The 56,312-nt window shown below is 54.9% G+C and carries 57 protein-coding genes (2 of these 57 running past the window's edge); 20 read left to right on the forward strand and 37 right to left on the reverse strand.

The window, feature by feature from the left end; all coding sequences use genetic code 11:
- On the reverse strand, positions 1-573 hold the 5' portion of the coding sequence (gene purR, locus A4308_RS14215) for an HTH-type transcriptional repressor PurR (RefSeq protein WP_014883552.1). The gene continues 453 nt to the left of window position 1, outside the view; only the first 573 of its 1,026 coding nucleotides appear in the window; it begins with the start codon at positions 571-573; its stop codon lies beyond the left edge, outside the window.
- 297 nt (positions 574-870) lie between these two features.
- Between purR and cydH the strand changes: the two genes are divergently transcribed.
- A complete protein-coding gene (cydH, locus tag A4308_RS22535; RefSeq protein WP_014883553.1) occupies positions 871-960 on the forward strand; it encodes a cytochrome bd-I oxidase subunit CydH in 90 nt (29 codons plus the stop codon).
- 163 nt (positions 961-1,123) lie between these two features.
- Entirely contained in the window at positions 1,124-2,290 is a 1,167-nt protein-coding gene (locus A4308_RS14225; protein ID WP_045282016.1) for an MFS transporter, read from the forward strand.
- 39 nt (positions 2,291-2,329) lie between these two features.
- On the opposite strand, the gene sodB is transcribed toward A4308_RS14225, so the two are convergent.
- Both sodB and A4308_RS14235 read right to left on the reverse strand, forming a co-directional pair.
- The gene (sodB, locus tag A4308_RS14230; protein ID WP_032636815.1) at positions 2,330-2,911 is read right to left on the reverse strand and encodes a superoxide dismutase [Fe]; all 582 of its coding nucleotides are present in this window, start codon (positions 2,909-2,911) and stop codon (positions 2,330-2,332) included.
- 122 nt (positions 2,912-3,033) lie between these two features.
- Complete coding sequence (locus A4308_RS14235; RefSeq protein ID WP_045282017.1) at positions 3,034-3,807, reverse strand: C40 family peptidase; 774 nt, start codon at positions 3,805-3,807, stop codon at positions 3,034-3,036.
- Positions 3,808-4,145: 338 nt separating this feature from the next.
- On the opposite strand from A4308_RS14235, the gene grxD reads away from it, so the two are divergent.
- A complete protein-coding gene (grxD, locus tag A4308_RS14240) occupies positions 4,146-4,493 on the forward strand; it encodes a monothiol glutaredoxin 4 (RefSeq protein WP_003832760.1) in 348 nt (115 codons plus the stop codon).
- 44 nt (positions 4,494-4,537) lie between these two features.
- On the opposite strand, the gene rnt is transcribed toward grxD, so the two are convergent.
- The 5 genes from rnt to eptA all read right to left on the reverse strand — a co-directional run bounded on the left by rnt (position 4,538) and on the right by eptA (position 9,209).
- Positions 4,538-5,188: a ribonuclease T gene (gene rnt / locus A4308_RS14245; protein WP_023332811.1), complete on the reverse strand. Its 651-nt coding sequence runs from the start codon at positions 5,186-5,188 to the stop codon at positions 4,538-4,540.
- A 95-nt stretch (positions 5,189-5,283) separates the two neighbouring features.
- On the reverse strand, positions 5,284-5,691 hold the full coding sequence (gene gloA, locus A4308_RS14250) for a lactoylglutathione lyase (RefSeq protein WP_014883558.1): 408 nt from the start codon (positions 5,689-5,691) through the stop codon (positions 5,284-5,286).
- A 100-nt stretch (positions 5,692-5,791) separates the two neighbouring features.
- Positions 5,792-6,889, reverse strand: a complete 1,098-nt coding sequence (locus A4308_RS14255) for an alkene reductase (RefSeq protein WP_014883559.1) — start codon at positions 6,887-6,889, stop codon at positions 5,792-5,794.
- Between the two features lie 53 nt (positions 6,890-6,942).
- Positions 6,943-7,542 carry a TetR/AcrR family transcriptional regulator gene (locus A4308_RS14260; protein WP_014883560.1) on the reverse strand — a complete coding sequence of 200 codons (600 nt, stop codon included), beginning with the start codon at positions 7,540-7,542 and terminating at the stop codon, positions 6,943-6,945.
- Between the two features lie 41 nt (positions 7,543-7,583).
- Entirely contained in the window at positions 7,584-9,209 is a 1,626-nt protein-coding gene (gene eptA, locus A4308_RS14265) for a phosphoethanolamine transferase EptA (protein WP_023332812.1), read from the reverse strand.
- Between the two features lie 149 nt (positions 9,210-9,358).
- Between eptA and A4308_RS14270 the strand changes: the two genes are divergently transcribed.
- The 3 genes from A4308_RS14270 to sodC all read left to right on the forward strand — a co-directional run bounded on the left by A4308_RS14270 (position 9,359) and on the right by sodC (position 11,142).
- Complete coding sequence (locus A4308_RS14270) at positions 9,359-9,598, forward strand: DUF1289 domain-containing protein (protein WP_014883562.1); 240 nt, start codon at positions 9,359-9,361, stop codon at positions 9,596-9,598.
- Between the two features lie 48 nt (positions 9,599-9,646).
- Positions 9,647-10,543: an aldo/keto reductase gene (locus A4308_RS14275; RefSeq protein WP_014883563.1), complete on the forward strand. Its 897-nt coding sequence runs from the start codon at positions 9,647-9,649 to the stop codon at positions 10,541-10,543.
- Positions 10,544-10,623: 80 nt separating this feature from the next.
- Positions 10,624-11,142 carry a superoxide dismutase [Cu-Zn] SodC gene (sodC, locus tag A4308_RS14280; protein WP_045282018.1) on the forward strand — a complete coding sequence of 173 codons (519 nt, stop codon included), beginning with the start codon at positions 10,624-10,626 and terminating at the stop codon, positions 11,140-11,142.
- On the opposite strand, the gene A4308_RS14285 is transcribed toward sodC, so the two are convergent.
- The 3 genes from A4308_RS14285 to A4308_RS14295 are packed head-to-tail and all read right to left on the reverse strand — an operon-like array spanning position 11,121 to position 14,253.
- Positions 11,121-13,154: an FUSC family protein gene (locus A4308_RS14285; protein WP_045282019.1), complete on the reverse strand. Its 2,034-nt coding sequence runs from the start codon at positions 13,152-13,154 to the stop codon at positions 11,121-11,123. The genes sodC and A4308_RS14285 overlap by 22 nt on opposite strands.
- Positions 13,154-14,014, reverse strand: a complete 861-nt coding sequence (locus tag A4308_RS14290) for an efflux RND transporter periplasmic adaptor subunit (protein WP_014883566.1) — start codon at positions 14,012-14,014, stop codon at positions 13,154-13,156. Before A4308_RS14290 ends, A4308_RS14285 begins: the two co-directional genes overlap by 1 nt.
- 2 nt (positions 14,015-14,016) lie before the next feature.
- Complete coding sequence (locus A4308_RS14295; protein WP_014883567.1) at positions 14,017-14,253, reverse strand: DUF1656 domain-containing protein; 237 nt, start codon at positions 14,251-14,253, stop codon at positions 14,017-14,019.
- A 186-nt stretch (positions 14,254-14,439) separates the two neighbouring features.
- Here A4308_RS14295 and slyA point away from each other — a divergent pair, with 186 nt between their 5' ends.
- Complete coding sequence (slyA, locus tag A4308_RS14300; RefSeq protein WP_021241135.1) at positions 14,440-14,880, forward strand: transcriptional regulator SlyA; 441 nt, start codon at positions 14,440-14,442, stop codon at positions 14,878-14,880.
- Positions 14,881-14,917: 37 nt separating this feature from the next.
- Here the strand turns inward: slyA and A4308_RS14305 are convergent, their stop codons facing one another.
- On the reverse strand, positions 14,918-16,279 hold the full coding sequence (locus A4308_RS14305) for a sensor domain-containing diguanylate cyclase (protein ID WP_045282021.1): 1,362 nt from the start codon (positions 16,277-16,279) through the stop codon (positions 14,918-14,920).
- A gap of 200 nt (positions 16,280-16,479) precedes the next feature.
- Positions 16,480-16,947, reverse strand: coding sequence for an outer membrane lipoprotein SlyB (gene slyB / locus A4308_RS14310; protein WP_014883569.1), 468 nt, complete (start codon positions 16,945-16,947; stop codon positions 16,480-16,482).
- A 255-nt stretch (positions 16,948-17,202) separates the two neighbouring features.
- On the opposite strand from slyB, the gene anmK reads away from it, so the two are divergent.
- From anmK to pdxY, 5 genes are all read left to right on the forward strand, one after another.
- On the forward strand, positions 17,203-18,327 hold the full coding sequence (anmK, locus tag A4308_RS14315; RefSeq protein ID WP_045282022.1) for an anhydro-N-acetylmuramic acid kinase: 1,125 nt from the start codon (positions 17,203-17,205) through the stop codon (positions 18,325-18,327).
- Between the two features lie 93 nt (positions 18,328-18,420).
- On the forward strand, positions 18,421-18,744 hold the full coding sequence (gene mliC, locus A4308_RS14320) for a C-type lysozyme inhibitor (RefSeq protein ID WP_045282023.1): 324 nt from the start codon (positions 18,421-18,423) through the stop codon (positions 18,742-18,744).
- A gap of 57 nt (positions 18,745-18,801) precedes the next feature.
- Positions 18,802-19,458, forward strand: a complete 657-nt coding sequence (gene pdxH, locus A4308_RS14325) for a pyridoxamine 5'-phosphate oxidase (protein WP_045282024.1) — start codon at positions 18,802-18,804, stop codon at positions 19,456-19,458.
- 125 nt (positions 19,459-19,583) lie between these two features.
- Positions 19,584-20,858, forward strand: a complete 1,275-nt coding sequence (gene tyrS / locus A4308_RS14330) for a tyrosine--tRNA ligase (protein WP_045282025.1) — start codon at positions 19,584-19,586, stop codon at positions 20,856-20,858.
- Positions 20,859-20,924: 66 nt separating this feature from the next.
- Positions 20,925-21,785, forward strand: a complete 861-nt coding sequence (gene pdxY / locus A4308_RS14335; protein ID WP_014883573.1) for a pyridoxal kinase PdxY — start codon at positions 20,925-20,927, stop codon at positions 21,783-21,785.
- 77 nt (positions 21,786-21,862) lie between these two features.
- Here the strand turns inward: pdxY and gstA are convergent, their stop codons facing one another.
- From gstA to blr, 12 genes are all read right to left on the reverse strand, one after another.
- Positions 21,863-22,468: a glutathione transferase GstA gene (gstA, locus tag A4308_RS14340; protein ID WP_014883574.1), complete on the reverse strand. Its 606-nt coding sequence runs from the start codon at positions 22,466-22,468 to the stop codon at positions 21,863-21,865.
- A gap of 105 nt (positions 22,469-22,573) precedes the next feature.
- Positions 22,574-24,082: a dipeptide/tripeptide permease DtpA gene (gene dtpA / locus A4308_RS14345; protein WP_014883575.1), complete on the reverse strand. Its 1,509-nt coding sequence runs from the start codon at positions 24,080-24,082 to the stop codon at positions 22,574-22,576.
- Between the two features lie 605 nt (positions 24,083-24,687).
- On the reverse strand, positions 24,688-25,323 hold the full coding sequence (nth, locus tag A4308_RS14350; RefSeq protein ID WP_008500570.1) for an endonuclease III: 636 nt from the start codon (positions 25,321-25,323) through the stop codon (positions 24,688-24,690).
- On the reverse strand, positions 25,320-26,006 hold the full coding sequence (locus A4308_RS14355; protein WP_014883576.1) for an electron transport complex subunit E: 687 nt from the start codon (positions 26,004-26,006) through the stop codon (positions 25,320-25,322). The genes nth and A4308_RS14355 overlap by 4 nt, the downstream gene beginning before the upstream one ends.
- A gap of 2 nt (positions 26,007-26,008) precedes the next feature.
- Positions 26,009-26,629 carry an electron transport complex subunit RsxG gene (gene rsxG / locus A4308_RS14360; protein WP_023337189.1) on the reverse strand — a complete coding sequence of 207 codons (621 nt, stop codon included), beginning with the start codon at positions 26,627-26,629 and terminating at the stop codon, positions 26,009-26,011.
- Between the two features lie 10 nt (positions 26,630-26,639).
- A complete protein-coding gene (rsxD, locus tag A4308_RS14365; protein ID WP_045269484.1) occupies positions 26,640-27,692 on the reverse strand; it encodes an electron transport complex subunit RsxD in 1,053 nt (350 codons plus the stop codon).
- On the reverse strand, positions 27,693-29,714 hold the full coding sequence (gene rsxC / locus A4308_RS14370; RefSeq protein WP_045282026.1) for an electron transport complex subunit RsxC: 2,022 nt from the start codon (positions 29,712-29,714) through the stop codon (positions 27,693-27,695). It lies immediately after the preceding gene.
- Positions 29,707-30,285 carry an electron transport complex subunit RsxB gene (rsxB, locus tag A4308_RS14375; RefSeq protein ID WP_023337191.1) on the reverse strand — a complete coding sequence of 193 codons (579 nt, stop codon included), beginning with the start codon at positions 30,283-30,285 and terminating at the stop codon, positions 29,707-29,709. Before rsxB ends, rsxC begins: the two co-directional genes overlap by 8 nt.
- On the reverse strand, positions 30,285-30,866 hold the full coding sequence (gene rsxA, locus A4308_RS14380) for an electron transport complex subunit RsxA (RefSeq protein ID WP_014883581.1): 582 nt from the start codon (positions 30,864-30,866) through the stop codon (positions 30,285-30,287). Before rsxA ends, rsxB begins: the two co-directional genes overlap by 1 nt.
- Before the next feature lie 76 nt (positions 30,867-30,942).
- Positions 30,943-31,383: a DUF2569 domain-containing protein gene (locus A4308_RS14385; protein WP_014883582.1), complete on the reverse strand. Its 441-nt coding sequence runs from the start codon at positions 31,381-31,383 to the stop codon at positions 30,943-30,945.
- Between the two features lie 86 nt (positions 31,384-31,469).
- Positions 31,470-31,685, reverse strand: coding sequence for a transcription modulator YdgT (gene ydgT, locus A4308_RS14390; protein WP_013096896.1), 216 nt, complete (start codon positions 31,683-31,685; stop codon positions 31,470-31,472).
- 231 nt (positions 31,686-31,916) lie between these two features.
- A complete protein-coding gene (gene blr / locus A4308_RS14395) occupies positions 31,917-32,042 on the reverse strand; it encodes a division septum protein Blr (RefSeq protein ID WP_168112406.1) in 126 nt (41 codons plus the stop codon).
- A 243-nt stretch (positions 32,043-32,285) separates the two neighbouring features.
- On the opposite strand from blr, the gene A4308_RS14400 reads away from it, so the two are divergent.
- Positions 32,286-33,326, forward strand: a complete 1,041-nt coding sequence (locus A4308_RS14400) for an oxidoreductase (RefSeq protein ID WP_023337193.1) — start codon at positions 32,286-32,288, stop codon at positions 33,324-33,326.
- Between the two features lie 52 nt (positions 33,327-33,378).
- On the opposite strand, the gene add is transcribed toward A4308_RS14400, so the two are convergent.
- The 3 genes from add to malX all read right to left on the reverse strand — a co-directional run bounded on the left by add (position 33,379) and on the right by malX (position 37,288).
- Complete coding sequence (gene add, locus A4308_RS14405; RefSeq protein ID WP_023332825.1) at positions 33,379-34,380, reverse strand: adenosine deaminase; 1,002 nt, start codon at positions 34,378-34,380, stop codon at positions 33,379-33,381.
- A 96-nt stretch (positions 34,381-34,476) separates the two neighbouring features.
- Entirely contained in the window at positions 34,477-35,649 is a 1,173-nt protein-coding gene (locus tag A4308_RS14410; RefSeq protein ID WP_045282027.1) for a MalY/PatB family protein, read from the reverse strand.
- Positions 35,650-35,695: 46 nt separating this feature from the next.
- Positions 35,696-37,288, reverse strand: coding sequence for a maltose/glucose-specific PTS transporter subunit IIBC (gene malX, locus A4308_RS14415; protein ID WP_045269488.1), 1,593 nt, complete (start codon positions 37,286-37,288; stop codon positions 35,696-35,698).
- A 177-nt stretch (positions 37,289-37,465) separates the two neighbouring features.
- Here malX and A4308_RS14420 point away from each other — a divergent pair, with 177 nt between their 5' ends.
- Entirely contained in the window at positions 37,466-38,494 is a 1,029-nt protein-coding gene (locus A4308_RS14420; RefSeq protein ID WP_045282028.1) for a Mal regulon transcriptional regulator MalI, read from the forward strand.
- 104 nt (positions 38,495-38,598) lie between these two features.
- Here A4308_RS14420 and A4308_RS14425 read toward each other — a convergent pair whose 3' ends face one another.
- Positions 38,599-40,131, reverse strand: coding sequence for a YdgA family protein (locus tag A4308_RS14425; RefSeq protein ID WP_045282029.1), 1,533 nt, complete (start codon positions 40,129-40,131; stop codon positions 38,599-38,601).
- A gap of 99 nt (positions 40,132-40,230) precedes the next feature.
- Positions 40,231-41,406: a mannose-6-phosphate isomerase gene (gene manA, locus A4308_RS14430; protein WP_045282030.1), complete on the reverse strand. Its 1,176-nt coding sequence runs from the start codon at positions 41,404-41,406 to the stop codon at positions 40,231-40,233.
- A gap of 199 nt (positions 41,407-41,605) precedes the next feature.
- Here manA and fumA point away from each other — a divergent pair, with 199 nt between their 5' ends.
- Positions 41,606-43,252, forward strand: coding sequence for a class I fumarate hydratase FumA (gene fumA / locus A4308_RS14435; RefSeq protein WP_045282031.1), 1,647 nt, complete (start codon positions 41,606-41,608; stop codon positions 43,250-43,252).
- 182 nt (positions 43,253-43,434) lie between these two features.
- On the forward strand, positions 43,435-44,829 hold the full coding sequence (gene fumC / locus A4308_RS14440; RefSeq protein ID WP_045134979.1) for a class II fumarate hydratase: 1,395 nt from the start codon (positions 43,435-43,437) through the stop codon (positions 44,827-44,829).
- On the opposite strand, the gene tus is transcribed toward fumC, so the two are convergent.
- The 4 genes from tus to rstA form a co-directional block, all read right to left on the reverse strand.
- Positions 44,830-45,759 (reverse strand): DNA replication terminus site-binding protein, encoded by a 930-nt coding sequence (tus, locus tag A4308_RS14445; protein ID WP_045282032.1) that lies wholly within the window; start codon positions 45,757-45,759, stop codon positions 44,830-44,832.
- Between the two features lie 73 nt (positions 45,760-45,832).
- Positions 45,833-47,131: a two-component system sensor histidine kinase RstB gene (gene rstB / locus A4308_RS14450; RefSeq protein WP_014883593.1), complete on the reverse strand. Its 1,299-nt coding sequence runs from the start codon at positions 47,129-47,131 to the stop codon at positions 45,833-45,835.
- 75 nt (positions 47,132-47,206) lie between these two features.
- The gene (locus A4308_RS14455) at positions 47,207-47,467 is read right to left on the reverse strand and encodes a hypothetical protein (RefSeq protein ID WP_014883594.1); all 261 of its coding nucleotides are present in this window, start codon (positions 47,465-47,467) and stop codon (positions 47,207-47,209) included.
- 237 nt (positions 47,468-47,704) lie between these two features.
- Positions 47,705-48,421: a two-component system response regulator RstA gene (rstA, locus tag A4308_RS14460; RefSeq protein ID WP_032636775.1), complete on the reverse strand. Its 717-nt coding sequence runs from the start codon at positions 48,419-48,421 to the stop codon at positions 47,705-47,707.
- Between the two features lie 128 nt (positions 48,422-48,549).
- Between rstA and A4308_RS14465 the strand changes: the two genes are divergently transcribed.
- Positions 48,550-48,885 carry a GlpM family protein gene (locus A4308_RS14465; RefSeq protein WP_014883596.1) on the forward strand — a complete coding sequence of 112 codons (336 nt, stop codon included), beginning with the start codon at positions 48,550-48,552 and terminating at the stop codon, positions 48,883-48,885.
- Here the strand turns inward: A4308_RS14465 and folM are convergent.
- From folM to ydgH, 3 genes are all read right to left on the reverse strand, one after another.
- Positions 48,882-49,604 (reverse strand): dihydromonapterin reductase, encoded by a 723-nt coding sequence (folM, locus tag A4308_RS14470; RefSeq protein WP_014883597.1) that lies wholly within the window; start codon positions 49,602-49,604, stop codon positions 48,882-48,884. The two genes, A4308_RS14465 and folM, sit on opposite strands and share 4 nt — an antisense overlap.
- A 40-nt stretch (positions 49,605-49,644) precedes the next feature.
- On the reverse strand, positions 49,645-51,027 hold the full coding sequence (locus A4308_RS14475; RefSeq protein WP_023330267.1) for an amino acid permease: 1,383 nt from the start codon (positions 51,025-51,027) through the stop codon (positions 49,645-49,647).
- A gap of 185 nt (positions 51,028-51,212) precedes the next feature.
- Positions 51,213-52,157: a DUF1471 family protein YdgH gene (ydgH, locus tag A4308_RS14480; RefSeq protein ID WP_014883599.1), complete on the reverse strand. Its 945-nt coding sequence runs from the start codon at positions 52,155-52,157 to the stop codon at positions 51,213-51,215.
- A 535-nt stretch (positions 52,158-52,692) separates the two neighbouring features.
- Here ydgH and pntA point away from each other — a divergent pair.
- From pntA to A4308_RS14495, 3 genes are all read left to right on the forward strand, one after another.
- Entirely contained in the window at positions 52,693-54,222 is a 1,530-nt protein-coding gene (gene pntA, locus A4308_RS14485) for a Re/Si-specific NAD(P)(+) transhydrogenase subunit alpha (RefSeq protein WP_023330268.1), read from the forward strand.
- A 10-nt stretch (positions 54,223-54,232) separates the two neighbouring features.
- Positions 54,233-55,621, forward strand: coding sequence for a Re/Si-specific NAD(P)(+) transhydrogenase subunit beta (pntB, locus tag A4308_RS14490; protein WP_023330269.1), 1,389 nt, complete (start codon positions 54,233-54,235; stop codon positions 55,619-55,621).
- 107 nt (positions 55,622-55,728) lie between these two features.
- On the forward strand, positions 55,729-56,312 hold the 5' portion of the coding sequence (locus tag A4308_RS14495) for a mechanosensitive ion channel family protein (RefSeq protein WP_014883602.1). The gene runs 526 nt beyond the window's last position; 584 of the gene's 1,110 nt are visible here — the first part of the coding sequence; it begins with the start codon at positions 55,729-55,731; its stop codon lies beyond the right edge, outside the window.

Below are 56,312 nucleotides of genomic sequence, written 5' to 3' on the forward strand. Positions count from 1 at the left end.
GTTACGCTCAAGCGGACCCGGGATCACGCCAATCTCACGATGACCGCGTTCGATCAAATAACGGCCCGCCATATAGCCGCCTTCAAAGGCGTTGTCGATAACGGAATCCGTGAAATCCGCACGGGCTTCACCCCAGTCCATCACCACCATCGGGATATGCCGATACTCTTCAAGCATCGACAGTACGGATTCCGGATACTCGGAACACATCACCAGCAGGCCATCCACGCGCTTCTGCGCCATCATGGAGAGATAGGCTCGCTGTTTTTCAATGCTGTTCCACGCGTTGCCCAAAATCAGGGTATAGCCTTTCTGGAAGCAGTTTTTCTCTACCGCTTCAATGATCTCAGCAAAATAGGCCGCTTCGCTGCTGGTCGCCAGCAGACCAATCGATTTGGTGTGATTCACCTTGAGGCTGCGCGCAACCGCACTTGGCGAGTAGTGCAGCTCTTTGATTGCTGCCCAGACGGCGTTGCGCGTCTCTTCCGCCACAAAGCGGGTTTTGTTAATTACATGTGATACGGTTGTAGTGGAAACGTTTGCGCGTTTTGCTACGTCTTTAATTGTTGCCATTAAATGTCACTCCAGACCATATCCTAAACTCCTGAAATACTTGAAGGTAAACGTTTGCCTTCTCTCACCCTTATCACGCAATTTTAGATTGCGGTACGCCAGGAAAACGACACGGGACGTCAGGAGGGGGTCAATGGCCGGTACGCTAATAAATTTAGCGTGGAATTTTGTCCTATCTTGATGAAAAGGGGAAGAGGTAAAGTGGTTATCAGCTTAAATCCGGGAAGATTTTTGACGTAAACTGTGCAAAAATGAGCAAGCTCACTTTTCGTGGGGGGATTAAAAGGAGAAAAATTGATGAGTTCCGATCTGAAGTTTTCGCTGTTCACTACCATCGTTGTGCTGGCGCTGATTGTGGCGGCTGGCCTGACGGCTGCGCTGCACTGATTTACGCGGAGGGAGAATCTTCTCCCTCCCGGTTTACCGGATTGTTACTTCTCAGGCAAAAATCTTTTGCCATTTTGTTAACTTCTCATTTTTTGTGATTGATGTCATGCTTTCCGCTTCTTTTTTCTGTGTCACGACATGACACGGCATTCGGAGTTGACGCATGAAAATCAATTTTCCCCTGCTGGCCCTGGCGATTGGCGCTTTTGGGATTGGCACCACCGAATTCTCCCCGATGGGGTTACTGCCTGTTATCGCCCGGGGCGTGGATGTCTCGATCCCTGCGGCCGGGATGTTAATCAGCGCTTATGCCATCGGCGTGATGGTGGGGGCGCCGCTGATGACGCTAATGCTTTCACACCGCGCGCGCCGTAATGCGCTGATTTTCCTGATGGCGATTTTCACCCTGGGCAACGTGCTCTCTGCCATTTCACCTGACTACACCACCCTGATGCTGTCGCGCATTTTGACCAGCCTGAACCATGGCGCGTTCTTTGGGCTGGGCTCGGTCGTGGCCGCAAGCGTAGTGCCGAAACATAAGCAGGCAAGCGCCGTGGCGACCATGTTTATGGGGCTGACGATTGCCAACATTGGCGGCGTACCGGCTGCGACCTGGCTGGGTGAAGCGATCGGCTGGCGTATGTCATTCCTGGCAACAGCCGGGCTGGGCGTGGTGGCGATGGTGGCCTTGTTCTTCTCCCTGCCGAAAGGCAGCGCGGGTGAACGTCCGGACGTGCGCAAAGAGCTGTCGGTACTGGTGCGCCCGCAGGTGCTTTCTGCACTGCTGACCACCGTGCTGGGGGCCGGGGCAATGTTTACGCTCTATACCTACATTTCACCGGTGCTGCACGATATCACCCATGCAACACCAATCTTTATTACCGCGATGCTGGTATTGATTGGCGTAGGGTTCTCAATGGGTAACTACCTTGGCGGGAAATTTGCCGACCGTTCAGTGACAGGAACGTTGAAAGGCTTTTTAACCTTGCTGATTGCCATCATGATCGCGATTCCGTGGCTGGCGCGTAACGAGTTTGGCGCGGCCATCGCGATGGTTGTCTGGGGCGCAGCCACCTTCGCCGTGGTGCCGCCGCTGCAGATGCGCGTGATGCGTGTCGCCCACGAGGCGCCGGGACTCTCATCTTCGGTGAATATCGGTGCGTTTAACCTTGGGAATGCCCTGGGTGCTGCGGCGGGTGGCGCCGTCATTTCTGGCGGTCTGGGATACAGCTTTGTGCCGGTGATGGGGGCGATTATTGCCGCGCTCGGTCTGCTGCTGGTGATGATGTCCGGCCGGAAACAGCCAGAAGCCGTTTGCACGGCGGAATAATAAAAATAACGCAGAAGGGGGACCCCTTCTGCGTCTCTCTTACGCGGCGAAGTTCTTCGCGACGAAGTCCCAGTTGACCAGTGCCCAGAAGTGCTCCAGGTAGTTCGGGCGCGCGTTACGGTAATCAATGTAGTAAGCGTGCTCCCACACGTCCACGGTCATCAGCGGCGTAGCGCTGGTGGTCAGCGGGGTGCCTGCATTAGAGGTGGACACGATTGCCAGTTTGCCATCCGCTTCTTTTACCAGCCACGTCCAGCCAGAGCCGAAGTTCTTGATGGCGGCATCCGTAAACTTCGCTTTGAAATCGGCGAAGCTGCCAAAGGCGGCGTTAATCGCGGAAGCCAGTTCACCGGCAGGTTCACCACCGGCATTGGGTGCCAGGCAGTGCCAGTAGAAGGTGTGGTTCCACACCTGAGCCGCGTTGTTAAATACGCCACCCTCTGAGCTACGGACGATCTCTTCCAGCGTTTTGCCTTCGAAATCGGTGCCTTTGATCAGATTGTTCAGGTTGGTGACATACGTCTGGTGATGTTTGCCGTAATGGTATTCCAGGGTTTCCGCAGAAATGTGCGGTGCCAGGGCGTCTTTTGCATACGGTAGTGCAGGTAATTCGAACGACATTGCTTCTCTCCTTATTGTATTTAGCGTTGCCAATAACCACACAGACAACAAGGACAGGATAGCAAATTGAAAGGGTATGCAAAAGAGGAACTTACCCTGCCACGGATGCGGCAGGGCAGGGGTTAGCGAATAGTTTTCGGCGTCATCACGCGACGTGCGCCGACGTAGTGACGCACCCAGTAATCTTCACTCAGGGAGGTGATCTGAATATCCTGGCCGCTGCGCGGTGACTGGATAAATTTCCCGTTGCCGACATAGACACCCACATGGTCAGCCGTGCCGCGGCCTTGCGTGCGGAAGAAGACCAGATCGCCGTTTTCCAGCTCACCACGGCTCACCGGAGAGGCGTCGCGCAGGTGGTACATCTCATTAGCGGTACGCGGAATGCGGAACTTAACCAGATCTTTATAGGCGTAATAGACCAGGCCGCTACAGTCGAAGCCGGTTCGTGGCGAACTGCCACCCCAGCGATAAGGTTTGCCAATTTGCCCCATCAGTTTATTCATCGCGGTTTTTTGCGCTTTCTGTACACGGACTTTATGTACTTCCGCGATTTTCGTGACTTTGGTGCATTTCGCTTTGTGGCCTTTACGCGTAATGCATTTTTCAGTGACGAGGTTAGCCGCGGTCAGCGAAGTTTTACTTTTGGTGGTGTGGGCAGTGCGGGAAGATTTTGTTTTGGTCTTGCTGGAAGCGGTTTGTGTCGTCTTGGTGGTCGTCTTTTTCTTTTCGTTCTTTGTGGTGGTTTTTTTCTTACGTTCTGTGGCTTTCACCAGATGGCTTTTTTGTACAGCAGAATGCCGCGCCTGCTGAGAGGCGTTTGCCGCTGGCGTGAGAGTGAGTGATGTAAACAGTAAAGCACAGAGCGTGATCGAGATTTTTGTTATCCGCGCCACTGGGCAGTCCCCTGATAAATGCAGGTCATCAATAATACCCGCGAGTGATTTACAAAGCCCGTCGATTCTAATCCATAAAAACCCGAGAAGTTAATAGCATTTTTCAATCTAAAAACCTGTTTCGTTAGCAAGTGCAAAAAAATTCATCGTTCTGTCGCACAATTGTTCACTCCCTAAGCAAAACCCTGACTGCCGCAGGGTTAAACACCATTTGCAATGCAACTTTTGTAGAGTCGCGGTAAAATGTATAAACGTGACGAAAATGTTATTTTCCGATGCCAGCCTGACCCGCTACAATGTCAGACTATTGCCGTAACAGAAGTTAAAGGAAGCAAGACATGAGCACCACTATTGAAAAAATCCAGCGCCAGATCGCTGAAAACCCGATTCTGCTGTATATGAAAGGTTCTCCGAAGCTGCCAAGCTGCGGCTTCTCCGCGCAAGCGGTTCAGGCGCTCTCAGCCTGTGGTGAGCGTTTTGCTTACGTTGATATCCTGCAGAACCCGGACATCCGTGCTGAGCTGCCAAAATACGCTAACTGGCCAACCTTCCCGCAGCTGTGGGTAGACGGTGAGCTGGTAGGCGGCTGCGATATCCTGATTGAAATGTATCAGCGCGGTGAACTGCAGCAGCTGATCAAAGAGACCGCGGCGAAGTACAAAACCGAAGAGCCGGACGCAGAGTAAGTTTGCTGCGCAAATAAAAAAGCGACCTGTTAAGGTCGCTTTTTTTATTCTTCGCTGTCACCTGTCGGCAGCGGCCAGCCGCCTAGACGCTTCCAGCGGTTGACGATCTCACAGAACAGCTCTGCGGTGCGCTCCGTGTCATACAGAGCCGAGTGCGCCTGTGTGCCGTCAAATTCAATACCCGCCGTAATACAGGCTTTTGATAATACCGTTTGCCCCAGCGCCAGACCGCTCAGTGCTGCCGTGTCGAAGGTCACAAACGGGTGGAAAGGGTTGCGTTTGAGCGAGGCGCGCTCCGCTGCGGCCATGGTAAAGGTGTGATCGAAGGTGGCGTTATGCGCCACCATGATGGCGCGGCTGCAGTTACTCTCTTTCATGCCTTTACGCACCATTTTAAAAATGGCGTGCAGCGCATCATATTCGCTTACCGCACCGCGCAGTGGGTTATGCGGATCGATACCGTTGAAGGCCAGTGCTTCCGGCTGTAAGTTTGCCCCTTCGAAAGGTTCAACGTGGAAATGCAGCGTGGTGTCTGGTGTAAGCCAGCCCTGTTCATCCATCTTCAGCGTGATGGCGGCAATTTCGAGCAGCGCATCGGTTTTAGCGTTAAATCCGGCTGTTTCTACATCAATGACAACGGGATAAAAACCACGAAAACGGTCGCACAGACCGCTAAATTGAGCGTTATCGGACATCAGGGTCTCTTACAAGGGGAAAAAGCAGAGCGCATTATGGCAAATTTTGCGGGGTGATGCAGTAAAACTACGGGCGCATATTGCGCCCTGAGGGATCAGTTGCCCAGACCACGACCGGCATCTTTGGCTTCAATCAGCTCGATTTTGTAACCGTCCGGATCTTCCACAAATGCAATCACAGTGGTGCCGCCTTTAACCGGACCCGCTTCACGGGTGACGTTACCGCCGTTGCTGCGGATGCGTTCGCACGCTTCGGCTGCGTTGTCCACTTCCAGCGCGATATGGCCGTAGGCGTTGCCGAGGTCATAGCTGTCCACGCCCCAGTTATAGGTCAGCTCAATCACCGCTTCATCCGTTTCCGGGCCGTAACCCACGAACGCCAGCGAGTATTTGTATTCCGGGTTTTCGCTGGTGCGCAGCAGTTTCATGCCCAGTACGTTAGTGTAGAAATCAATAGAACGTTGCAGATCGCCAACGCGCAGCATGGTGTGAAGTAGGCGCATAATTTCCTCATTAACCAATGGATTTGAATATTTTTTTGAACAGAAACGATGTTTTAGTATAGCGGCGAAGTGTCGCCGCTATCAATGAACAATGGTGAGATTAGAGAGAAGGGTAGTCGGTGTAACCTTCAGCGCCGCCGCCGTAGAAGCTTTCAGGACGCTGCGGGTTCAGAGCGGCTTTCTGTTGCAGACGGGCAACCAGGTCCGGGTTGGCGATATAGTCGCGGCCAAACGCAACGGCATCGATCAGCCCTTTGCCGATCAGGTCTTCCGCTTTCTCAGGCGTATAGGCACCCGCACCGATGATCACCCCGTGGAAGCGCTCACGCACTTTCTGACGGAAGGCTTCCGTATAAGGTTTACCGCCGGCCCAGTCTGGCTCAGACATGTGCAGATAGGCGATACCGCGTTTTGCCAGCTCTTCAATCAGATAGAGCGCATCCGCTTCTTCGTTCGGGCCGTTGTCGACGTTCTGGAAAGAACCGATCGGGGAGACGCGAATGCCGATACGATCCGGGCTCCACTCCTGGCATACGGCATCAACCACTTCCAGCACCAGACGGGCGCGGTTCTCGACGCTGCCGCCATACTGGTCGGTACGCTGGTTAGATGACGGTGACAGGAACTGGTGCAGCAGGTAACCGTGCGCGGAGTGCAGCTCAATCAAATCAAAACCTGCTTCACGGGCGTTGGCCACGGCCTGACGGAAATCGTTCACGATACCCGGGATCTCATCCAGCTCCAGGGCGCGCGGCGTTGAGGTATCGACGCGGATCGCGTTACCGTTTTCATCACGCAGCGAGGTGCGGGTGTTAGCATTCAGGGCTGAGGCTGAAACCGGTGCCTGGCCGCCAGGCTGAATGCTGCTGTGGGAGATACGCCCGGTGTGCCACAGCTGGACGGCAATGCGTCCCTCTTCAGCATGCACGCCCGCGGTAATTTTCTGCCATGCGGCGATCTGTTCCGGGCTGTGCAGCCCCGGCGCACCCGCATAACCTTTAGCCTGAGCAGAAATCTGCGTAGCTTCGGTGATGATCAGGCCGGAACTGGCGCGCTGACGATAGTATTCACCCATCAGTGGGGTGGGGATGTCACCCGGCTCAATGCTGCGCAGACGGGTAAGCGGAGCCATGAACACGCGGTTTGGCGCGGTAACGGCACCCACTTTTAAGGGGGTAAATAATTTTTCAGCTGACATAAAGACTCCTGAGTAGACCAGTCGACTAGTAATAAGATAAATAAAAACGCCTGTTAAATGCCAGGCGCAGTAATTGTGTTTTTCACATGTGCCAGCGCGCTTTCCAGCGGCACGGCACTGCGCGAAATCTTGGCCTGCAGGTTAGCGCCTAACCATAGCGCGTATAACACCTGCGCCTGAGTCAGAGGCTCACCCGAAAAGGCCAGCGTTTTTTCATTGCGGCCTTTTTCCAGCGCCTGGGCCAGCAGGGCGATAACACCGCTGGCACCTTTATCCATCGCCGTGCGCATATCTTCGGAGAGATCGCACACTTCGGCAGACAGTTTTACCGTCAGGCATCCGCTGATAATGCCCTGCTGACAGAACTGATTCAGCGTTTCCTGATAGTAGTTAAGAACACGATCCCGATAGTTACCTTCACCCGTGGCGAAGTGGGTCGCGAGACGCTGATGGTAGCCCGCATAGTGCCGCTCCAGCATCGCCACACCAAACGCCTCTTTGGACCGGAAGTAGTGATAAAACGACCCCTTCGGTACCTCAGCGGTTTTTAATAGCTCACTTAACCCCATGCCGGTGAAACCGCGATGCATGCAGAGCCGCTCGCCAGTCGCCAGTAGATGTTCGCGGGTATCGTGTTCAGTATTTCTGCTCATGGCCTCACTCTAATAGACCGTTCGGTCTAATGCAAGCCTGTTTACTGCCGACACCCATTCAGAATATCCAGCTGCTGTTGATAAACCTTTGATTTAATGTCCATCATACCCAGCACCGTTGAGAATAAATTGTCCTGCGAAACCGCATTTTTTGCCGCATAGTCGCGTAAGCACTGCGCGTTGATGCCAAAGTTTTTTGCATAATCCGGCGATAGCCAGAACATAAACGGGATGTGCGTTTGTTGCTCGGGTGCCAGCATGTATGGCGTACCGTGCAGGTAAATACCGCTTTCACCCAGCGATTCACCGTGGTCTGACAAATAAATCAGGGCGGTGTTCATGTTCGCCTGACGGGCTTTCAGTGCGTCAATGGTTTTGCTGACCATGCTGTCGGTATACAGGATGGTGTTGTCATAGGTGTTCATCAGCGCCTGATGATCGCAATCCTGAATTTCGTTCGTGTCGCAGGTTGGGGTGAATTTACGGAAATTGTCCGGGTAACGGCGATAGTACGCCGGACCGTGGCTGCCCATCAGGTGGATAACCAGCACCGTATCTTGCTTCACGCCATCCAGCACGTTGTCCAGACGGTAGAAGTTCACATCGTCAATACAGGATTTGTCTTTACAGAACTGATCCAGATTCCACTGCGTCATGTCGGTATGAGGCACGCGATCGCAGGCGCCTTTACAGCCGCCGTCGTTATCGCGCCACAGCAGGTTGACGCCCGCGTGCCTGAGCACGTCAAGCAGCCCTTCCTGATGCCGAGCCAGGTCGGCATCGTATTTGCTGCGCGTCATGCCGGAGAACATGCAGGGAACGGAAACCGCGGTTTCGGTGCCACATGAAGAGGCCTGCGGGAAGTTAATCACGTCCTGCTTTTTCAGCTCGGGGTTGGTTTCGCGCCCGTAACCGTTCAGGGAGTAGTTTGCCGCGCGAGAGGCTTCGCCGACGACAAGCACCAGAACGGTTTTCTTTTGCTGACCCGCAATCAGCGAGCCTTTATGCGCATCTTCGCCAATGCGCACCAGCGTTTGATCGCCGGCAAACCAGCGCATTTTGCTGTACTTCACCACGGCGCTGACATAGTTCGCCGGGGTAACCATTTTGACGATGCTTTTGTTATTGCGGAACAGCGACGCGTAATCTTTATAAAACAGTGCGGCAATCAGGATGATCACCAGCAGAGCGCCCAGCATCGCGGCTACGCGCGTCAGCAGCGCGTACCACCATTTTCCGGTACGAATTCGGGTGAGAGCCAGCACCACGGAGGGCACGAGGCCAGCAACAACAATCCACAGAATCATCTGCGGGGTCACCAGGGCGGTGGCTTCCTGAGAGTTGGTTTCGAACACGTTGACGATCATGTTCTGATCGATGACCGCGCCGTAGGTATACATAAAATAGGTTGCCGCAGCGCAACCGACAGTTAAAACGATCAGCAGCGGCTTACGGATGTACGGGATATTGAGCAGGCTAAAAACAATTACCCAGCCACAAAACAGCACCACCGGCACGGACGCGGCAAAGAGAATGTCGTGCAGATGAGAAGGGGCAATAATTGCCCAGCTGCGCTGGATAAACAGCCCGTTCAGCAGGGTAAAAAAGAGTGCACAGCCCAGAGTAAATTTAATATCGTTACATTGTAACTTTTTGATTAACTGCATCGCTCGAAAAACCTGTTCTTTTGATGATGGGCTGAGTATAGAGAGGGAAGATTAGTGAAACCTTAATGCCACAAAACTGTGGTAAAGCCCTTGCACCTGACGCGTTTAGCGTCTTCACTGTAGATGAGAGTGGTCATGCGGAGGTCAGTGTGGCAGAGCAACTGGAGTTTTTCCCCATCCAGAGCCCGTGCCGGGGTATTTGTCAGGTAGATGAACGCGGATATTGCCGCGGGTGCATGCGCACCCGTGACGAGCGCTTTAACTGGCAAAACTTCAGCGACACGCAAAAACAGGAGGTGCTCCGGCTGTGCCGGCAGCGACTTCTGCGCAAAATCCGCGCAAACAAAGCCGCTGAGACCGAAGAACCTCAGCAACCTTCACTGTTTTAACACGGTAATTGCGTATAATCATGACATCACGTCCTTGAGGAAAATGTTATGGTTCAGCGAATTACCCTTGCCCCCCAGGGGCCAGAATTCTCCCGTTTTGTGATGGGCTACTGGCGCCTGATGGACTGGAATATGTCCCCCCTCCAGCTGGCGAGCTTTATTGAAGAGCATATCGATTTAGGGGTCACGACCGTCGATCATGCGGATATTTACGGTGGCTACCTGTGTGAAGCTGCATTCGGCGAGGCGCTCAAGCTTGTTCCGGCACTCCGCGACCGCATGGAGATCGTCACGAAGTGTGGGATTGCCACCACCGCAAAACCTGAGCACGCCCTCGGCCATTACATCACCGACAGCGCGCATATCATCAAGAGCGCTGAGCAGTCGCTGGTCAATCTGGCGACGGATCGCATCGACCTGCTGCTGATTCACCGCCCAGACCCGCTGATGGACGCCGATGAGGTGGCGGAAGCCTTCCTGCATCTGCATCAGAGTGGGAAAGTGCGTCACTTCGGCGTCTCAAACTTTACCCCGGCACAGTTTGCACTGCTTCAGTCTCGGCTGCCGTTTACCCTGGCCACTAACCAGGTGGAAATTTCCCCTGTCCATCAGCCGCTGCTGCTGGACGGTACGCTCGACCAGCTGCAACAGCTGCGTATTCGCCCGATGGCCTGGTCCTGCCTGGGAGGCGGACGCCTGTTTAATGATGAGGCGTTCCAGCCGCTGCGCAATGAACTGGAAACCATCGCCCGTGAGCTGAACGCGGAGAGCATTGAACAGGTGGTGTATGCGTGGATCCTGCGTCTGCCGTCAAAACCGCTGCCGATTATTGGCTCCGGAAAAATCGAACGCGTTCGTTCCGCGCTGGCCGCGGAAGAGCTGGAGATGACACGTCAGCAGTGGTTCCGCATCCGCAAAGCCGCGCTGGGTTACGACGTGCCTTAAACCGCCATAATCTGACTTTCCGGTGAAATCTTTGCCTCTGGTATACACTTAAGGGGCAAAAAATAACCCGCGGAGGTCATATGAAGCGTTTTGCTCTGGCATTGGTCACGCTGGTTGTTTGCGCAGGAGCGCAGGCAGCCAGCGACGAAGTGGAAATGAATCTCGTCACCTCTCAGGGTGTGGGTCAGTCTATCGGGACGGTGAAAATCACTGAGACCGACAAGGGGCTGGAATTCGCGCCCAATCTCAAAGCACTCCCGCCCGGCGAACACGGCTTTCATGTTCATGCCAAAGGAAGCTGCCAGCCTGCCATGAAAGAGGGTAAACCGTCCGCGGCGGAAGCCGCCGGGGGGCATCTCGATCCGCAACATTCAGGCAAACATGAAGGGCCAGACGGTATGGGGCACCTTGGCGATCTGCCGGTGCTGGTGGTGAACAATGACGGTAAAGCCACCGATCCGGTCATGGCCCCGCGCCTGAAAAAACTGGATGAAGTAAAAGGCAAAGCGCTGATGATCCACGTGGGCGGCGATAACATGTCCGATCAGCCTAAACCGCTTGGCGGCGGCGGGGCACGTTATGCCTGCGGCGTGATCTGATCTCCAATGGTGCCCGGTGGGGGAGCCTGTTCCAGCTGCGACAGCGAGCAGTGCAGGCGCCAGATGATTGAGGCTAAATCACGGGCTGCGGGAAGATGGTGATGCGCGAGGGTATCGCAGATCCGTTGCAGTTCAGCCAGCGTGACCTCCAGAGGCCGCTGCTGGACACCGCGTTCACTCATCACGTCGCGTAGCAGGGAAATGCAAACATCGCGCACCTGCGACAGCGGGTCGGACCGCGTTTCCCATGCGCGAAGCTGCCAGACCACATGCGAACAGTTCAACAGCACCACGCCCCAGCGCAGCAGCCAGCGGCGGGAAAGCGCGTCATGGCTGTTATTGAGCTGGCTGACATGGTGATACACCAGCGATTCATACTCGCTTTCACGCAGATGCGGTTTGCGGCTGAGCTGGTCGACAAACCCTCTGCGTAATTCCCTGATATGTCGTCGGCTCTTACGTGCATCAGAGCCGGGACGCAATACCGCAAATGCGAGCCATGCCAGCCCCACGCCCAGGATCTTTGCCAGGTTATCATTGAGAAAATCGGCGTAATCATACACCGGCGGATTCGTCACGGAGATAAACGAGCCCATAAAGACAATTAACTGGCCCCACAGGCCCGCCAGTTTCGGCATTTGCAGCTTGAGGAGTTGCATCGTCGTTAACAGCGGAAACAGGAACAGCAGGAACTGCCAGAGATCGCTTATCTGCACCATCAGGCCAAACTTCACGGCGAAACTGAACAATGACAGGAGTACCAGCGTGCGCAGCAGTAGCGTAAGAGAGTTAAACGGCGAGGCCGCGACGGAGTAAAGCACGCAGCTGATGGCGGCAAGCGTCAGGGCCGCGGCACCGGATTCCCACTGCGTGGTGATGCTCCACGCCCCAACCAGCGTCAGCGCACAAAAGGTGCGAAAACCACTCCACAGTGCTTCCAGATAATCGGTATGTCGGGCGAGAGCCGGGCTGCCGGGGACATTAAATTCCGTTACCGGCGTGGCATTCTCGACGGCATTAATCCAGCGGCTACTGCGCAGATATAACCGGCAAAAGTAATTCAGGCGCTGCCAGAAGGCGCGATGGCGATAATCATACTCATCCGTCGGGGCGAGCGGGGCGATGATCTTCGCGACGGTGTAAATATCCGCGTCCGGACGCGCAAGCGTTGCGAGCAGCGTCTCAATGACGGCGCGGGTATTTTCAGGGGGCGTCGGCCAGTTGAGCAGCATCCGGCGCAGGCTGGAGATGGCGCTGGTCATACGCAGCTGCTGGTGCAGCAAATAGTTGAGCAGCGTATTCTGACGACGAAAACGGTAATGACTCCAGAAAGCCTGTATGCGCAACAGGTTCATGGTCAGGATCTGCCCGATAACCTTTTCATGCGCGAGACGGATGTCATCATTGGTATCCGGTTGCCACAGCAGGCTTGCATGTTCCAGCAACCGGGTATGCATGGTCTTCAGCGCGGTAATCAGCGTCGTACCGTCGGAGGTGCTGGGCAGGATCATCATCATAAACCCGCCGCTGAGGATCCCGACAATCACCTCACAGACGCGCGCCTGTGCAATATCCCACAGTTCGGTGGTATCGAGCACATTGACGACCGGGAAGGCAATGATGGCCGCGGTATAGCCCGCTAACTGGAAAGCGTAGGCCACGTTATTGGTAAAATGGGCGCAGGCCCAGGTACAACATCCCAGCCACGCCGCCATGCTCAGCAGGAATAGCCACGGATCGTTCAGCGTATGCCCCGCGATAATTAACGCCGCGGTGGCGCCTAACAGACTCCCCGCGATGCGCCCAAGGCTTTTGCTGATCACTCCGCCAACGGTAGGGAAACTCACCACCGCGGCTGAGGTCATCGCCCAGTAGGGTTGGTCAAGATTCAGGTAATAGGCGACCGTCAGCGCCAGACACATGGCGATGCCATTACGCAGCGCGTAGCGCCACTGAGGACGCGTCGCTTTCATCCACGGCGTGTTTTGCCAGGAGAGCGCCTGCAGCTTCATTAACGGCTTCCGATGGAGACAGTGCAGGTGGTGCCGGATACCAGCGTAATGCCCTCGGGTAAACGGTCAAACTCCACACGCACAGGCACACGTTGAGCCAGGCGCACCCAGGGGACGTTCGGCTTTATGTCCGGTACGAGGCCGGAATCCGTTTCAACGCTTTGATCGTAAATGGCGCGACCGATGCTGGAGACGTGACCCTGTAACGTTTGCGAACCGCTGTAAAGGGTAATGGCCGCAGGTGAACCCTCGCGAATGTGGCGAAGCTTGGTCTCTTCAAAATAGCCCACCACGTAGAAGGAGTGGCTGTCGACAAGGGCAAAAACAGGCTGGCCGGTGGTGGCGTAGTTACCCACCCGGGCAGAGAGGTTAGTCACCCATCCATCTACAGGTGCGGTAATCACGGTTTGGGTCAGTTCCCACTGTGCCTGCTTAAGCGTCGCCTGGGCTACGTTGACGCTTGCCTGCATGGCCTTGACGTTAAGGTTGGCGGTATCCAAATCTTCCGCTGAGATGTAGTTTTGCGATAAGTGACGGCGGCGATTGGCTTCGTTATTGGCCTTCGCCAGGTCTGACTGGGCTTTCGCCAGCTGCGCCTGGGCATTCAGAACGGCAATATGGTAGGGGGTATCGTCGATACGGAACAGTTCCTCTCCCTTTTTAACATACTGGTTATCCTTCACCAGGAGCGTGGTAATACTTCCCGACACCTGCGGGGTGATGCTGACCTGCTCGGCGCGAACTTTGCCGTCACGCGTCCAGGGGGACTGCATATAAAAATTCCAGAGCCACCAGCCGGCGATCAGCGCGAGGACCAGGACAAACAGGGTGGAAAAGTACTTCAGCGTTTTCAGAGGCATATTCACCACACGGTCAAAACAGCAAGGCCCAGACTGACACAGAGGGCGAACAGGGAGAGATCCATCAACATGGGATGCCAGATTTCGCCGGAATACATCCAGTCGCGAAGCAGGCGGTGCGCAACGAGCCAGAGGATAAAGCCCACCAGCACGGCTTTAAACAGGGGAGGAAAGTAAACTGACGCACCGAAGATCAGGTCCTGGAGGGGTAAACCCTCTGAGCGATGAAAAAAGGTCACAAGCAGAGATCCTTTGCAGTGAACAGAATGCCGCGTTGGCTTGTCTGAGTATAAAGAAGCATCAGAATTCAGTGTAAGCCATACTTTTGAGTTAGATGAATGCAGTATTGCATTTGTTTTGCCAATACAAATGCTGCACACTATTCTAAAATCAGTATAATAACTTAGCAAGCTAATTATAAGGAGATGAAATTGGAATCGCCATTAGGTTCTGATCTGGCAAGGTTGGTACGCGTCTGGCGTGCTCTGATTGACCATCGCCTGAAACCTCTGGAATTGACACAGACGCATTGGGTCACGCTGCACAACATTCATCAGTTGCCGCCTGACCAGTCGCAAATTCAACTGGCAAAAGCGATAGGTATTGAGCAACCGTCGCTGGTGCGTACGCTTGATCAACTGGAAGAGAAGGGGCTGATCTCCCGGCAAACCTGCGCCAGCGATCGTCGCGCCAAGCGGATTAAACTCACTGAGAAAGCAGCGCCCATTATTACCGAAATGGAAGCTGTGATTACCAAAACGCGCGGTGAAATCCTTTCAGGCGTTTCACCGGCGGAGCTGGAAATGCTCATAAGCCTTATTGCTCGCCTTGAGCAGAACATCCACGAGCTGCAGTCTCGCGACTGACCAGACAACAAGGCCTTGCATCTGCAAGGCCTTTTTCCTACCTAAAGACAACGACGCGGTTTCGGCCAGTCTCTTTCGCTTCATACATCGCTTTATCGGCGCTTTCCACGCACTCCTCTGCGGTCACGGACGATGATGTTGCCGTAAACACACCCATGCTGATGGTAATGGGCTCCGGTAGCTGACCTTCGCTGGTGGTTTTATCAAAGCTGCTCAGCTTCAGCCGTATGCGTTCCGCCACCTGGCATGCTGCGTCTGAAGGGGTGCTTGCCAGCATCAGGACAAACTCTTCACCACCGATACGCGCCGCGATGTCCTGCGGGCGCACGGAATCCACCAGCAGATTGGCGACAAACTGTAAGACTTTATCCCCCTGCAGGTGACCGTAGTTGTCGTTGATGCGCTTGAAGCGATCGAGATCGCTGACAATAACCGAAACAGGGCGGCTGGATTTTGCGACAGCCAGCGCCTGATTTAACGATTCATAAAAATAGCTGCGGTTATACAGGCGCGTAAGCGGATCGCGAATCGAATTCTGATACGACTGTTGATACTTTGAATGCGATTCACGGTACAAGCTGAAGACATCGCAGAGCAGAACAAAAATAATCAGCAGCGTGGCGACGGTTTCAAATAACCGTGCGCGATACCACGATATGTCTTCGGCATGCCCACCCAATAACAGCATCAAGAGCGTGACGATATAGCAGACACAAAGAAAATTACCGGTCACCCAGAACAGATTACGTACGCGCGTCATATACATCAGCGTAGCTAATGTCACCACCCAGAGGACAATTAATGAAATATTAATGCTGTGGCTCCAGAGAACCATAAACTGCCGCGTTTCATTATCAACCAGGTCGAGGGATAAAAAATCAAAATGGCTGGAATACATCCACGCCAACATCACGCCACCGGCAGTAAAAAGAAATGTCGTGCTGACGATAGCGATATGCGTCAGCCGCGAAAGGGGCTGATTACGCAGGGGAAACAGCAGGGCCGAAGCGATGAACAGGACCGCCATGATGAGATGGCGGAACATATAGTAGATCATCGCATCGTTATAGTTCACGACGTTGAACTGGTAGAGATCCAGCCAGGCGGGAAAACTGGACAGCGTTCCAACCATCAGCAATGCCGAACCGGCAAAGGCAAAAGCGATGGCAACCAGATACAGACGCCTCTTATCACACCAGTATTTCATTGCCATAAAACAGGCAATAAACAGGTGAAATACCAGTAGAAAAATGGTGAGCGTAGGGAACAACAGCGGCGAAAAGGAAGGAACCCATTCAACCAGTGTTGAAAATAAACCCTGTAATATTCCGATGACAACAACACAACCGAAACAGAACGAGAGATAACGACCTTTTACAGTAAGACTATTCGCAAGCATATAAATTTTTTTAAATAATTAAAAATGAATGAACAGGAGGTAATAGCGAAGAGTCTAATCAATTGAAACAATAATTACTTTGCGCAGAAACAATATACGGTGGGGTAAATAATGGGCGGGTGAATATATTTTGTAAATATATTCATGAAAATGATATATATTGTAAAGGGATGTGGCCTGATAGCCACATCCCGTTTTAATTAACGTGGGGAAACGGTCACCTGGCTTCCGTTGCTTGCCAGCACGACACGCTGACCAGCAGAGAAACGGGTATTCCCCTGTTTCTGAACAACCATAATGGTGCTGCCGTCGTCTTTACGAATTTCCAGCTCAACACCCTGCGTTTTGTTCATTGCACCCTGAACGCCCTGGCCTGCAACACCACCCGCCACAGCGCCCGCAGCGGTCGCCAGAGAACGGCCTGTACCGCCGCCAACGGTATTCCCGAGGAAACCACCCAGAACAGCACCGCCGATTGCGCCCATAACGTTGTTGTCATCGCCACCCTGAATTTGTACAGGACGGGCGTTAACAACGGTACCGTAAGTCACGCTCTGAACCTGTTTTGCTTCAGAAGCGCTGTAAACGTCGCCAGACAGTGAGCTGTCATTCACACAGCCAGCCAGGGTTAAACCAATCAGCGAAACGCCCAGTACACGTACAATCATTTGAATCTCCTGTTCACCAAAAACGCCCAATTGGAGGCATCCGTTATGGCTAAATTATATGGCATAAGGAGCCATAGTTCATATCTTTGCACTAACAATAAGAAAATTGTACTTGAATTTGACTTAACGAGACATAAACAGGTTCTGCTCATGTCACCCGCATGACATTGTTAAAAAATATTATCGCTGGATGGCAAAGCCGTGCTGTTTATGGTTGAGTGGATAACCTTAGCCCACGCAACGTAAGGAAAGCGCATGAAATCGGGTCGCTACATTGGTGTGATGTCGGGCACCAGTCTGGATGGGGTAGATGTCGTTCTGGCCGCCATTGATGAACGTATGGTCGCTCAGCAGGCGAGCCTGACCTGGCCCATTCCCATTTCACTGAAAGAGGATATTCTGAGTATCTGTCAGGGGCAGCAATTGACGCTCTCTCAGCTAGGGCAACTTGACGTCCGCCTGGGAGCACTGTTTGCTGATGCGGTACAGGCGTTAATGCAAAAAGAAAATCTTCGTGCCCAGGATGTGGTTGCCATCGGATGCCATGGACAGACCGTCTGGCATGAGCCGGTTGGTGATGCGCCGCATACGATGCAAATCGGTGATAACAACCAGATTGTGGCGAAGACGGGCGTCACGGTCGTCGGCGATTTCCGTCGTCGCGATATTGCGCTTGGCGGCCAGGGGGCACCGCTGGTGCCGGCGTTCCATCAGGCGCTACTGGCACACCCTTCAGAACGCCGGATGGTGCTGAATATCGGCGGAATTGCCAACCTGTCAATGCTCATTCCCGGACAGCCTGTCCGCGGCTACGATACCGGTCCAGGTAATATGTTAATGGATGCTTGGATCTGGCGGCAGTGCGGGCAACCCTATGATAAAAACGCCGAGTGGGCGAGCGAGGGTAAAGTGATTCTCCCGCTGTTGCAGTCGATGCTCAGCGATCCCTACTTTGCTTTACCGGCGCCGAAAAGCACGGGGCGTGAATACTTCAACGTTGGCTGGCTTGAACGTCAGCTGGCGCCATTCCCGGCACTGGCTCCGCAGGATGTCCAGACGACGCTTGCCGAATTAACGGCGGTGTCGATCTCTGAGCAGGTACTTCTCAGCGGCGGATGCGAACGCCTGCTGGTGTGCGGCGGTGGAAGCCGAAATCCGCTGGTGATGGCGCGTCTGGCCGCGTTACTGCCGGGGACGGAAGTGACGACGACAGACGAGGCGGGCATCAGTGGGGATGATATGGAAGCGCTGGCTTTCGCCTGGCTTGCCTGGCGCACCATCGCCGGGCTTCCGGGTAATTTACCTTCGGTGACCGGCGCGCGCGAGGCCAGCGTCCTCGGGGCGATTTACCCGGCAAATCCTCGTCATAATCAGAGTTAACTGAAATTCAGCGCGGCGTCTCGTCGTTAGAATGGAATGAAACAGGAGGGCAGCTATGCCCTCCAGGACCAGGAAAGTCTTCGGAATACGCCCATGAAAAAAATTCTTCTTATTGTCGCGCCTTTATTGCTGTCAGGATGCAGCGTCTATAACCAGCTCCTTGAGCGTATGCAGACCGATACGCTGGAGTATCGCTGCGATGAAAAACCGCTGACCGTGAAGCTGAATAATCCACGTCAGGAAGCCAGTTTTGTTTATGACAATAAACTGCTGACCCTCAAGCAGGGCATGTCGGCCTCCGGGGCACGTTATTCCGACGGTATCTACGTCTTCTGGTCGAAAGGGGATAGCGCCACGGTCTACAAACGCGACCGCATCGTGCTGAACAATTGCCAGCTTGAAAATCCGAAGCGTTGAGATTTTTACAGGGGCGGCGCACAATAGCGCCACCCAATCTCAACGTCAGCTAACGCCATGTCAGATAACGACGAACTGCAGCAAATTGCGCATATGCGCCGTGAATACACCAAAGGCGGCCTGCGTCGCCAGGATCTTCCCGCTGAACCCCTCGTGCTTTTTGAACGCTGGCTGAAACAGGCCTGTGAAGCGAAACTGGCCGACCCAACGGCCATGGTTGTCGCAACGGTAGATGAAAACGGTCAACCGTATCAGCGCATCGTCCTGCTCAAGCATTATGATGAGAAAGGGCTTGTGTTTTATACCAACCTCGGCAGCCGCAAAGCGCACCATTTAGAAAACAATCCGCGCATCAGCCTGCTGTTCCCCTGGCACATGCTGGAACGTCAGGTCATGGTCACCGGCAAAGCGGAACGTCTCTCGACCCTTGAAGTGGTGAAATATTTCCACAGCCGTCCGCGTGACAGCCAGATTGGTGCCTGGGTTTCAAAACAGTCCAGCCGAATCTCTGCCCGCGGTGTCCTGGAGAGCAAGTTCCTGGAACTGAAACAGAAGTTCCAGCAGGGGGAAATCCCACTGCCAAGCTTCTGGGGCGGCTTCCGTATCCCGATTGAGCAGATTGAGTTCTGGCAGGGCGGTGAACATCGCCTGCACGACCGCTTTTTATACCAGCGCGAGAATGGCGGCTGGAAAATCGACAGACTGGCACCGTAATCCCCGAAATTTGTTGATTTAAGCGCTAGCGCACACCGCGCTTGCGCTTTATTCTATGGTCCTTTCGCATCAGGCGAAAAGTCGTGTACCGGCAAAGGTGCAGTCGTTTATACATGGAGAATTTGATGGCAAGCAGTAACTTGATTAAACAATTGCAAGAGCGGGGCCTCGTGGCCCAGGTGACGGACGAGGAAGCGTTAGCAGAGCGACTGGCGCAAGGCCCGATCGCGCTCTATTGCGGCTTCGATCCCACCGCTGACAGCTTGCATTTGGGGCATCTTGTTCCATTGTTATGCCTGAAACGCTTCCAGATGGCGGGCCATAAGCCTGTTGCTCTGGTGGGTGGTGCAACCGGTCTGATTGGTGATCCAAGCTTTAAAGCCGCTGAGCGTAAACTGAATACCGAAGATACCGTGCAGGAGTGGGTGGATAAGATCCGCAAACAGGTTGCACCGTTCCTTGACTTCAACTGCGGCGATAACGCTGCCATTGCTGCCAACAACTATGACTGGTTTGGCAGCATGAACGTGCTGACCTTCCTGCGTGATATTGGCAAGCACTTCTCTGTTAACCAGATGATTAACAAAGAAGCGGTGAAGCAGCGCCTGAACCGTGACGATCAGGGTATCTCCTTTACCGAGTTCTCCTATAACCTGCTGCAGGGCTATGACTTTGCTTGCCTGAACAAACTGCATGGCGTTTCCCTGCAGATTGGTGGTTCTGACCAGTGGGGTAACATCACGTCCGGTATCGACCTGACCCGTCGCCTGCACCAGAACCAGGTCTTCGGCCTGACGGTTCCACTGATCACCAAAGCAGATGGCACCAAATTCGGTAAAACGGAAGGCGGCGCGGTGTGGCTGGATCCGAAGAAAACCAGTCCGTACAAATTCTACCAGTTCTGGATCAACACGGCGGACGCCGATGTTTACCGCTTCCTGAAGTTCTTCACCTTCATGGATATTGCAGACATCAATGCGCTGGAAGAAGAAGACAAAAACAGCGGTAAAGCACCGCGTGCACAGTATGTGCTGGCCGATGAAGTGACCAAACTGGTTCACGGTGAAGAAGGTCTGGCGGCGGCGAAACGCATTACTGCAAGCCTGTTCAACGGTACGCTGAGCGATCTGAGCGAAGCGGACTTCGAACAGCTGGCGCAGGACGGCGTGCCGATGGTTGAGATGGAAAAAGGGGCTGACCTGATGCAGGCGCTGGTGGACTCTGACCTGCAGCCGTCTCGCGGACAGGCGCGTAAAACCATCGCGTCTAACGCGATCACCATCAACGGTGAGAAACAGGCTGACCCGGAATACACCTTCGTTGACAGCGACCGTCTGTATGGACGCTACACGCTGCTGCGCCGCGGTAAGAAAAATTACTGCCTTGTTTGCTGGAAATAATTAACAGTCTCCAGGGGCGTGGGAAACCACGCCCTTTTTGTTTTTTCAGGGTTTGGTAAGAAAAAGATGAAGAACATCCTCGCCATTCAGTCCCACGTTGTTTTTGGCCATGCGGGCAACAGTGCAGCGGAATTCCCGATGCGCCGCCTCGGTGCTAACGTCTGGCCCCTCAACACCGTGCAGTTTTCCAACCACACGCAGTATGGTAAATGGGCCGGCTGCGTGATGCCGCCCTCGCACCTCACCGAGGTGGTTCAGGGCATTGCGGATATTGACCAGCTCAAACGCTGTGACGCCGTTCTGAGCGGTTATCTGGGCTCAGCCGAGCAGGGGGAGCACATCCTTGGCATTGTGCGTCAGGTGAAAGCAGCGAACCCGGCGGCAAAATACTTCTGCGACCCCGTCATGGGACACCCGGAGAAAGGCTGTATCGTAGCGCCCGGTGTTGCAGAGTTTCACGTTCGCCATGCGCTGCCTGCCAGCGATATCATTGCGCCAAACCTTATTGAGCTGGAGATCCTCTGCGAGCACCCGGTTAACAGCGTAGAAGAGGCGGTAAGCGCGTCTCGCGAGCTGATAGCCCAGGGGCCAGAGATTGTACTGGTAAAACATCTCGCCCGCGCCGGGCTGAGCCAGTCGCGTTTTGAGATGCTGCTGGTGACGAAAGATGACGCCTGGCATATTAGCCGTCCGCTGGTGGATTTTGGCCTGCGTCAGCCAGTGGGAGTGGGGGATGTGACCAGCGGTCTGCTGCTGGTGAAACTGCTGCAGGGTGCAACGGTCAGAGACGCGCTTGAGCATGTGACTGCGGCGGTGTACGAAATCATGATTGCGACGAAAGAGATGCAGGAATATGAACTTCAGGTCGTCGCGGCACAGGATCGTATCGCGAAGCCGGAGCACTATTTCAGCGCCACCCGGCTTTAAACGATGCCGGGTGGCGCTGCGCTTACCCGGCCTACAAAACCCGTAGGCCCGTGCAAGCGAAGCGCCGCCGGGCGATATTAGCTAAGACCTTCCGCTTTCAGCGCCGCAGCCACAGCAGGGCGCTCCGCCATACGGGTCATATACGATGTAATATGGTCTAACCCTTCCATATTGAGCTTAACCGCCCGCGCCCAGCGCAGCACGGTAAACAGATAGGCATCGGCAATCGTGAAACGGGAACCACAAATCCACTGATCGTCTTTCAGCGACGCGTTTACATACTGCAGCTTTTTCTCAAGAAGCGCGCGCAGGGTCGGTTTGTACTCTTCCGGCGTATCCGGGCGGAACAGGGGAGTAAAGCCTTTATGTAACTCGGTAGCGATATAGTTTAACCACTCCAGGGTCTTATAACGTGCAATGCTGCCGGTGGGGGCAAGAAGCTGGCGATCCGGTACGTTGTCCGCCAGGAATTGCATGATGGCAACGCCTTCTGTCAGCAGAGTTCCGTCATCCAGCAACAGCGCTGGAACTTGTCCCTTCGGGTTAATAGCAAGGAAATCATCGCCATTCTCCAGACGCTTTTTCATCAGATCAACGCCATCGAGCGTGAAATCTTTGCCGCTCTCGCGCAGGGTGATATGGGAAGCAAGAGAGCACGCGCCCGGTTTGTAGAACAGTTTCATCGGTAACTCCTTTTTGCTGAGGTTTCAGCTATGTTAGTGCGCGAACAGGCAAAAAAAAAGCCGCTAATGCATTAGCGGCTTCTCAACAGTCGTTTCTCAATAATCTTACGCAGTCGCGGTTTCGCTTGCCTTGGCCGTCTTATCGTCGTCCTGAGTCATACGATTCAGTTTCGGCGCGGTCAGCAGCATCAGAACTGCAATCACCGCTGTCGCAATACCAATCTGCATGAACACGGTGCCGTAGACATTCAGGGAGACCAGTGGGTCAGTGACGTTTTCCGGCACGGCCATCAGGTTCGCAATCTTACCTGCGATAATTGCTGCACCGGCAGTGGTCAGGAACCAGCTACCCATAATGAAGCCCATCAGACGCTGTGGAACCAGCTGTGCCACCATCGCCAGGCCCAGACCGGAGATCATCAGTTCGCCGATAGACTGCAGCGCATAGCTCAGAATCAGCCAGTTTACGGAGACGATACCGGCGTCGGTCGCAAATTTCGTACCCAGCGGCAGCACCAGGAACGCACCGGAGCACAGCACCATACCAATCGCAAACTTGTGCGGCATTGGCAGACGGTCGCCCATCTTGTTATAGATAGCTGCCAGAATCGGGCTGCCAATCATAATCCAGAACGGGTTCAGCGCCTGATACTGCTCCGGCTCGAACGCGATACCCAGGATAGAGTGCTCAACGTTACGAATGGCGAAGAAGTTCAGAGAGGTTGGCATCTGGCTGTACAGTACGAAGAAGATAATCGCTTCCAGCATCAGAATGAAGGCCACAATCATCTTACGGCGCGCAGCACCCTGCATCGCGAACGCTTCTTTCGCGAAGATGACCACGATACCCAGCGCAACCACGCCCAGCACCGCACGTGCGATACCCTGGTTGTGCAGCAGCCAGGTGGCGATTGCCGCCAGAATCACAACGCCCACGATGGTCGCCAGCAGTTTACCCATATGGACGGGTTCGAAATCGGGTTTTGAACCGTAGTCTTTGACCCAGTTGCGGCAGAACAAGAAGTTCACTACGGTGATCAGCATACCCACGAAGCTCAGCGCAAACGCCACGCTCCAGCCGAATTTAGCGGCCAGCCATGGTGTTGCCAGCATGGAGAAGAATGAACCGATGTTGATGGACATGTAGTACATGGTGAATGCACCGTCCAGACGTGGGTCATCTTTGCTGTAACAGGTAGAGAGCAGGGAAGACGGGTTCGCTTTAAACAATCCGTTACCGACAGCAATGGTCGCCATACCCATATACACCACTGCGGCGTCATGGCCAGACCATGCGACCAGCCCATAGCCAATCGCCAGAACAATGGCGCCCAGCATGATGACACGTTTGGTGCCGAGAACTTTATCACCCAGCCAGCCGCCGATAGCAACCAGGCCGTATACGAGGGCACTGAAGGAGGAGAACAGCGTGATGGAATCGGCTTCGGACATACCCAGCTGTTTTACCAGGTAAACCGCCATGATCCCTTGCAGGCCGTAGTAACCAAAACGCTCCCATAACTCGATAGAGAAGATGAGATAAAACGCTTTCGGTTGTTTAAAAGCGTTAAGACTCACGCTTTCATCTGTTGGTTTATTGTTTGCAGTCGACACATATACCTCTTTTTTTACATCCCATATTAACGGGGGTGTTCATAGCGTGATGGCCGTAGTCCATCCGCCTTATAGTTATATTGGGAGGAGAAACGGCGGGTAATGTTCACTATCCTGACCCGTCTGGCAATACGTTTGTAATAATCTGTTACATTTATCTGGGGTGGTATAATCGTCGGTTCATGCAAATGTTATTCAGCGTTAAATTTCATACGGTGAGTAAAGGTAGTTTTTTCAACTGGTATTCCCCCTCCCCGATCGGCTTTTGGCGATATGTTCTGCTATTTGCCGTTTGTGGCAGTGATATAGCCCATATTCTGAAAAATAGCTGGTCTTATCTTCCGGTTCTGATCGGTTATATCTTGTCTGGCAAAGGCTTTGGGATGATTTTGACAACAAAAAATCAACATGAAGTTATCAGAGTGATCGCGATCACAGATGTATAGAAATTTTTGGCTATGAAAAAAGTATTAACCTGTTTGAGCGTTAACGCACCGAACAAGTGACAAGTCAGCAGGGGAAAGAGGCGAATGATTTATGGTCAGGAGAGGGACGTTTGGAAGGCCTTCTCCTGATGTGGGATTGCGATTGTTCAGACCAGAAATTCAGGGATAAACTTTTTCTTTGTATTCGCAGAGGTCTTCAATAATGCAGGAGCCGCAACGAGGTTTACGGGCGATGCAGGTATAACGGCCGTGCAAAATCAGCCAGTGATGGCAGTCAACCTTGAATTCGGCGGGCACCACTTTTAACAGCTTCTCTTCGACCTGCTCAACATTTTTACCGGGGGCGAAGTTGGTGCGGTTAGAAACACGGAAGATATGCGTATCCACGGCGATCGTCGGCCAGCCGAACGCCGTATTAAGCACCACGTTCGCGGTTTTGCGTCCTACACCCGGCAACGCTTCCAGCGCTGCGCGGTCTTCCGGCACCTCACCGCCGTGCTGTTCCAGCAAGATCCGGCAGGTTTTAATCACGTTCTCTGCTTTGCTGTTAAACAATCCGATGGTTTTGATATAAGACTTCACGCCTTCCACGCCGAGCTCCAGCATCGCTTTTGGCGTATTAGCGACCGGATAGAGCAGGGCGGTCGCTTTATTGACGCTCACATCTGTAGCCTGTGCAGAGAGCAACACGGCGATCAGCAGCTCAAACGGGGAGGTAAAATTCAGCTCCGTCGTCGGATGCGGGTTCTCGTCCCGCAGACGGGTCAGGATCGCAATGCGCTTTTCTTTATTCATGAGGCCTTCTCGGGGATCCCTTCCTGGACGCTACGCTCTGCTGCGCGGCGCTTACGTTTTTCATCAATCAGGTATTTTACTGCCAGCATCATGCCAAGACCAATAAACGCGCCAGGTGGCAGCATCGCCAGCAGGAATGGCGTATCGGTATGGAACACCTCGATACGTAGCGATTTGGCCCAGCCGCCCAGCAGCGCGTCGGCACCGTCAAACAGCGTCCCGTTGCCGAGGATCTCGCGCAGTGAGCCCAGCACGAACATCGCACCGGTCGCACCCATACCAATCGAAAAACCATCCAGCGCCGACATGGCCGGACTGTTTTTCACGGCGAAGGCTTCCGCACGGCCGACCACAATACAGTTGGTCACGATCAGAGGGATAAAAATTCCGAGCGACTGATACAGACCGAAGGCGTAGGCGTTAATAAGCATCTGGACGATACTGACCACCGACGCAATGATCATAACGTAAATCGGAATACGGATTTCCGACGGGGTCCAGCGGCGCAGGGAGGAGATGGAAAGGTTGGTCAGAGTCAGCACCAGCGTCGTTGCCAGACCGAGACCGAGCGCATTGGTGGCCGTTGACGTCACGGCCAGCAGTGGGCACATCCCCAGCAGCTGAACCAGCGCGGAGTTGTTCTTCCACAGTCCCTGGACAATAACCTCTTTAACCTGGCTCATGATCACTCTCCACAGGCCGGAAGATTGTTGATTTGCGCGGGTAGCGTTTCAGCATACAGCCCGGCCCGTTTTACGGCGTTCACCACCGCGCGCGGCGTGATGGTCGCGCCCGTGAACTGGTCAAACTCGCCGCCGTCTTTTTTCACCGCAAACGCGGTGTCACCTTCGCCATGAATCACTTTACCAGCGAAAGCTAAAATCCAGTTGCTCAGACGGGTTTCAATTTTATCGCCCAGGCCCGGCGTTTCATGATGTTGCGTCACGCGGGTGCCCAGTATGGTGCCGGAGAAATCGCTGCCGACGAGCAGCTGAATGGCGCCGGAATAGCCGTCGGGCGCCGTCGCCTCCATTACCGCGCCGACCGGTTTATCCCCTTTGCGGGCGATAAACAGGCGGTGTGGGCCTTTTCCAAGCTGCGGCGCGTCTACCACGAAGCAGCTCTTTTGCAGGTCATTATCGTAAAAATCCGACGGGATCACCTGATCGAACAGCGCTTTTTGCTGCTTCACCGCCTGTTCATCAATGGTCGATTTGGTCAGCTCATTCACCAGCGCCGTCATTCCGGTGAGTACGGCGGCGAAAACGGCCAGCGTGACGCCATGTTTTTGCATTGTTTTCAGCATCGCGACACCCTTAACGATGGCCGTACACGCGCGGGCGCGTGTAATAGTCGATGAGTGGAACGGTGATGTTGGCGAGCAGGACGGCAAACGCCACCCCGTCCGGATAACCGCCAAAGCTACGGATGAGCCAGACCAGCAGTCCTGCCAGCGCACCGAAGATCAAGCGACCACGGTTAGTCGTAGACGCCGTCACCGGATCGGTCAGGATAAAGAACGCGCCAAGCATCGTTGCACCGGAGAGCAAATGCATCTGCGGGCTGGCCAGCGACTCAGGGGAGAAGACCCAGCCAAGGGTGGCACAAACCGCCAGCGTCACGAGGAAGCTGACCGGAATATGCCAGCGGATGGCCTTCTGCTGCAGCAGGAACAGGCCACCCAGCAGATACGCCAGGTTAACCCACTGCCAGCCTGCACCCGCAAGCATACCGCTGTAGATGGCGGATTTCATGATTTGCTCGACGCTGTGCCCGGCATGCAGGGACGTTTTGAACGTATCGAGCGGCGTCGCCTGGCTGATGCCGTCCACGCCCATACGCAGCGCGTTCATATCCGCGCCGAGCGCCGTATGGCCGGTAAAGATCACGTGCAGGGCATCCATAAAGCCTGGCACCGTGGCGGCAATGTCATGCGGTGGAAGCCAACTGGTCATTTGTACCGGGAAGGAGATCAGCAGCACCACATAGCCGATCATCGCCGGGTTAAACGGGTTATGGCCGAGCCCGCCATACAGCTGTTTGGCAATAATCACGGCAAAAACGGTACCGAGGACGACCAACCACCACGGGGCAAACGGCGGAATACTGATGGCCAGCAGCAGGCCGGTCAGCAGCGCGGAGTTGTCGGCAAGAATGCGGGAGACCGTCATCTTGCGAAGCTTCAGCACCAGCGCCTCTGCCGCTACGGCGCTGATACAGCCCAGGGCTATCTGGAACAGGGTTCCCCAGCCGAAAAACCAGCACTGAACGGCAATACCCGGCAGCGCGGCCAGGCAAACCAGCATCATAATACGCGATGTCTGACGCTGATTATGGGTGTAAGGGGAACTTGCGATTCTGAAAACCATTTAATCCTCGTTAACGGCTTGCTGTGCGGCTTTCTTCGCCTGAACGCGCGCAATCGCGGCAGCGACGGCGGCCTTGCGCGGGTCATCGTTAGCGGCCTGCGGCTGCTCTTCCTGCTGCGCTGCTTTACGCGCTTTGGCACGGGCTATCGCCGCTTCAACGGCAGCTTTACGCGGGTCAACCGGTGCTTCTGTTTCTGCTGCAGGTGCCTGCTGCGCTGCTTTACGCGCTTTGGCGCGGGCAATCGCGGCTTCAACAGCGGCTTTACGCGGATCGACCGCGTCCTGTTCAACCATCACCTGCTGCTCCCCGGCCTTACGGGCTTTGGCACGGGCAATCGCCGCCTCGACAGCGGCTTTGCGTGGATCGACCTCCCCATCCGGTTGCGCTGTTTGCGCTTTTTCTGCCTGACGTGCGCGAGCCGCAGCCTTGCGTGCTTCACGCGCGGCGATGGCTTCACTGTTGTCAGGCTTCTCACCTGCAGGGATCACCACCGTCTGGGCAGCATTGGCTTTTTTCTCGCGAACGCGCGCCAGGGCGGCGTTAATGGCATCCTGATCTTTTTCGCCAGGCTGGACGGCGGCCTGCTTATGACGCTCCTGACGGGCCGCTTTTTCACGTTCCAGCCGCGCCTGACGTGCTTCAAAGCGCGCTTTGGCTTCTGCTGCACGTTTTTCTTCCATGGAGATGGCATAAATTTCGGCCTTCTCCTGGCGGAAGTATTGCACCAGCGGAATATTGCTTGGGCAGACCCAGGCGCAGGCGCCGCATTCGATGCAGTCGGCCAGGTTATGCGCTTTGGCTTTATCGTGTAGCTGGCCTTTGCTGTACCAGTAAAGCTGCTGCGGGAGCAGATCCGCCGGACAGGCATCGGCACAGGCGCCACAGCGGATGCAGCCTTTCTCTTCCTGCACTTCGCCCATCTCGGTGGAAGAGGGAGCAAGCAGGCAGTTCGTGATTTTGACTACCGGGACATCCAGCCATGGCAGGGTAAAGCCCATCAGAGGGCCACCCATGATCACCATCTGATCGGTACCCGGGCAGAATTCAGCCTGCTCCAGCAAATGACGCACCGGCGTACCGAGGCGCGCCCAGACGTTACCCGGACGGGAGACCGATTCGCCAGTCAGCGTCACGACTCGTTCGGTTAACGGCTCGCCGTCAATTACCGCACGTTTCACGGCATAAGCTGTGCCGACGTTTTGCATCAGCACGCCGATATCCGAAGAACGTCCGCCGTGCGGCACTTGCTTCCCGGTGAGGATTTGCGTCAGCTGTTTTGCGCCGCCAGACGGGTACTTGGTTGGAATAACGCGCAGGGTGATATCATGGCTACCCGCCAGCACGGCGCGCAGCATGGAGATAGCCTGCGGTTTATTGTCTTCGATACCAATCAGCACTTCTCGCGGCTGCAAAATATGCGCGAGGATACGGATGCCTTCCACTACCTGAGCGGCGCAATCCTGCATCAGACGATCGTCGGCGGTGATATACGGCTCGCACTCTGCGGCATTGATAATCAGCGTCTGGATTTTATCGCTACCGCCGCGCAGCTTGACGCCGGTAGGGAAGCCCGCGCCGCCCAGCCCGGCAACGCCGAACTGGTGAATGCGCTCGATAAGCGCTTCGCGGCTCTGGCTGCGGTAGTCGCTCCAGCCGTCACGTTCGATCCAGCGATCTTCGCCGTCGGCTTCAATGATCACGCTCAGCTCTGAAAGTGCCGACGGATGCGCCACCGTATGAGGGGCAATCGCGATCACTTTACCGGACGTTGGGGCGTGTACAGGCAGCATACGTCCGCGACCAAAGGTCAGCGGCTGACCGCGAAGGACGGTATCACCTTCTTTTACGCACAGCTCACCTTCCGCGCCGATATGCTGCTTGAGCGGCATGACGTAACGCGTCGCCAGCGGAATCTGGCGCAGCGGCGTGCCGTTAGACTGGGTTTTCATCTCCGGCGGATGAATACCGCCGTCAAAGTCCCAGATCTTCTCTTTTCTGAAAGCAGAAAATAACTTAAGCATGTTGTTCCACAGGAATGTTGCGAACCGGAATGGTTTGAAGATCCCACTTCCAGCTTTCGGTAGTCGCTTCAACCGGGCGCAGCGTAATACATTGCGTCGGGCAGGGGGCTACGCAGAGGTTACAGCCGGTGCACAGATCCGCCACGACGGTATGCATGGCGCGGGTGGCACCAACAATGGCATCAACCGGGCAGGCCTGAATACATTTAGTGCAGCCGATGCAATTTGCCTCGTCGATCACGGCGAGGGCGCGGACCGGCTCCTGCACATCCGCATCGCCATCAACGGGCTGTGGGTCAACGTTAAGCAGGGCCGCAATTTTCAGCATCACCGCTTCGCCGCCGGGCGCACAGCGGTTAATTTTCTCACCCTGAATGCCCACCGCTTCAGCGTAAGGGCGACAGCCAGGGTAGCCGCACTGCCCACACTGGCTTTGCGGCAGAAGCTCATCAATTTTTTCTACAACGGGATCGTCCTCTACCGCGAAACGGCGGGAGGCGTAACCGAGGATAAGGCCAAACGCTAACCCCAGGACGCTAATAGAGGCGATGGCAATCCAGATAGCATTCATTACAACTTCACCAGACCACTGAAGCCCATAAAGGCCAGAGACATTAAACCCGCGGTGACCAGCGCAATCGCGTTACCGCGGAAAGGCGCAGGGATATCCGCAGCGGCCAGACGTTCGCGAATCGAGGCGAACAGTACCATTACGAACGAGAAACCGACGGCGGCGGAAAAACCGTACAGCGCCGACTGCATAAAGTTATGGCCAAGGTTGATGTTCAACAGCGCCACGCCGAGTACCGCGCAGTTTGTGGTGATCAGCGGCAGGAAGATACCGAGCAGGCGATAGAGCGCCGGACTGGTTTTACGCACCACCATTTCGGTAAATTGCACAACAACGGCAATGACCAGAATAAATGCCAGCGTACGGAGGTAGATTAACCCCAGCGGAATGAGGATCCAGGTATCAATCAACCACGCGCAAATCGATGCCATCGTCATGACGAAGGTGGTTGCCAGCCCCATGCCCATCGCCGTTTCCAGTTTTTTGGAAACGCCCATAAACGGGCACAGGCCAAGGAACTTCACCAGAACGAAGTTGTTAACCAGCACAGTGCCGACAAAGAGCAGTAAGTAATCGGTCATTATTTAGCCTGAAATAAAAAAGCCGCCTATTATCGGACAAACCGGGTCAGGCGACAACAGGTTATCTGTAAGGTTATTACGGGTTCACAAAGGTGTTTTTTACCCGCGTCGACCGCTTGAAATAGGGCACCAGCAGCGCCGCGGCCAGTAACGGGAAAAGTAGCTGGCGGACCGCAAGCGCGTCAGACACCGGCGAGAACGCAAACGCCTTGACTGCCAGCAGGACTGAGATTAACAGCCAGATAATATAGTGCTTAGGCACCCCTTTGCGGCGTTTGAAGAAGGCGATGGTCAGCCACAGGGTGTAGTACCACATGCCGATCGCGAAAACGAAGGACACAAACCACATCGCAATATTAAGCACACTTTGCGACATCAGGGTCTGAATAGCGTGAGGGGTGATCAGTGCGGTGGTATAAAGCAGCAGCGCAAGCGATGCGCTTAACAAGGCAACCAGCAGCCATGCCAGTGGGGCGATTAACCAGCCTCCAATGCGTTCTCCAGGCGTTGCGGTCATGAACTCTCCCATAATCTGCGCGAAATGTTGTACAGCCAGTTTGCAGGGCGGAGAGTATATAACATTTCGCGCGGATGGCTACTTTCTTATAAAACGTAACGCCAGACAGACTTAGGCACTTCACCGACGTTGAACAAACGACCGCCGGAGACCAGCTCCGCACGGCGATGATCGGCGGCGCGATACATATTGATGATGTCCTGATTATCCGACAGGGTGTAGTTCAGGTGGTCAAACAGTTTTTCCAGGCTCTCAAGCGAATTGATCTTGCGAAATTTTAATAAATAGTCCTGAACTGTCATATTAATAAGTTTCCATATAAAAGTGAGTAATACCCGTTAAGGTAATTCGTTCGAATAATAAACGGATTAATAAAGACGTAAACAGCCCACTCAGGTAACGCGACGAAATTAGGAGTTTTCTTTGCTGAAATTCAGGCATCAGACGATGCCTGGAAGAGAAGGTTAACCGTGTTCACCTGGGCTGGCAATACGTAACTGACATAATATGTCACTCGTTATTGCAGTAACCGGTTACTTAGGTTGGGCGACTGTGACAGGCTCCGGCGGCTGGTAGTTATCGATGTGGCTGGCAACGCCGAGCAAAATGACCGATACCCCAAGAACAATCCATCCCGCTAATTCAATGATTCGATTAATAATTGATGTCATGACTCGTAATTGTACTTTATCCATAAATACAGGGCGCAAATGTTACAGCGAGGCCTCACCAACGGCAAGCGCTTTGGGAACGGTTCCCTTAAACAAAATCAGAAGGTTAATACTATGTAACGAAAACAACCGCCACAACCTGCTATTTTAAGTCATACGGCATATTATTAATCTGCGCTTATGCCAGGCTTGCCAGTGTGAAATAAGAACGTCATAAAAGAGGACGGCACTATGAGTGATAATATCCGCGTCGGTCTGATAGGTTATGGGTACGCGAGCAAAACGTTTCATGCACCTCTGATAGCCGGAACGCCCGGAATGATGCTGGCAGCAGTATCCAGTAGCGATGCTACCAAAGTCCATGCCGACTGGCCTTCCGTGCCGGTTGTCTCTGAGCCAAAACATCTCTTCAACGATCCGAATATTGATTTAATTGTCATCCCTACACCTAACGACACGCATTTCCCCCTGGCAAAAGCCGCGCTGGAAGCAGGAAAGCACGTCATTGTTGATAAACCTTTCACGGTGACGTTGTCACAGGCGCGTGAACTGGACGCGCTGGCAAAAGGCCTGGGCAGACTGCTTTCCGTTTTTCATAACCGCCGTTGGGACAGCGACTTCCTGACGGTAAAAACGCTACTCAGCGAAGGTACGTTAGGCGAGATCCTCTTTTTTGAATCGCACTTTGACCGTTTTCGCCCGCAGGTAAGAAACCGCTGGCGGGAGCAGGCCGGTCCGGGGAGCGGCATCTGGTACGATTTAGCCCCTCATCTTTTGGACCAGGCTGTCAACCTGTTTGGTCTGCCGGTGAGCATGACGGTCGATCTGGCCCAGCTCAGACCCGGGGCGCAGACGACCGATTACTTCCACGCGGTGTTAAGTTATCCGCAGCGCCGCATCGTGCTGCATGGAACGATGGTCGCGGCCGCGGAATCTGCCCGTTATATCATTCACGGCACGCGGGGAAGCTATGTGAAGTTTGGCCTCGATCCACAGGAAGACCGTCTTAAAAACGGTGAGCGTTTGCCGCAGGAAGACTGGGGCTATGATATGCGCGACGGCGTGGTCACGCGGGTTGAAGGTGAGGAACTGGTTGAGGAAACGTTGCTGACGATGCCGGGCAACTATCCGGCCTATTATGCGGCTATTCGCGATGCGTTGAACGGAACAGGAGAAAATCCGGTTCCGGCCAGCCAGGCGATTCAGATTATGGAGCTGATTGAGCTGGGTATCGAATCTGCCAAACATCGCGCCACGCTCTGTCTGGCATAGGGTTCAGATACTGTAGGCCGGGTAAGGCGCAGCCGCCACCCGGCAAAAAGGCTTACGCGGTTGCCACTTTATTCCGCAGAGCCTGCTTCTCTTCCGGCGTCAGGAACGCAATTTCCAGACCGTTGATCTGCGCCTGACGGATCTGCTCGCGGCTCAGACCCGCCTGCGGTGCGGCGTTGTTGTACTCGTGGATGATATCCACGCCCTGTACCGCCGGATCGTCAGTGTTCAGCGAGGCCAGCACGCCGTGTTCCAGGAAGGTTTTCAGCGGGTGCTGCGCGAGCGTTGCCACGGTGCTGGTCTGAATATTGGACGTCAGGCACGATTCAATCCCGATACGCTGTTCTGCGAGGAAATCCATCAGGGCGCGGTCTTCTACCGCCTTCACGCCGTGACCGATACGCTCGGCGCCGAGCTCACGAATGGCCTGCCAGATACTTTCCGGGCCTGCCGCTTCGCCCGCATGAACGGTAATGTGCCAGCCGGCATCGCGTGCGCGGTTGAAGTGAGAGAGGAACAGGCTGCCCGGGAAGCCCAGTTCATCACCGGCGAGATCGACGGCAGTGATGGCATCGCGATGGGCCAGCAGCGCCTCCAGCTCCTGCAGGCAGGCCGCTTCGCCAAACGTACGGCTCATAATACCAATCAGACGGGCCTGGACATCGTAGGTTTCGCAGCCCTGGCGGACGCCTTCAATCACGGCTTCCACCACGCCTGCAACGGGCAGGTTGTGGGTCATCGCCATATAGCCCGGCGAGAAGCGCAGCTCAACGTAGTGTAGGCCGTTACGAGCCGCATCTTCAATGTTCTCAAACGCCACGCGGCGGCAGGCATCCAGCGAGGCCAGCATCTTCACGCCCCAGTCGAGTTTGCTCAGGAAGCTGACGAGGTCAGGTTCATTAGAGGTGACCTGTACGTGCGGGATCAATGACTCCAGCGTTTGAGCGGGAAGCGTTAAATTGTACTGGCGGCCAAGATCGAGGATGGTTTGGGCACGAATGTTACCGTCAAGGTGACGATGAATATCAGTTAAAGGCAGGCGTGTATCAATCATGGTCGCACTCTTTTCTGGTTAAAGTGCGCCATATTATAAAAACAAAACGGGGTAAAAAGCTATTTGCGCAAGGGAATATTCCGTTGCGCAAACTGATTACAGGAGCGTGTTAATCCCGGCGATGAGGCGTTTCACCCCTTGTTCCAGCTTGCTGCGCGGGCAGCCTGCGTTCAGGCGCACGAAACCGTTACCTTCGTTTCCGTAGGTATATCCCGGCATGATGGCCACTTTTTGGTGCTCAATCAGTACTTTTTGTAGCGCGCGGTCATCAATATTTAGCGGGCGCAGATCAACCCAGGCCAGATAGGTGGCCTCCGGCGGCTGCCAGTTCAGTTTCGGAAAAGCACTGTTTAATTCCTGCGCGATATACAGCAGATTTTCTTCGAGATAGTGCCTTAGGGCATCCAGCCACGGCGCTCCCTGCTGGTAGGCGGCGATATGCGCCGTCAGTGCCAGTACGGAGGGGGAAGAAAGTCCGTCCCGGCCTTTTAAGGCACTGAGATAGCCGTTACGGCTCTCTTCTTCACCTATCAGGCCGTAAGCGCCCGTCAGCGCCGGAATATTAAAGCTTTTCGAGCCGGAGGTTAGCAGCGCCCATTTGCCGCGCGCCACCTCATTCCACGGCGTGTGACGATGCGCACCCCACACCATGTCCATATGAATTTCATCGCTGATGACCGCAACGTTATGGCGCGCGCACAACTCTGCCATGTGGGTCAATTCTTCGCGGGTCCAGACCTTACCGGTTGGGTTTTGCGGGCTGCACAGGAGCAGGATTCTATTTTCCGGTTTCGCCAGTGCCCCTTCCAGAGCGGCCATATTGCCCAGCCAGCCAGAAGCATGCTTTTCCATCTTAACCGGCACCACATGACGCCCATTGCCTTCAATGGCTTTGTAAAACGCATCGTATGCCGGGGTGTGCACCACCACGCCGTCGCCAGGAGCGGACCAGAGACGAATCAGCTCGGACACCATGTAGATGACGGAAGGGCCATACACGATGGTTTCGGTATCAATGTGGCTGTTAAAGCGCTGGCGGAACCAGTGCGCGACGGCGGCGAGAAATTCATCGTTTTTCCAGCGGCTGTAGCCAAACACGCCGTGGTTGATGCGCTGGTGCATCGCGTCAGTAATGCAGGGTGCGGTGGCGAAATCCATATCCGAGATGGTGAAGGGCAGCAGGTCGGGCGCGCCAAAACGGTCGGCGACGTAGTCCCACTGTGTACACCAGGTGCCGTGACGATCCACGACGGTAGAGAAATCAAACATCACGTGAGTCCTTAAAGTAAAACCCCCTCAGAGCGAGGGGGGGGCATCAGGCTTCTACTGTTCGCATCAGGGTTGCCAGCTCATCTTTCACCGACTGTACCTGCGGGCCGATAACCACCTGCAAATTGTGCTGATTTAACTGTACCACGCCGATCGCCCGGTTGGCTTTCAGGGCGTTGGTATCCACTTTTGACATATCCGCCACCGACAAACGCAGGCGGGTAATGCAGTTATCCAGCGAGGTAATGTTATCCGCACCGCCCAGCGCCGCCAGAATGGCAGGGGTGTTATAGCCGGATTTGCCCACGGTTCCTGCAACCGCCTGTTCGACGCTGGTGGCTGTTTCAACATCACGGCCTGGCGTTTTCAGGTTGAAGCGGGTAATGGCGAAGCGGAAGATGCCGTAGTACACCGCAAACCAGATGGCCGCCACGACCGGTACCAGATACCACTTGGTGGAAAGACCATGCAGGATACCGAACACGACGAAGTCAATCACGTTGCCGTCGGTATTACCGATAGTGACGCCCAGCACCGCCATGACGGTAAAGCCCAGACCGGTCAGCACGGCGTGGATGAGATACAGCACCGGCGCAACAAACAGGAACAGGAATTCGATAGGCTCAGTGGTCCCGCCGACGACGCAGGCGATCACGCCGGAGATCAGCAGCCCTTTAATTTTATGGCGGTTTTCCGGACGCGCGCAGTGGTACATCGCCAGTGCCGCACCCGGCAGGCCGCCAAGGAAGGCTGGCATTTTACCCTGAGACAGGAAGCGGGTGGCGCTTTCAGAGAAGCCATGAGTGGTCGGGCAGCTCAGCTGCGCCTGGAAGATGGTCAGCGCGCCGCTCACATCGTGACCGCACACCTCCATGGTTCCGCCCGCTTCGGTGAAGCGAATCAGGGCGACCAGGATATGCTGCAGGCCAAACGGCAGCAGCAGACGCTCACCGGTACCGAAGATCATCGGACCAAAATCGCCCGCGCCGTTAATGATGCGGCCAATACCGTTGATGCCCATCGCAAAGACTGGCCAGATCAGCGGAATGATTAAACCAAACAGACCCATCACCACCAGGGTAATAATTGGTACAAAGCGGGTACCGCCGAAGAAGGCCAGGGCATCCGGCAGGCGAATATTGTGGAAGCGCTCGTGCAGCATCCAGATAATCACCCCGGCGATCACCGCGCCGAGGATCCCGGTATCAATCGACTGGATACCAATCACGCTCTGAATGTTATTGGCTTTCAGCACGGCAGCGTCGGTGGTCGGCAGAATGCCTTTCGCGGTCAGCCAGAAGTTAACCGCCAGGTTCATCACTGCGTAACCCACAAAACCGGCAAACGCCGCCACACCTTTGTTCTCGCGCGCCAGACCCAGCGGGATAGCGATACAGAACATCACAGGCAGGAAGCTAAATGCGAAGGAGCCGACTTTACTCATCCAGATGAAGATCGCCTGCAGTACGGGGGTACCGAGGAACGGGATCAGGGTAATGACGTCTTTACTGCTCAGTGAGCTACCGATCCCGAGCATGATCCCACAGAACGAGAGGAGTGCCACGGGCAGCATAAAGGTTTTACCCAGTTGCTGGAAAAACTCCCACAGCGATATTTTTTGTGCTGCTTTCGCCGTCATAAAACGACTCCTTTATTGTTAAAATCAGTTTATCTGCTTCAATGCTGCGAGAAGATAAAACGTTTTATCAAAGTTTAGTGCGCGCTAAATCACATTCTCAGGCTTTGACTGGTAGTATAAAGATAACGTATTGATAAAACGTTTTACCGATCTCATTTCAGGGAGTCACGCCGACACATGGCTGTAGCGAAAAAAATCACCATCAACGATGTCGCGCTGGCGGCGGGGGTCTCCGTCAGTACCGTTTCTCTGGTGCTTAGCGGAAAAGGGCGCATCTCGCCTGCCACCGGGCAGCGAGTTAACGAGGCGGTTGAACAATTAGGCTTTGTGCGTAACCGCCAGGCGTCGGCGCTGCGCGGTGGACAAAGCGGGGTGATTGGCCTGATTGTCCGGGATCTGACGTCTCCGTTTTATGCAGAATTGACCGCCGGGTTAACCGAAGCGCTTGAAGCGCAGGGGCGGATGGTCTTTCTGCTGCACGGCGGACGCGAAGCCGATCAGCTCCTTTCCCGGCTGGATATGCTGCTCAACCAGGGCGTGGACGGGGTGATCGTCGCCGGGGCGTCGGGCGTGGGTAGCGAACTGTGCGAGCGTGCCGCCGAAAAAGGCGTGCCGCTGGTCTTTGCTTCGCGCGCCAGCTACCTGGACGAAGCGGATACGCTGCGCCCGGATAACATGCAGGCCGCGCAAATGTTGACCGAGCATCTTATTCGTCGCGGTCATCAGCGCATTGCCTGGCTGGGGGGTAAAAGTTCGTCCCTGACCCGCGCCGAACGGGTCGGCGGCTACTGCGCGACGTTGATCAAATACGGTTTGCCGTTCCACAGTGAATGGGTTGTTGAATGTGAGTCCAGCCAGAAGAAAGCGGCTGAAGCGATAAATGCGCTGTTGCGAAGCAACCCGACGATCAGCGCCGTGATTTGCTACAACGATGTGATTGCTATGGGGGCCTGGTTTGGCCTGATCCGCGCCGGGCGGCAGAGCGGTGAGGGCGGGGTGGAAACTTTCTTTGGCCATCAGGTCTCGCTGGGGGCGTTCGCCGACGTCGGTGAAAACGCGCTGGATGACCTGCCGATCGTCTGGGCCACCACTCCCGCGCGGGAGATGGGTTATACGCTGGCGGACAGAATCATGCATCGCATCGAGAATACGGATGTCCAGGCCGGGCACCAGATTGTGGCGGCGCGCCTGGTCACCGTGAAATAAACGCCTCTGCACATCGCCCGGCGGCAACGACCCCCGATCGTAGGCCGGGTAAGCGTCAGCGCCACCCGGGAATAAAAAACCCCTCATGAGAGGGGTTTTGACGTTTACTGCTGCGGTGCCGCCGGTTCGTCTGGCGCTGCGGGTTCAGCCGGTTCCGGCATCCCCAGCGTCGGCATACCAAACATGCCGACGAAGTCTTCCAGCGGCATTTTGTCGCCGTTGAGCGTAACCTGACCATTGGTGTACTGCAGGCTGGTGGAGATGGTATTGTTTTCCACCTTCGTGATGCGGAACATCTGGCCCATCGCCGCCAGGCCTTTCACCTGCTGGTTCGCCAGTTTACCGGCGTCTTCGTCGCCGTAGCCTTCCAGCTTCGCAATCTGGGTCATAAACTCGGTTGCCATATCCATCGGGATAGTCAGCTTGCTGTCGAGGGACTTCACGCTGCGATCCACTTCCTGCGCCAGCGTCTGCGGTTCACCCGTTGCGGTTGCCGGATCTTTCAGGAACAGAGACAGGTTGAAGTTGGTTTCGCCTTTGCTGTTTTTCCAGCTCAGAGGTGCAACGGTGATCACCGGCTCGCCTTTCAGCAGGATCGGCAGGTTGTTGAACAGCACCGCCATCGCCTGCTGCTGATACGCTTCCGGGTTCTGTTGCAGGGCGGTATTGGTCAGCAACGCCTGGCTCTCTTTGCTGTATTTCTGGCTAAATTCATGCCACGCCTGGCCGTCGATATTGCCGATCTTCAGCGAGAGTTTGCCGGTGCCCAGATCCTGGTTCTGTACCTTCAGGCTTTTCAGCGTGTAGTCCAGCTGGGTGTTGATGCTTTTCCCGTCTTTGGAAACGTCGGATTTGCCGTTGACGTCCATGCCTTCCAGCACGGCCATCTCTTTACCTTCAATCGCGATAGCAATCTTATCAACGGAGAGCGTCTGATCGCCGATACGCTCTTTAAAATCGGTCATACGGCTGTTGCCGTCGGCCTTCAGCTTATTGAAGGTGAGCTGAACTTTTTGGTTGTATTCGTTTACGGCGTTGACCAGGCCGCTTTCCGCTTCACCCGTCAGGGAGAAGACATTGCCATCCCGATCCGCGTCGACTTTGAAATTGCCGCCGCTGAAGGCGACTTTCTCATTCTCTTTCTCATAGTTCAGCGCTTTCAGAGCAATATCAGAACTCGTATCACCGGAGTAGCTGATGCGGGTGTTAATGTCTAAAGGGGATTCATTCTTTGCCAGGTCAAACAACGGTTTAGTGACGTCGTTATTCACCAGCACGGTGTGAACTGATGCCATGGACGGTATCAGATTAAACGATTTCAACTGCGCCAGCGGGAGCGGACCGTGGCTGACCACTTCATCCAGCACCACGCTCTGGCCTGGCTTCAGCCAGCCGTTTTCATTACCGGCCACTGGCTTCACCACCAGTTGCATATGGCTGGTGAACACACCGCGCTGATAGTTCTGATAGCTCAGTTCCAGACCTGCTTCCGGCGCGCTGCGCTTAATCTCTCCATTAGCCTGTGCCACCATCTCAGCCAGACGGCCTTCCAGCTGTTTCCCGGTAAACCAGGAGGCACCCGTCCAGACCACGCCTAACGCTACAATCACTCCAACCGCTACGACCGATTTTTTCATTGCGACTATCCCTAAAATGAAACCAGGCGGTAAAAACCGCCCGGAGATATTAAGCCTGCAACTAGCTTAGCAAGAGTTGTTAAAAAATTCAGTAAGTGCTTAAAGCTTATTGAAAACGCGCGCCAGACGACCGGTACCGCTTACGCTAACCGGAGACTCATTCGCTGCAACGAACGCTGACTCACCGGGCTTAAGTACCAGACGCTGTTCACCTTTGTGCAGCGTGGCTTCGCCTTCGACACAGAACAGGATTGCTGCACTTTCCTGCGCAATGGTGGTTTCGGTCGGGCTCAGGTCGTGCAGGGAGAAGGCAAAATCGTCCACCGGGATCGGGAAGTCCAGCTCTGCACCTGTTTTGACAGGCTGGGTGAGCAGCTCACCTGCCGGTTTTGCCACAAACTTCACGTTGGCAACCAGCTCAGGAATATAGATATATTTCGGCGTCAGGCCCGCGCGCAGCACGTTATCGGAGTTGGCCATCACCTCCAGCGCCACGCCCTGCAGGTAGGCGTGCGGGGTTTCCGCGAACAGGAACATCGCTTCGCCCGGGTTCAGTTTCACCACGTTCAGCAGCAGGGGAGAGAACAGGCCGCTGTCGTCCGGGTAGAACGCGGAAATCAGACGGATGGTTTCCCACGGTTCACCGTGCTGGCTGTCCAGCGTCGCTTTCAGCACCGCCAGCGCGTGAGATTTCTCTTCACCCTGCATATTCAGCAGGCTGGCAAACAGCTGGCTCAGCGCGTCGGCATTCGGGTTTTCAAGGAAGTGGGCGATAGCCTTGTTAGCACCCGCGACCGGTTGCAGCAGGGAAACGATCTCGGAAAATTCGCGGAATGCGTTCATCGCCAGGAACGGGGTCAGCGCAAAGACCAGTTCCGGCTTGTGATTCGGATCTTTGTAGTTACGCTCGGCAGCGTCTAACGGGATACCCGCCGCGTTCTCTTTCGCAAAGCCGATTTCAGAGGCTTTTTTGTTCGGGTGAACCTGGATGGAGAGCGGCTGGTCGGCACACAGGACTTTAAACAGGAACGGCAGTTCACCGAAGCGCTGAGCAACGTTGTCGCCCAACAGCGCGGATTTATCGGCATCGATCACGTCACGCAGGCTGCGTACCTGGCCGCTGGCGTCTGCAATTTTTGAGCTGCTCTTCGGGTGTGCCCCCATCCACAGCTCTGCCATCGGCAGGTTGTTGGGGTTAGCGATACCGTAGAGATCCGTTAACGCAGTTTTACTTCCCCAGGCGTAGTTTTGCACTGAGTTAATGAGTTTTTGCATTATCAAGCCCTGATTCAATTGTGGAATTAACTTCGGGTATTAAAGCAATAAACCACATGGAAGTAACCTGTGGATGTAAAAAGTCGTACTAGTCTCAGTTTTTGTTAAAAAATTGTGTAGGATAAGCTGACTCGCTTTTAAGCCGGGCAGCGGAACATCTGCCCTGAATAAACAGACCGAAGCAGTAAGTGAGAGAACAATGTCGAATAAACCCTTCCATTATCAGGATCCTTTCCCCCTCAGTAAGGATCAGACCGAGTATTACCTGTTAACCCGCGATCACGTCTCCGTTTCTGAGTTTGAAGGTCAAGAGATCCTTAAGGTGGATCCGCAGGCGCTGACGCTGCTGGCGCAGCACGCTTTCCACGACGCCTCGTTTATGCTCCGTCCTGCGCATCAGCAGCAGGTAGCCGATATTCTGAGCGACCCGGAAGCCAGCGAGAACGATAAATACGTTGCCCTGCAGTTCCTGCGTAACTCCGATATCGCGGCGAAAGGCATTCTGCCAACCTGTCAGGACACCGGCACGGCGATTATCGTTGGTAAAAAAGGCCAGCGCGTCTGGACCGGCGGCGGTGATGAAGCGGCGCTGGCCCACGGTGTTTACAACACCTATACCGAAGATAACCTGCGCTACTCGCAAAACGCGGCGCTGGATATGTACAAAGAGGTCAACACCGGCACCAACCTGCCCGCACAGATAGATCTCTACAGCGTCGACGGTGATGAGTACAAATTCCTCTGCATCGCCAAAGGCGGCGGTTCGGCCAACAAAACCTATCTCTACCAGGAAACCAAAGCGCTGCTCACCCCGGGCAAGCTGAAGAACTACCTGGTCGAGAAAATGCGTACTCTCGGTACGGCTGCATGCCCGCCGTACCACATCGCGTTTGTGATTGGCGGTACCTCGGCTGAGAGCACGCTGAAAACCGTCAAACTGGCCTCAACCAAATACTATGACGGTCTGCCAACGGAAGGTAATGAACACGGCCAGGCATTCCGCGACGTGCAGCTTGAGCAGGAGCTACTGGAAGAAGCGCGTAACCTGGGGCTCGGCGCACAGTTTGGCGGTAAATACTTTGCTCACGACGTGCGCGTGATCCGTCTGCCGCGTCACGGTGCATCCTGCCCGGTCGGCATGGGCGTTTCCTGCTCTGCGGATCGCAACATCAAGGCGAAGATCAACCGCGAAGGCATCTGGATCGAAAAACTGGAAAACAACCCAGGCAAATACATCCCGGAAGAACTGCGTAAAGCGGGTGAGGGGGAAGCGGTTCGCGTTGACCTTAACCGTCCGATGAAAGAGATCCTGGCCCAGCTTTCTCAGTACCCGGTGTCGACTCGCCTCTCTCTGAACGGCACGATTATCGTCGGCCGTGACATTGCGCACGCGAAGCTGAAAGAGCGTCTGGATAACGGTGAAGGGCTGCCGCAGTACATTAAAGATCACCCGATCTACTACGCAGGACCGGCCAAAACGCCTGAAGGCTATGCTTCCGGCTCGTTAGGTCCTACCACGGCGGGCCGTATGGACTCCTACGTTGACCAGCTGCAGGCCAACGGCGGCAGCATGATCATGCTGGCAAAAGGCAACCGTAGCCAGCAGGTAACGGACGCATGCCATAAGCATGGCGGTTTCTACCTGGGCAGCATCGGCGGCCCGGCGGCGGTCCTTGCGCAGGGTAGTATAAAGAGCCTGGAATGCGTGGAATACCCGGAACTGGGTATGGAAGCCATCTGGAAAATTGAAGTGGAAGATTTCCCGGCGTTTATCCTGGTGGATGACAAAGGTAACGACTTCTTCAGGCAAATCCAGTCGTCCCAGTGTTCAGCGTGTGTGAAGTAGTCTGAAGAAAATGCCGGGTGGCGCTGACGCTTACCCGGCCTACATTCTCGTAGGTCGGGTAAGCGTCAGCGCCACCCGACTCCAAAAAGAGCGCACAAAGCGCCATATCGTTTCTCAGAAGTCATCAATACTTATCTCTTAAGCATGTGAGCAATCCCGACAGTGTTATCAAGGAGAAAGTAATGACAACGGTACGCCATGAGAAAGACTCTATGGGCGCAATCGAGGTTCCGGCTGACAAGCTATGGGGCGCGCAAACCCAGCGTTCGCTGGAACACTTCCGTATTTCGACCGAAAAAATGCCCGTCTCGCTGATTCAGGCGCTGGCACTCACCAAACGTGCAGCGGCAAAAGTAAACCAGGATTTAGGCCTGCTGGGCGCAGATAAAGCCACCGCGATCATTAATGCCGCCGACGAAGTGCTGGCCGGTAAACATCCCGACGAATTTCCCCTCGCCATCTGGCAAACCGGTTCCGGTACCCAAAGCAACATGAACATGAACGAAGTGCTGGCGAACCGGGCAAGTGAACTGCTGGGCGGCGTGCGCGGCATGGAGCGTAAGATCCACCCGAACGATGACGTTAACAAAAGCCAGAGTTCCAACGACGTCTTCCCGACGGCGATGCACGTAGCGGCGGTGATCGCGATCCGCGAGCAGCTTATTCCGCAGCTCAACGTGCTCAAAACCACGCTCAACGAGAAAGCGCAGGCCTTCCGCGACATCGTTAAAATTGGCCGTACTCACCTTCAGGACGCTACGCCACTGACGCTCGGTCAGGAGATTTCCGGCTGGGTGGCGATGCTGGAACATAACCTGAAGCATATCGAGAACAGTTTGCCCCATCTGGCGGAGCTGGCGCTCGGTGGCACGGCGGTCGGTACCGGGTTAAATACGCATCCTGAGTACGCGGTGCGCGTGGCGAAGGAGCTTGCGGCCATTACCGGACAGCCATTCGTCACGGCGCCCAATAAATTCGAAGCGCTGGCGACCTGCGATGCGCTGGTTCACACCCACGGCGCGCTGAAAGGTCTGGCGGCTTCGCTGATGAAAATTGCCAACGACGTCCGCTGGCTGGCCTCAGGGCCGCGCTGCGGTATCGGTGAAATCAGCATTCCGGAAAACGAGCCGGGCAGCTCTATCATGCCGGGTAAAGTCAACCCGACCCAGTGCGAAGCCATGACCATGCTCTGCTGTCAGGTGATGGGCAACGACGTGGCCGTTAACCTGGGCGGCGCGTCCGGCAACTTCGAGCTAAACGTCTATCGTCCGATGGTGATTCATAACGTGCTGCAATCTGTTCGTCTGCTGGCCGACGGGATGGAGAGCTTTAACGAGCATTGTGCGGTGGGCATAGAGCCAAACCGCGAGCGCATCAGCCAGCTGCTGAATGAGTCTCTGATGCTGGTCACCGCACTCAATACCCATATCGGCTACGACAAGGCCGCCGAGATCGCCAAAAAGGCGCACAAAGAGGGGCTAACGCTGAAAGCTGCCGCTCTGGCGCTGGGTTATCTAACGGAGGCGGAATTTGACGCCTGGGTTCGCCCGGAAGCGATGGTCGGCAGTCTGAAATAATCATCCCGCCACATACAGGTGCAGCCGCGGAATAATCAGCTGTAGCGGCTGCGCCTGAGGCCGATAACGGTGCTGAACATTTTCAGCATCGTAATTCAGCAGCTCACCAATATCCGGCACGATGGCGCCCTGATCGGCATCATAAAGCGCAATCAGCGGCGTCGGGCAGGCATATTGTACCTGTTTTTGCTGACCGGAATACCAGACGCGAGCGATAGGCTGCACCTTTACCGGACGCTTAATTTTGAGGCGCGTATCCGCCGGTAACGAGGCGATGCTGTGATACTCCTGCTCCAGACGCTCAATCCACTGTTCACGCGACCACGGTGCAACGGTACGCGGTGCCTTAAGACTTTTTTCCAGCTGCGCCAGCACCTCATCCCGGGTGAAGTTTTTAATGATGTGCTTATTCGCCCAGCCGAAGCGTAGCGTGGCAGGGTGACGCAGTACAGTCAGCGTGCGGTAGGCATTAAGGGTAATTAATCCCGGAAGCTGGCGGTGCACCCACTCAAACCGGGCGGCCGGAGCGAGGCCGGACTCTTCGGTCACTATCTTCTCAAACGTTGCTTTCAGGGCGTTGATATGCGCAATCTGGTTTTCCAGCGCCTCGCGCGTGGTGGCATCGGTTTGCAGGCAGATCACGCCCGGCAGGCGCACGGCCGCCTTGCTGCTGCGCTGTTCCGACTGCTGCTGAATAAAAAGGTGGCGGTAGTGCTTCAGGGCCAGCTCAAGCGCGGCGCCGCCGATATGCTGCTTCACCTCAATGGCGTCGAGCGGATCGTGCTCCGCGCCTTTGGCGATATCGGGCAGGGTAAAGACGCGCGCGGCCAGCAGGCGGCAGGTCTGTAAACGCGCGGTCAGCGTCAGCAATTCGTGTTCTATTTCGCGGAACGTGCTGTTCAGCCGTTCGATGAGATCGTAGGTTGCCATAAACACTCTCATTAGTTACAACATACTTATCATATAGCACAGCACGCCGGGTCAGGCCAGCGTGCGGTTAAGGTCAGACAGGGACGGGAAGGGCGATGTTATGGTACACCGGCCAGTTAAAGCAGAAGCGTGCGCCGCCGAGTTCGCTCTCCTCACAATGCACCGTGCCGCCCATGGCCTGCGCAATAGAGTAAACAATGGCCAGCCCCAGTCCGCACCCGCCGGTGGCGCGATCGCGGCTGGGATCGAGGCGGACAAACGGTTCAAATACGGTTTCTCGTGCTTCCGGGGCAATTCCCGGTCCATCGTCTTCAACTGTCAGGCTTGCCTGGTTACCCTGCAAATCCAGTCCAATCTGAAGCGTACTTTCGCTGTAGCGCATGGCGTTGTTCAGCAGGTTATCAAGCACGCGCTCCATCAGCCGCATATCGAGCGCGCCGTAATCGCCGGGCGTGACGCGCGTCAACAGCGTGCGTTGCGGGTTCACGCTCTGGACATCATCAATATGGGTTTGCAGCCAGGCGGGCAGATCTGGCGCACTGAGGTTCAGCTCGTTTTGTGGGCGGTCGAGGCGCGCGTAGGTGAGCAGCTCTTCAATCAGCGCTTCAAGCTGACCAATATCGCGGTTTAGCGCGAGTGACTCCGCTTCTGTCAGATTCTCGCTCATCTCCAGACGATAACGCAGGCGAACCAGTGGCGTGCGCAGCTCGTGGGCAATACCGTCGATTAGCTGTTTTTTACTGGCGATCAGGGCATTAATATTATCGGCCATCTGGTTAAAGGCCACGCCCAGCCGTTCAAAGCTGGAACCGCTGTCGAAGTGAATGCGCTCGGTGAAATGCCCCTCGCCAAAACGCTGTGCGGCGGATTCCAGCTTCAGCATGTCCTGCCAGTGGGGACGCATCCAGATAAAGACCGGAAACGCGAGCGAAATGGCGATAAAGGCCATCAACGCCATGTCCAGCAGGCGCATCTGGTGAAGATAATAGAGATAAGGAACCGGCCCGACAGCCAGCACATAATGGCTGCGCGGAATACGCTGGATAAAGGTGTATTTCTCATCCAGCGCCACGATATCGCCATCGCGCAGGCGCTGCATTGCGGGCGGATCTAACTCGAAATCTTTTAATGGCTCGATGCGTAAATCAAATGACAGGTTCAGATCGAGTTCTTTGAGGGTGTTCGCCCAGTCGTGCGGCGGGATCTCTCTGAGTTCGCTCCGCATCAGATACAGCGAGCTTTTCATCAAATCGTCCAGCGACTGCCTGCCCGCACGTTCGGCGGTAAATTTATAGACCAGCCCGACCAGCATGGTCATGACCAGGAAGCAGACAAACAGTAAAAGATAAAACTGCACAAACAGCTTTTTCATTCCATCTCACCGGAAAAACGCGATAGGCAGAATATACATGAAAAACCTCACCTGTTTTCATGTCTGTGACGCCTCTTACATTGCGTGCGCACTTCTTTTAACCTTGGCGATGAGTTTTTCCGTGACGGCCAGGCCTTCCGCAATGTGCGTATCAATCACGTCCGTTCCGAAGTCCCTGATTAAGTCCAGGAGCATTTCGTAAGACTGAATCAGTTCCAGCAGGTCAAAGAGCGCTTTTAGGTCGGTACCTGAGGGGGAGGATTGCTTAAAGGTTAGCTGATTAACAATCCATTCAAGATTGGTTTTGATGGCTTCTACTTCATGGTAGCTATACATATTTCATAGGCTTAAATCCTCACTTCAAGATTTCATGGGAGGGAATGTGCGGAACAGGTGTAAGCAGGTAGCGGGGCCGGTGCGGCCTGAAGAAGAGACAATTGAACTTTAATTATGGATTAGATAGCGTGCTTAGCAAGTATTTGTTGCGCAAACGGGTAATTAAACGCGAGAAAGAGAAGGCATCGCGGTGTAATGCCTTCATTTCGAGCATGTTTGGTTAGCTGGTGAGCGTAATCAGGTTTCCCAGGCGTGCGGGGCAAACAGATAACCTTTGTTACGCACGGTTTTAATGCGGTAGGGCTCGGTGGCATTATCCTGCAACTTTTTGCGCAGGCGCGAAATCGCAACGTCGACGCTGCGGTCCATGCCGTCATAGCTCACGCCACGCAGGTTTTTCAGCAGCGCGTCACGGTCCATGATTTGCCCGGCATGCGTTGCCAGTTCCCACAGCAGGTCAAAGTCGGCGGTGGAGAGGGCGATAAGCTCGCCGGAAAGCAGCACCTGGCGGTTGATCGGATCGATAGACAGCGTACCAAAACGCATCGCTTTGTGCGGCGTCAGAGAGGGGGCGGGCGATTCGCGTTCGACACTCGCGTGCTGGCGCAAATGCAGGCGCAGACGGGCAAGCAGAACGGCAGGCGGTGTGGTTTTCAGAATGTAATCGTTGGCACCCATCTCCAGCGACAGGATATGGTTCATATCGCTGTCCAGAGAGGTGAGCAACACGATAGGACCTTCCCAGCGGGCGCGCAGGTCGCGGCAGAGGGTCATGCCGTCTTTGCCAGGCAACATGATATCCAGCAGCACCAGGTCCGGGTTTTCACGGACGACCACCTCTTCGGCCCGATCGCCGCGAGGCTCAACAATGACGTCCATATCATGTTTGCCCAGATAGGCGGCGATCAACTGCCCGACTTCGGGTTCGTCTTCAACATAAACAATCTTATTCATACAACGTCTGTTTTCGTGAAAAAAGCCAACATACACCGCGGAACCTTAACCTTCCATTAATCTTTCAAAATTAACGCCGCTTCCGTTATTCTGGCTCATATTGTTATTTGATTGTTATAGGAAAAAGTATGGGGCTGGTGATCAAAGCGGCGCTGGGAGCGCTGGTGGTGTTACTGATAGGCATTCTGGCAAAAACCAAAAACTACTATATTGCCGGGCTGATCCCGCTTTTCCCGACCTTTGCGCTTATTGCCCATTATATTGTGGCGTCTGAACGGGGAACCGAGGCGCTACGCACCACCATTGTGTTTGGTATGTGGTCTATCATCCCCTATTTTCTCTACCTGCTTTCGTTATGGTATTTCACCGGTTTTCTACGGCTTCCCCTGGCGCTGGGCGGGGCAGTGGTTTGCTGGGGGCTCAGCGCCTGGGTGTTAATTTTCTTCTGGAGCCGCTTTCACTAGCGTAACGGGCGGCCGCCGTCCACGGCAAAGGTTCTGCCGGTGACATAGCAACTGGTGAGCAGGTAATCCACAAGGTCGATCACCTCTTTCTCGCCTGGGGCTATTTTCATGAGCGACTTATTGAGCGCCTGCTGGCGATACTCCGCATCATCGTTTTCATTAAATAAAATCATCGCCGGAGCGATGGCATTCACCTTCACCTCAGGCGCGAGCTTGCGGGCGAACGAACGCGTCATGTTATCCAGCGCGGCTTTACTGGCCGCATAGGCGATGTGCTTGTCGCTGCCGCGTTCCACTACATAGTCGGTGAAGTGAATAATGTCCCCCGCAGCATGACCATGGCCACGCAGCAGATCCTGCAGGGCGTGGTTAAGCAGATAAGGGGCATTGACGTGGATCTGCAGCATCGCGGAGAGCGTTTCGCTGAGTGACGTGCCGGGTTTCTCGGCCCGCCAGGCGCTGGCGTTATGGATCACGGCGCGCAACCCCGTGGTGGTGGCTTTCACCTTCTCAGCAAAGGCCAGAATGCCCTCATCAGTGGAAAAATCGGCCTGAATACAGACGGCTCCGGCTTTGCGCAAACCCTCAATTGACGGGTATTCCGTACGGTAACTGACAATGACCGGATGGCGAAGGTTGAGAAAATGATGGGCGAGGGCGAGGCCGATACGGCGGCCTCCACCCGTGATCAGTATTGGGCGAAGCGGTGTATTTCCCATCGTATTCTCCTTTACAGTTCAACAATGGGAAAGACGAGGGCTATCCCATTAACATCCAGGTTGCCGGAACGGCAGCAACCAGTAACAGCCCGATTAAGGCCATCTCACGCCGTCTCAGCGCGTTCTCCAGCTGATGCGTGCGGCGGGCGTAGATAAACACCAGCAGACCCGGCGCATACAGCACTACCGACAGCAGCAGATGCATAGGCCCGGAAGCATACAACAACCACAGACCGTAAATACAGGCCCCGATACCCACGATATAATGCGCCGGACGCGTGGCGATTTTTAACAAATACGCGCCCACTAAGAAATAGGGTACCAGAATCATCTCTGAGGCGATGGTCAGCAGGGTGTTATAGTCTGAACCTGTGAGCCAGATCAGCACCAGACAGACCTGAACGCTAATATTGGTCAGCCAGAGAGACGCTGAAGGGGCATTATTTTGGTTTTGACGGGCAAACAGGCGTGGAAACGCTTTGTGCGTCGCGGCCAGGAACGGCACTTCAGCCGCCATGATGGTCCAGCTCAGGTACGCGCCGCAGACGGAGACGATCAATCCCGCGGCAATCACAACGTCACCCCACGGGCCAAGCATTTTCACCATCAGCCCGGCCATTGACGGGTTACGCATTTCGGCCAGTTCAGGACGCGCCACCACGCCCAGCGACAGCAGCGTGACCAGCAGATACACGCCCAGCGCCGCCAGGACGGCCAGCAGCGTGGCACGGCCCACATCACGTTTGTTACGCGCGCGGGCAGAGACCACGACTGCCCCCTCAACGCCGATGAATACCCACAGGGTGATCAGCATCGTGTTTTTCACCTGCTCCCAGACCGGAACGCCCAGCGCAATGCCGCTGAAATCAAGCGTAAACACATCAAGACGAAACGCAATAAAGGCCAGTACGATAAACAGGCCGAGCGGCACCAGTTTCGCCAGCGTTGCCACCAGGTTGATGCTGGCGGCGGTCTGGACGCCGCGCAAAATCAGCCAGTGAACTACCCAGAGCAGCACCGAGGCACCGACAATTGACTGCCAGGTATTGCCGTCACCAAACAGACGCAGTTCAGGCGTATCGGTAAAGAAGCTGAGCGCTGAGAAAACGATCACCAGATAGGAGACGTTGGCGATCACCGCGCACAGCCAGTAGCCCCAGGCGGAGCAGAAGCCGATCAGCTCGCCAAATCCTTCACGCGCATAGGTGAAAATACCGCCGTCCAGATCGGGGCGAATGCGGGTGAGCAGCAGCATGGCGAACGCCAGCAGCAATATCCCGACGCCGGTAATCCCCCAGCCGATGAGTAACGCGGCGGGGCTTGCGACGGCAGCCATGTTCTGCGGTAAACTGAATACGCCCGCACCCAGCATTGAGCTTAAAACGAGTGCAGTCAGAGCACTCAGGCCAAGTTTCTTTTCCATTGGCTTCCTGTTATGAAAAGTCCCAATCCAGAATAATTATTTCGCTGCGGCGCATAAAAATGGTGGATTACACTAAGGCGCGGGATTTTACGGAGTGTCACGAAAGCATGCAATGATGTGTGGCAGAAATTCGAAAAAAGTAACAAAAAAAGGCGGCATTGCGCCGCCTTTGGTCAATGATTTTATTACTTGTACAGATCGGCGCTGATGGTCACGTTGTTACCACGTTCCTGCCACTGGCGGGTGATATGGTAATACTTCGCCCCTTTCTTCGCCGCACGCTTCGCGACCTGGTAAGAGACTTCCGTCATGTTGCCGTAGTTGCCGGTAAACTTGATGCTGTCGAACGGCACCATCTGTGCAGCAGTGGCTTTGTTCAGCTCTTCAATTTTGGTGCCGTCTGGCAGCGTCACGGAATAGCGGCCACCTTTCGTGGATTGCGTTTCAAAGAAACGGCCCACTTCAGCGCTTGGTGCCGCAGTCGTCGCTACGCCTGGAATTTCAACTTTCTTCGCTTCTTCGCCGCCTTTCGCTATCGCCGCGCGACCCGCTTCGGAGTCAGCAGGGATGGCATCCGGGCTCTGCAGAACGCGTTTCTTCGCATCTTCTTTATAGATGAATGCGGTAATACGCTGGTTGCCGCCCTGGTTAGCATCCACCTGGCGCACGATATAGAACGAGTAGGCCCCTTTCTCTTTCGCGGCTTTGGTGATGGCATCGTTCACTTCAGGCTGGCTGCGATAGAAGCCCTGAACGGTAACGGTGTCGTACGGTTCCAGCTCAATTGCCTGATCTTTTGGCAGCTCAACGATACCGTTAATCACACGGTTTTTCGGTGCGTCTGCTTTTGGCGCATTGTCTTTATACAGCGCAATGGTTACGCGCTGGTTGCCGCTGTTGCCATAATCAGACTGGTCAACAACGTAAAACGAGGCCGCCCCGTTTTTATCAGCGGCTTTTGATGCGGCGGCGACGGCATCGCCAATAGAATTATAACGACCCACAATGACCGTATGGTCAAAAGGTTTTAACGCTGCCGCTTGCTCTGGCGTTAACTCTGTTGCGGCATTCGCAGACAGGGCGGTCGCACAGAGAAGTGCGGACGCCAGGAGTGTGTTCTTAAGCTTCATAAAAATAATCCTTCGCCTTGCGCAAACCATGTACTGGTATTGTTGTTAATTTGAGACGGCCCCGATTATGGCATTTAAAACCCGTCGCTGTCTGCGCCATTTTTCACTGCCTGTGCTCACTGAATTAACGAATTCGATAACATTTAGTGATATGTTGAAAAAACAGGCGTTTGACAAGTAAAACTGATAAAGCATATGACTTTTACAAGTTAATTTAATGTTAATAACTTGTTCTCTTATGGCGCTATATCATGTTTTTACCGCTTCGCTTGCGCTATTTATCGGTTCTGGCGATGAATTTAAGGTAAATATCACTGTCAGTGACGCCGATCGCTTATTTTTCACAGATAAAGTAAGAAATAGTGTTTTCTGGCGGTAGATCACGGGCGCTATTTTCAGTAGGTTATAGACAGTTTGTTACTGTTTTATTTTCCGGGGTTAATCATCTCTCATCGCTATGAGAATGGCGAAAATTGATACAAACCGCGGGCATTTATCGACAAACCATCATCAAAAACCGATGGAAGGGAAAACTATGCGTATTGGGGTACCAAAAGAACGGTTAGCCAATGAAACCCGCGTAGCGGCAACACCGAAAACGGTGGAGCAACTGCTTAAGCTGGGTTTTACCGTCGCGGTTGAAAGCGGCGCAGGCAAACTGGCGAGTTTCGATGACGAGGCCTTTATCCAGGCGGGTGCGGAAGTGGTGGACGGTGCTGAAGTCTGGCAGTCGCCGGTTATTCTGAAGGTTAACGCACCGGAAGAGAGTGAGATTGCGCTCCTGAATCCGGGCACCACGCTGGTGAGCTTCATCTGGCCTGCGCAAAATCCAGCGCTTATGGAGAAGCTGGCTGCACGTGGCGTGACCGTGATGGCGATGGACTCCGTGCCGCGCATTTCGCGCGCGCAGTCGCTGGATGCCTTAAGCTCCATGGCTAACATTGCGGGTTATCGCGCGATTGTGGAAGCGGCTCACGAATTTGGACGCTTCTTTACCGGTCAGATCACCGCGGCGGGGAAAGTCCCTCCGGCAAAAGTCATGGTGATTGGTGCGGGTGTGGCAGGGCTTGCCGCAATCGGTGCGGCAAACAGCCTCGGCGCTATCGTGCGCGCATTTGATACCCGTCCGGAGGTGAAGGAACAGGTCCAGAGTATGGGTGCCGAATTCCTTGAGCTGGACTTCAAGGAAGAAGCGGGCAGCGGTGACGGTTACGCGAAAGTCATGTCCGAAGCCTTTATCAAAGCCGAAATGGAACTCTTCGCCGCTCAGGCGAAAGATGTCGACATTATTGTGACCACCGCGCTGATTCCGGGTAAACCTGCGCCGAAGCTTATCACCCGTGAGATGGTGGATTCCATGAAGCCGGGCAGCGTGATTGTCGACCTGGCGGCGCAAAACGGCGGTAACTGTGAGTACACCGTTGCTAATCAGGTGACGACCACCGCCAACGGCGTGAAGGTGATCGGCTATACCGATCTGCCAGGCCGCCTGCCAACGCAGTCGTCTCAGCTGTACGGCACCAACCTGGTTAACCTGCTGAAGCTGCTGTGCAAAGAGAAAGACGGAAACGTCACCGTTGATTTCGACGATGTCGTGGTGCGCGGTGTTACCGTTGTCCGTGATGGTGAAATCACCTGGCCGGCACCGCCGATTCAGGTTTCTGCTCAGCCTCAGGCCGCGCCGAAAGCGGCGCCAGAGCCAAAAGAACCCGCTAAACCGGCGTCTCCATGGCGTAAATACGCCATCATGGCGCTGGTCATTATCCTGTTCGGCTGGCTGGCTGACGTCGCGCCGAAAGAGTTCCTCGGCCACTTTACCGTCTTCGCGCTCTCCTGCGTGGTCGGTTACTACGTGGTGTGGAACGTCTCCCACGCGTTGCACACGCCGCTGATGTCGGTAACCAACGCCATCTCCGGGATTATCGTGGTCGGGGCGTTACTGCAGATTGGTCACGGCGGCTGGATCAGCTTCCTGAGCTTTATTGCGGTGCTGATCGCCAGTATCAATATTTTCGGTGGTTTCACCGTGACTCAGCGCATGCTGAAAATGTTTCGTAAAGGCTAAGGGGTAGCATATGTCTGGAGGATTAGTCACAGCCGCATACATTGTTGCTGCAATCCTGTTTATTTTCAGTCTGGCGGGGCTTTCCAAACACGAAACGTCTCAGCAGGGGAATAACTTTGGTATCGCCGGGATGGCGATTGCGCTGATCGCCACCATCTTCGGGCCGGACACCGGTAACGTGGCGTGGATCCTGGTGGCGATGATCATCGGCGGCGCGATCGGTATTCGCCTGGCGAAACGCGTTGAAATGACCGAGATGCCGGAGCTGGTTGCTATTCTGCACAGCTTTGTGGGTCTGGCGGCCGTGCTGGTGGGCTTCAACAGCTACCTGTATCACGAACCGGGTCTGGAACCGATTCTGGTCAACATTCACCTGACCGAAGTGTTCCTCGGCATCTTTATTGGTGCGGTGACCTTCACCGGCTCAATTGTGGCGTTCGGCAAACTGCGCGGTAAGATTTCGTCTAAACCGCTGATGCTGCCAAACCGTCACAAGCTGAACCTGGCGGCGCTGGTGGTATCGTTTGTACTGATGGTCATCTTCGTGCGTACCGAAAGCGTGGGCCTGCAGGTGCTGGCATTACTGGTGATGACCCTCATCGCGCTGGCATTTGGCTGGCACCTGGTGGCGTCTATCGGTGGTGCGGATATGCCGGTGGTGGTCTCCATGCTGAACTCCTACTCCGGTTGGGCGGCGGCGGCGGCAGGCTTTATGCTGAGCAACGACCTGCTGATCGTCACCGGTGCGCTGGTGGGTTCATCTGGTGCGATCCTGTCTTACATCATGTGTAAGGCGATGAATCGTTCGTTTATCAGCGTTATCGCCGGGGGATTTGGTTCTGATGGCTCCTCTACCGGTTCTGATGAAGAAGTGGGTGAGCACCGTGAGATCAGCGCGGAAGATACCGCAGAGATGCTGAAAAACTCGCACTCGGTCATTATCACCCCGGGCTATGGCATGGCGGTGGCGCAGGCGCAGTATCCGGTCGCAGAAATTACTGAGAAGCTGCGCGCGCGTGGGATCAAGGTTCGCTTTGGTATTCACCCGGTGGCGGGACGTCTGCCAGGCCACATGAACGTGCTGCTGGCGGAAGCGAAAGTGCCTTACGACATCGTGCTGGAGATGGACGAGATCAACGATGATTTCGCCGATACCGACACCGTGCTGGTCATTGGTGCTAACGACACCGTTAACCCGGCGGCGCAGGACGATCCGCGCAGCCCAATCGCGGGTATGCCGGTTCTGGAAGTATGGAAGGCGCAGAACGTGATTGTCTTCAAACGCTCCATGAACACCGGCTATGCTGGCGTGCAGAACCCGCTGTTCTTCAAAGAGAACACCCACATGCTGTTTGGCGACGCCAAAGCCAGCGTGGATGCGATTCTGAAAGCACTGTAATTTCGCTTCACCCTGACAAACCGCTCTTCGGGGCGGTTTTCTTATTTCTGCGGTCAGCTTTTCTCCTCTGTCTATACTTTACCCTTTGTGTAAGACGAGGAGGTGTAATGCAATTTCTGTCCCGCTTCGACATCATCGCGTTGATGATGACGCCGACATTTTGGGTAGGCGTCGCCACGGTTGTCTTTGTCACGCTGCTGGTGTACTGGCTGCTGACGCGCCTGATCGCGTTCGTTAAGAAAGGGATCACCACCTGGGGCGACAAACACCCGACCACCAACCGGATGCGTTTTATCCTGAGCGATATGCTTAACAGGACGAGTCGGATCCTGCTTTTTGTCGTAGCACTTCTGTTCAGCCTGCGTTTTGTTGACTTACCCGATCATCTTTTTGGCACGGTCAGCCATGCCTGGTTCCTGGTTTTCGCGATTCAGGTGGCACTGTGGATGGATCAGGGCGTTGTGTCGTGGCTACGTCACGTCATGCTGGCACCGGGAAGTCATAAAAATCCGGTTACGCTGGTGATCACGGGGCTTATTCTCCGTGCCATTGTCTGGTCAGTGATGCTGCTGTCTATTCTTGCTAACGCGGGCGTCAACATCACTGCTCTGGTTGCCAGCCTTGGGGTGGGGGGGATTGCCATCGCTCTCGCCGTACAAACGATCCTGAGCGACGTGTTTGCCTCCCTGTC

The sequence above is a fragment of the Enterobacter sp. ODB01 genome, from assembly GCF_001623605.1.
Classification (GTDB): Bacteria; Pseudomonadota; Gammaproteobacteria; order Enterobacterales; family Enterobacteriaceae; genus Enterobacter; species Enterobacter kobei.

Excerpts from the sequence above, each read along its gene's own strand:
- cydH (WP_014883553.1), top strand. The coding sequence starts at position 871 with ATGAGTTCCGATCTGAAGTTTTCGCTGTTCACTACCATCGTTGTGCTG.
- A4308_RS14225 (WP_045282016.1), top strand. The coding sequence starts at position 1,124 with ATGAAAATCAATTTTCCCCTGCTGGCCCTGGCGATTGGCGCTTTTGGG.
- sodB (WP_032636815.1), bottom strand. The coding sequence starts at position 2,911 with ATGTCGTTCGAATTACCTGCACTACCGTATGCAAAAGACGCCCTGGCA.
- grxD (WP_003832760.1), top strand. The coding sequence starts at position 4,146 with ATGAGCACCACTATTGAAAAAATCCAGCGCCAGATCGCTGAAAACCCG.
- rnt (WP_023332811.1), bottom strand. The coding sequence starts at position 5,188 with ATGTCCGATAACGCTCAATTTAGCGGTCTGTGCGACCGTTTTCGTGGT.
- gloA (WP_014883558.1), bottom strand. The coding sequence starts at position 5,691 with ATGCGCCTACTTCACACCATGCTGCGCGTTGGCGATCTGCAACGTTCT.
- A4308_RS14255 (WP_014883559.1), bottom strand. The coding sequence starts at position 6,889 with ATGTCAGCTGAAAAATTATTTACCCCCTTAAAAGTGGGTGCCGTTACC.
- A4308_RS14260 (WP_014883560.1), bottom strand. The coding sequence starts at position 7,542 with ATGAGCAGAAATACTGAACACGATACCCGCGAACATCTACTGGCGACT.
- eptA (WP_023332812.1), bottom strand. The coding sequence starts at position 9,209 with ATGCAGTTAATCAAAAAGTTACAATGTAACGATATTAAATTTACTCTG.
- A4308_RS14275 (WP_014883563.1), top strand. The coding sequence starts at position 9,647 with ATGGTTCAGCGAATTACCCTTGCCCCCCAGGGGCCAGAATTCTCCCGT.
- sodC (WP_045282018.1), top strand. The coding sequence starts at position 10,624 with ATGAAGCGTTTTGCTCTGGCATTGGTCACGCTGGTTGTTTGCGCAGGA.
- A4308_RS14285 (WP_045282019.1), bottom strand. The coding sequence starts at position 13,154 with ATGAAGCTGCAGGCGCTCTCCTGGCAAAACACGCCGTGGATGAAAGCG.
- A4308_RS14290 (WP_014883566.1), bottom strand. The coding sequence starts at position 14,014 with ATGCCTCTGAAAACGCTGAAGTACTTTTCCACCCTGTTTGTCCTGGTC.
- slyA (WP_021241135.1), top strand. The coding sequence starts at position 14,440 with ATGAAATTGGAATCGCCATTAGGTTCTGATCTGGCAAGGTTGGTACGC.
- A4308_RS14305 (WP_045282021.1), bottom strand. The coding sequence starts at position 16,279 with ATGCTTGCGAATAGTCTTACTGTAAAAGGTCGTTATCTCTCGTTCTGT.
- slyB (WP_014883569.1), bottom strand. The coding sequence starts at position 16,947 with ATGATTGTACGTGTACTGGGCGTTTCGCTGATTGGTTTAACCCTGGCT.
- anmK (WP_045282022.1), top strand. The coding sequence starts at position 17,203 with ATGAAATCGGGTCGCTACATTGGTGTGATGTCGGGCACCAGTCTGGAT.
- mliC (WP_045282023.1), top strand. The coding sequence starts at position 18,421 with ATGAAAAAAATTCTTCTTATTGTCGCGCCTTTATTGCTGTCAGGATGC.
- pdxH (WP_045282024.1), top strand. The coding sequence starts at position 18,802 with ATGTCAGATAACGACGAACTGCAGCAAATTGCGCATATGCGCCGTGAA.
- tyrS (WP_045282025.1), top strand. The coding sequence starts at position 19,584 with ATGGCAAGCAGTAACTTGATTAAACAATTGCAAGAGCGGGGCCTCGTG.
- pdxY (WP_014883573.1), top strand. The coding sequence starts at position 20,925 with ATGAAGAACATCCTCGCCATTCAGTCCCACGTTGTTTTTGGCCATGCG.
- gstA (WP_014883574.1), bottom strand. The coding sequence starts at position 22,468 with ATGAAACTGTTCTACAAACCGGGCGCGTGCTCTCTTGCTTCCCATATC.
- nth (WP_008500570.1), bottom strand. The coding sequence starts at position 25,323 with ATGAATAAAGAAAAGCGCATTGCGATCCTGACCCGTCTGCGGGACGAG.
- A4308_RS14355 (WP_014883576.1), bottom strand. The coding sequence starts at position 26,006 with ATGAGCCAGGTTAAAGAGGTTATTGTCCAGGGACTGTGGAAGAACAAC.
- rsxG (WP_023337189.1), bottom strand. The coding sequence starts at position 26,629 with ATGCTGAAAACAATGCAAAAACATGGCGTCACGCTGGCCGTTTTCGCC.
- rsxD (WP_045269484.1), bottom strand. The coding sequence starts at position 27,692 with ATGGTTTTCAGAATCGCAAGTTCCCCTTACACCCATAATCAGCGTCAG.
- rsxC (WP_045282026.1), bottom strand. The coding sequence starts at position 29,714 with ATGCTTAAGTTATTTTCTGCTTTCAGAAAAGAGAAGATCTGGGACTTT.
- rsxB (WP_023337191.1), bottom strand. The coding sequence starts at position 30,285 with ATGAATGCTATCTGGATTGCCATCGCCTCTATTAGCGTCCTGGGGTTA.
- rsxA (WP_014883581.1), bottom strand. The coding sequence starts at position 30,866 with ATGACCGATTACTTACTGCTCTTTGTCGGCACTGTGCTGGTTAACAAC.
- A4308_RS14385 (WP_014883582.1), bottom strand. The coding sequence starts at position 31,383 with ATGACCGCAACGCCTGGAGAACGCATTGGAGGCTGGTTAATCGCCCCA.
- ydgT (WP_013096896.1), bottom strand. The coding sequence starts at position 31,685 with ATGACAGTTCAGGACTATTTATTAAAATTTCGCAAGATCAATTCGCTT.
- A4308_RS14400 (WP_023337193.1), top strand. The coding sequence starts at position 32,286 with ATGAGTGATAATATCCGCGTCGGTCTGATAGGTTATGGGTACGCGAGC.
- add (WP_023332825.1), bottom strand. The coding sequence starts at position 34,380 with ATGATTGATACACGCCTGCCTTTAACTGATATTCATCGTCACCTTGAC.
- A4308_RS14410 (WP_045282027.1), bottom strand. The coding sequence starts at position 35,649 with ATGTTTGATTTCTCTACCGTCGTGGATCGTCACGGCACCTGGTGTACA.
- malX (WP_045269488.1), bottom strand. The coding sequence starts at position 37,288 with ATGACGGCGAAAGCAGCACAAAAAATATCGCTGTGGGAGTTTTTCCAG.
- A4308_RS14420 (WP_045282028.1), top strand. The coding sequence starts at position 37,466 with ATGGCTGTAGCGAAAAAAATCACCATCAACGATGTCGCGCTGGCGGCG.
- A4308_RS14425 (WP_045282029.1), bottom strand. The coding sequence starts at position 40,131 with ATGAAAAAATCGGTCGTAGCGGTTGGAGTGATTGTAGCGTTAGGCGTG.
- manA (WP_045282030.1), bottom strand. The coding sequence starts at position 41,406 with ATGCAAAAACTCATTAACTCAGTGCAAAACTACGCCTGGGGAAGTAAA.
- fumA (WP_045282031.1), top strand. The coding sequence starts at position 41,606 with ATGTCGAATAAACCCTTCCATTATCAGGATCCTTTCCCCCTCAGTAAG.
- fumC (WP_045134979.1), top strand. The coding sequence starts at position 43,435 with ATGACAACGGTACGCCATGAGAAAGACTCTATGGGCGCAATCGAGGTT.
- tus (WP_045282032.1), bottom strand. The coding sequence starts at position 45,759 with ATGGCAACCTACGATCTCATCGAACGGCTGAACAGCACGTTCCGCGAA.
- rstB (WP_014883593.1), bottom strand. The coding sequence starts at position 47,131 with ATGAAAAAGCTGTTTGTGCAGTTTTATCTTTTACTGTTTGTCTGCTTC.
- A4308_RS14455 (WP_014883594.1), bottom strand. The coding sequence starts at position 47,467 with ATGTATAGCTACCATGAAGTAGAAGCCATCAAAACCAATCTTGAATGG.
- rstA (WP_032636775.1), bottom strand. The coding sequence starts at position 48,421 with ATGAATAAGATTGTTTATGTTGAAGACGAACCCGAAGTCGGGCAGTTG.
- A4308_RS14465 (WP_014883596.1), top strand. The coding sequence starts at position 48,550 with ATGGGGCTGGTGATCAAAGCGGCGCTGGGAGCGCTGGTGGTGTTACTG.
- folM (WP_014883597.1), bottom strand. The coding sequence starts at position 49,604 with ATGGGAAATACACCGCTTCGCCCAATACTGATCACGGGTGGAGGCCGC.
- A4308_RS14475 (WP_023330267.1), bottom strand. The coding sequence starts at position 51,027 with ATGGAAAAGAAACTTGGCCTGAGTGCTCTGACTGCACTCGTTTTAAGC.
- ydgH (WP_014883599.1), bottom strand. The coding sequence starts at position 52,157 with ATGAAGCTTAAGAACACACTCCTGGCGTCCGCACTTCTCTGTGCGACC.
- pntA (WP_023330268.1), top strand. The coding sequence starts at position 52,693 with ATGCGTATTGGGGTACCAAAAGAACGGTTAGCCAATGAAACCCGCGTA.
- pntB (WP_023330269.1), top strand. The coding sequence starts at position 54,233 with ATGTCTGGAGGATTAGTCACAGCCGCATACATTGTTGCTGCAATCCTG.